We start from the raw sequence: 43,296 nt of genomic DNA, 5'->3' as shown, positions 1-43,296 counted from the left end.
GGAGATTGGTATGGTTTGCGATTTATACTAAAGCAAAAATGTATCTTAAAAAGGCAGGGACTTTTATTTTGGCAGCCTCTGTTTTGATATGGTTTGCAAGCTCTTATCCTATTCAAGAAGAGACGAAAGAGGTTTATGAAAGCAAGATGGAACAGGTATTGAATGAAGAGGAAAAAGAAAAGCTCGCCTTTGCGTTGGAGGAATCCTTGATTGAAAATAGCTATTTGGGAATGACAGGTAAGTTGATTGAGCCTGTTTTTGCTCCTCTTGATTTCGATTGGAGGATGAGTGTAGCACTTTTGAGTGGATTGGCGGCAAAAGAAGTGGTGATTTCTACTATGGGTGTGCTTTATTCTCTAGGCGGAGAAGTAGATGAAGAGAGTGAAAATCTTATGCAAGTGATTAAGAGAGCAATCCCATTGCAAACCGCTATCGCTTTTATTCTCTTTGTGATGATTTACAATCCTTGTCTTGCGGCGACGGTGGTTTTTGGCAAAGAGGCGGGTGGATTTAAATATATTGTATTTTTGTTCGTTATGACGACTATTTGTGCATATATTGTCGCTTGGATTGGTTCTATGCTTGCTAGTGCGATTCTAAATTAAAGGTAAGTTATTGTGTCTCCTTTTTGTCATCGTAAGGAGTTTTTCCTTTCTCATTGTGAGGAATGAGCTTTGTAAATGACAGAGAAATCTATTCTTTGGGCAATTTAAATATTCAATGCCAAGATTCTTTGATTTAGATTTGCGCTTTGCGGGTGAATGCTTTGCGCGCACGCCACGCATTTTTTTAAAAATGCCCGCAAGAACAAAATGTGTGCCACGATTCCTTGAACCTCGCAAGAATATTTATTTCATTTCTAAACGCAAGAGAAGCATTTCATTACCTTTTGTAATTTTTACTTGCTCACTTCCACAACTAGGACAATGTGTATAATCTAGCTCGTTTGCGAGATTACTTTGATGGCAGGAATCGCAAGTGAGTTCTACTTTGGATTCTTGAATAAGGAGTTTGGCTTGCTCGCAGAGACTACCTAGCTTAAACTCTTCAAACGCACTTTTTAGCAAAGCAACATTGACTCCGCTCCGCTCCCCAATATCTAAATGAATCGCTAGAATTTTCTCTGCTTGATTGTGTTGCGCAATTTCTTCGCAGGATTCTATGAGAGAAGAGACGACAGAAAATTCGTGCATATTGAGCCTTTTTTAGCAAAAATTATTGTATGATAAGCCTTTGATTTTGTTTAAAGTTTTATTTTGGCTTGATTGGGTAAGATAAACTTTTGATTTAAATTTATTTGAGGTTACAAAATGCGACATTTTTTGACTTTGGCGGATTTTAGCAAAGAAGAAATTTTAGAAATTTTAATTCTCGCTAAAACCCTTAAAAACGAAGTAAAAAGTGGTATATATAGTAATCCACTTGCACACAAAACTTTGGGTATGATTTTTGAGAAAAACTCCACAAGAACACGCGTGAGTTTTGAAACAGGAATTTATCAGTTGGGTGGTAATGGAATCTTTCTTTCTAGCAATGATACGCAATTAGGACGCGGAGAGCCGATTAAGGATACTGCGCGTGTGTTATCTTCTATGGTGGATTTGGTAATGATGCGGACACACGAGCATTCGCGTTTGGAGGAATTTTCCGCATATTCTAATGTGCCTGTGATAAATGGACTAAGTGATGATTTTCACCCAATGCAATTATTGGCTGATTTTATGACAATGCAAGAGTGTGGCAAGGATAAGAATCCTATCGTTGCATATATTGGTGATGGAAATAATATGGCACATTCTTGGCTTATGCTTGCGGCTAAACTTGGTTTTACTTTGCGTATTGCTTCGCCAAAAAATTATGAAGTTTCTCAAAAGATTCTGCAAAAAGCAGAAAGTTTTGCTAAAATTTCAGGCGCAAAGATTTTATTAAGTGAGAATCCCCAAGAGGCAATTTTAGGGGCAGATGTTGTAACAACCGATACTTGGGCTTCTATGGGGCAAGAAGAGCAAAAAGAAACAAGAAAAAAAGCATTTCAGGATTATTGTGTGGATAGCAAGTTGATGAAACTTGCCAAACAAGACGCAATCTTTTTACATTGTTTGCCAGCCTATCGCGGACAAGAAGTCAGTGAGGAAGTATTAGAATCAGCGCAGAGTAAAATTTTTCAAGAGGCAGAAAATCGCCTACATGCTCAAAAAGGAGTAATGGTTTGGCTACACCAAAACCGCTAGTAAAACGAAATAATTCAATCCATCAGACAAATAATCTTTATGATTCATTGCAAGAGATTATCCACAATGCAAAGACGCAATCTAAGGTTTATGATTCTGACTTGGACGGAGATTTAACCTATTGTTTCAAAGATAAAAACGCACAAGAATTTTATTTAGTATCCAAAAAAAATATGCAACAACTTTTGGAATCTGCTAAACAGCTTGAGATAGATAAATATCTTTTTAAGCTAGAGAAAGAAATTTATTATAATGTGCCAGTGGATTTTGAAGATGTGTGGTGCATTGCATTGAAAGAAATTAAAAATTACGAAAAAGAACCCAAAGCTTTGGTAAAAAATCTTAAAAAACGTTATCCCTATTTGTTCTTTGAGATTCCAAAAATCCCTGATTCATTTTAACTTTAGTTGAAGGATTCCACAAAATGCAATCCAATAAGATTGATTTTAAACAATTTGCCACTTATTCTAAGCCCGGTCCGCGTTATACAAGTTATCCCACTGCAGTGGAGTTTAGCGAAAAATATACTTTGGATTTGTATTTGCAGGATTTAAAAGCAGATACAAGCCCCCTTTCTCTTTATGTGCATTTACCTTTTTGTCGTAGCGCGTGCTATTTTTGCGGTTGCAATGTAGTCTATACAAGCAAAGAGGAAAACAAAAAAATTTATTTAGAATATCTCAAAAAAGAGTTAGAATTGTTAAAAAATGCTATGGATACAAACAAGCCCGTGTATCAACTCCATTTTGGTGGCGGCACTCCTACATTTTTTAATGCAGAAGAATTGGGGGTTTTGGTTGATTTATTGAAAGATGCTTTTCCAAATTTTGGACAAAATGCGGAAATTGCCTGTGAGATTGACCCTAGATTTTTTGAGCTTTCACAAATGGAAGTGTTAAAAAAAGGAGGTTTTAACCGCCTAAGCTTTGGAATCCAAGACTTTGATGCAAAGGTGCAGGAAGCGATTCATAGAATCCAACCTTTTACGCTTGTCCAAAAGGCAATCCAGCTTGCAAGAGATTATGGGATTACTTCTATTAATTTTGATTTAATCTATGGCTTGCCCTATCAGAGTTTGGAGACTTTTAAGAAAACTTTAGAATCCTGCTTGCTCCTCAATCCAGACCGCTTTGCTGTCTTTAACTATGCGCATGTCCCTTGGATTAAAAAAACAATGCGTAAGATTGATGAAACCACTCTCCCACACCCAGAGGAAAAGCTTAGAATCTTAGAATGGACGATGGATTATTTGCTTAAAAATGGTTATCAAATGATTGGAATGGACCATTTTGCAAAGCCTGATGATGAGTTGTTTAAATCTATACAAAAAGGGCAATTACAACGTAATTTTCAAGGATATAGCACGCAAGGAGGCACGCAAACGATTGGAATCGGGCTGACTTCTATTGGCGGTGGCAAGGATTATTATGCGCAAAATTACAAGGATTTGACGCAATACCAAGAGGCATTGGACAATCATCGCCTGCCTTTCGCGAAAGGTATTAGGCTAAGCAATGAGGATAAGATTAGAAAAGCAGTGATTATGCAATTAATGAGCAATTTTAAATTGGATTTTAGCACGATAAATCAGCAGTTTGCGTTTGATTTTAAAGAACATTTCAAAGAAGCGTTAGAGGAGCTTAAACCTTTGGAGGAAGAAGGATTGGTGGAGATAAATGCAAAAGGGATTTGGGTGAGTGAAACGGGTGCATTGTTGATTCGTAATATCGTAATGCCATTTGATGCGTATTTAAAAAAGTTTAATACCAATCAAAAAGTTTTTAGTAAAACAATTTAAAAATTAGGGTAACCCAATGGCGCATTTTGACAATTACGATTATTTAAAGACAAGCAATGCCTGCGTGAAATGTGGCAAATGCTTGCCCGATTGCACGATTTTTAGCATTAATGGAGATGAGGCGACTTCTCCACGCGGCTTTATTGACCTTTTGGGGGCATATCAGCGCAAAGAGATTCCGCTAGATAAAAATGCTAAAGATATTTTTGAAACTTGTTTTTTATGCACAACTTGCGTACGTGTTTGTCCTAATTCTTTGCCCACAGATACTTTGATTGAAAATATTCGCTATGAAATTGCTCAAAAATATGGAATTGCTTGGTTTAAACGCATCTTTTTTTATCTTTTGAAACATAGAAAAATAATGGATTTTGGATTCAAACTTGGTGCGATTTTTGCCCCTTTGTTGTATCAAGCAACAAAAGATGGCAATTCTATTCAGCCACGTTTTACCTTGCCTTTGGTTAAGAATAGAATCTTTGGAGGAATCGCAAAGAGAAGTTTTCTAAATTCTCATTCAGAGGAAATCTGCTTTGTGGATTCCAAACAATCCCAAAAGACTAGAAAGGTAGCAATTTTTATTGGTTGTTTGGGAAACTATAATTATAAAAATGTTGGTGAATCTTTGCTAGTGATTTTAGAGGCTTTACAAATCAATGCAAAGCTAGCAAAAGGGCAAAAATGCTGTGGCGCACCTGCTTATTTTACAGGAGATTTCGCTAGCGTAGATACACTCATTCGTCAGAATGTAGAATATTTTGAAAGCTTTATAGAAGAAGTAGATGCGATTTTGATTCCAGAGGCGACTTGTGGCGCAATGATATTAGAGGATTGGAAGCATTTTATGGAAAAGGATTTAGAGTTAAAATCAAGAATAGAAAAGCTTTTGCCAAAAATTTATATGGCGACCAAATATTTGGAATCCCAAACAAACTTGGTAGAGATTCTAAACAATATAGAACAAAATCGCCTCAAACAAGAATTTCAATCCCCAAAACAAACCTTTACTTACCACGACCCGTGCCACGCAAGAAAAGTGCTTGGAGTTTATCAAGAACCGCGTAAATTATTGCAGCAAAATTATCAGCTCGTTGAGATGGAGGATTCCACTGCTTGTTGTGGATTTGGTGGCGTTACAATCCAGACAGAGCGTTTTGCATTGGCTAGCAAAGTGGGGAGTAAAAAAGCAAAAATGATAGAAAAAACACAAGCGCAGTTCATCGTAGCAGAATGTAGTGCTTGTCGTATGCAGTTAAGCAATGCGCTGTATCAAGCAAATGTAGAGATTCCATTTTTGCACCCATTAGAACTTATTGCAAAGATAATTAAAGAAAATCAAAATAAATAATAAAGTTTATTTTTTAATAAAAAATGTGATATAATTTTACATAATCTTATTTAAAAATCAAAGATAAAGGATTTTTTGTGGTTGGAAGAAATTTATCGTTAAAAGCACAGCTTTTTATAGGGTTTGGCATTATCTTAGCTTTTATTTTAGTTATCTCCATTACAGGATATATCAAGATTAGTTTTGTAGAAAAAACATTGGCAGAAATGACAGAGGTTAATGCGGTAAAACAAAGATATGCAATTAATTTTCGTGGAAGCGTGCATGATAGAGCAATTGCAGTGCGTGATGTTGTGATTTTGGACAATGTGCAAGAGATTGAAAATACTTTGCGTTTAATCCAAAAACTAGAAGAATTCTATAAAGATTCTTCAATTAAAATGGACGAAATTTTTAAAGATGAGCATATGGTAGATGCAAAAGACAAGGAGATTTTGCAACGTATTAAAGGTGTAGAAGCCAAAACAATGCCTATGATTTCTGAAATTATCATCAAAAAAGCACAATCTGATAGAATTGGCGCAAACGAATTGTTGATTAATCAAGCACGAGGGGCATTTGTAGAATGGTTAAATGTAATTAATGAGTTTATAGATTATCAAGAAGATAAGAATCAAAAACTTACCAAAGCAGCAATTGATGAGATTGATAATTATTTGTCTCTAACGATGATGCTGACTATTATTTCTTTGATTGTGGCAGTTTTAACTGCAATTTATATTTCTAGATTGGTTATTTCATCTTTGGGAGGAGAGCCAAAAGAAGTTGTTAAAGTAGTGCTTAGTATTGCAAGTGGCAATTTGAATACTCCTATAAGAACGCAATATAAAGAGAGTATGCTTGCTTCTATGGAGCAAATGCAAGAAAAACTTAGAGAGATTGTTTCGGAAATTATGAAATCTACCCAAGAGCTGAATGAAAGCGCAAATGAAGTAACAAAAAGTTCTGAAGAATCCAAATCTTCATCTTATCGCCAGGTTGAAAGTTCAGAAGTTTCAACAGAACGTATTAAGCAAGTAATGAACGCTGTAAATCATATTTCAAATATCGCAAAACAAACAGAGGAAAATTCTGAATATACTACAAATCTATCAGATAAATGTATAGAAGCTATGAAAACAACAGTAGAAAGCATTGAGCGCATTACAGAAACCGTTACTCTTTCATCAGAACATATTCGTATGCTAGAAAAACACTCTCAAGAAATTGGCGGAAGCGCAGATTTGATTAAAGAAATCACGGACCAAACCAACCTACTTGCACTTAATGCTGCGATTGAAGCTGCAAGAGCAGGGGAAGCTGGGAGAGGATTTGCTGTTGTTTCCGATGAGATTAGAAAATTAGCCGAACGCACAGGGGTAGCAACTTCAGAGATTACAAGAATGATTGAAGTGATACAAGGTGAAACGCAAACTGCGGTAGAGGCGATTCAAAATGCGGTTCCACAGGTAGAAAAAGGTATGGAGCTTGCAAATGAAGCAAGTGAAATCTTGGGACAAATCAATTCTCAAGCAAGCGATTCTTTAAGTAAAGCGAAAGAAGTAACCAATGCAACTTATAAGCAAGTGCAGGATATGGAAAATCTATCTAAAGGATTAGATGAAATTTCAAGGGATTCCAAAAATACTGCAGAATTGATGGAGAATAATACGGAAGCGGCGCAAACACTTAAAAACATTGCAAATGTCTTAAAAAATCATATCAATCACTTCAAGATTTAAGTTTTTGAATCCTAAAGGGATTCTAAAACTTTCAAAATGTATAATTCCACAATTTTTAAAATCAAGGAATTTATTTGTCAAATATCGCATTGATTTTGTTGGGTGCAGGCGATAGCAGTCGCTTTTGCTTATCAGCTTTATCATCTAGTGAAACGATACACAAATCAGTTCAAAAACTTAGATTGCCTAAAAAACAATGGTTGCGCGTGGGTGAGATTCCGCTTTGGTTAAAGGTTGCATTAGATTTTCGCGATATTTATCCTTTTTCGCGTTGTATCTTGAGTGCAAAATCTACCGAAATAAAATATATGCAGAAATATTTGGACGCATTTTCGCTAGATTTTGTGCTAGTAAAGGGTGGTTCTACGCGTCAAGAATCACTAAAAAATGCACTAATAATGCTTGAGGATTTCGTAGAATATGTGCTAGTAAGTGATATTGCGCGTTGCAATTCAGCGTTTTTGAGCCAAAGAGTCCTTAAAGAAATAGGTAATTATGATTGTATTGTTCCATATCTGAAACTAAATGATACAATAGTGTATTCTAATGGTTTCAAACTAGACTATCTCAAGCGAGACAATTTAAAAATTATTCAAACGCCACAATTGAGCCGTTTGAATGTCTTAAAATCTGCTTTAGAAAATGGAGATTTCACAGATGAAAGTAGCGCGATTTTTGCACAAGGTGGGAGCATTGGGTTTGTTCAAGGAGCAGCAGAGGCAAAAAAATTAACCTTTTTAGAGGATTTAAAAACAATTCCTCTGCCAAACCCTAGCACACACACACTTGTTGGAAGTGGAAGTGATATTCACGCATTGGATAAAGGAGAAGGAATCTTGTTAGGCTGTGTCGCAATTCCGTGTGAATTTCGCCTGATTGCACATAGTGATGGCGATGTTTGTTTGCATGCATTAAGTGATGCACTTTTGGGGGCAATTGGGTTTGGGGATATTGGTGAGTGGTTTCCTGATAATGACCCAGCTTATAAAGGAGCAAATTCCGCTGATTTGTTGCGTATTATTGTAGATTTTGTACGGGATGTGGGCTACGATATTTTGCAAGCAGATATTACAATTTTTGCTCAAAAACCAAAAATTTCTCCCTATAAAAATGCAATGGAAAAGAAAATTTCAGAAATTTTGCAAATTAATGTATTTAAGGTAAATGTCAAAGCAACAACAACGGAAAAATTGGGGTTTATTGGCAAAGGAGAAGGAATTTTGGTGCAAGCAAGTGTTGTTTTGGAATATTTTGATTGGAAAAAAATTATTTCGCTTTAGGGGGAATAGAATGAAAATATTAATTGTGGAGAATGAAATTTATTTATCTCAAAGCATTGCTTCGAAATTGAGTCATTTTGGATTTGCTTGCGAAATGGTGCCGAGTATAGAGGAAGCTTTGCAGTTTGAAGTGGCAGATATTATTTTGCTTTCAGCAAATATACCAGGTCAAAATTTTTATTCATTGATTGAAAAATTTAAAGATTCTATTGTGATTTTAATGATTCCTTATGTAAATGATGAAATGGTAACACGTCCATTGAAAGCCGGAGTGAGTGATTATATTGTGAAACCTTTTATGATTGACGAGCTGATTCGCAAAATTGAGCATTATACAGCTTTTCGTCAATTACAAAAGGAAATCGCATTTTATAGGGATTATTTTTGCGATTCTTTATCAATGCCTACTTATACGATTGGTGCAAAAGTATCCTTTCCTTTGATTATTAAAAGTGTATCGCAAAGAGCAATTGATATGTGTGTTGTCAATTATGCGATTCATAAAAAATTTGCTATTAATTTTGTTTCTTTGTATAAAATTCATAACTATAAGGAAATTTTTAAAAATATTTCTAAAACACAATTAACTTATATTGTAGGGTTTGAGACCTTGCGCAAAGAGGAAAAAGAAGAGTGTATTAAAGCATTCAAAAATATTCCCGTGATTCTTGCTTGTTTGGGCGGTGATTTACATGATTTTAAAAATGTCTTTGAAATCAATGTGAAAGAGATGGCGCAAGGATTCCAAGAAGATGTGTTAAGTGTTGATGAATATATTAAAACAATGATTTTAAGATTTGAAGATAAATACCCTGATACAGAACTTAGCAAACGTTTAGGTATGTCTCGCAAGAGTTTATGGGAGAAACGAAAAAAATATGGAATCACAAAGAAAAAATAATTTATCCACCCCTGCTTTATTCATTGACAAAGAAGCAGTGTTTGCTCTCCTCTTGTGTCAAGAGGGTTTGCTTACTCCTGTGAATCATTTGATGAATGAAAAGGAAATGCACGAAGTAGATAATACAGGATTGTTTGAGGGGCAAAGTTTCCCCTTTTCTTTCATTTTAGCACCCGCAGGAAAACGCAATGAGCAAGTAATGAAAGAATCCAAAAAGGGTGATGAGATTGCCCTTATTTGTGAAAATCATTTATGCGGTAAATTACTTGTGGATTCTGCTTTTAAGATTGATAAACAAGCACGATTGTTTAAAATAATGAGCGGAGATATTTATTCTAAAAAGGCACAGCATATTTATAATCGGCTTGGAAATTACGCGCTTTGTGGGGAATATGAATTATATCTGCAATCGGAAATTTTTGCCTTTAAAGACCGCGCGACAAAACAAGCAATCACGCAATTTAAAAAGAGGAATAACACGCAAAGCGTTACAGCAATGGTTTTGGACGCTTCTCCTATTACACGTATCCACGAGCGCATTTTCCGCTCTATCCTAGAGGAAAATGATTTACTTGTTTTACTGCTATTAAGACGACAAAATGAGGGTTTATTGGATTTTTATATTCGCAAAACTTGCTTAGAATTTGTTATCACAAATTACCTGCCAAAGAATCGCATTGCCATTTTTCCATTAGATGATATTTATTTGTTTGCAGGTGCGCATGGAATTATTTTAGACGCAATTCTTGCGCAAAATCTTGGGTGTGATAGAATCGCAATCGGGGAAAATTATCCTAATTTGGCAATTTATTATGACCATCAAAAAATTTATTCTATTTTTGATATGGCAAAAGATATTAAAATTAAAGTTAAATTATTGAGTGAGTTTGTGCATTGCAATCAATGCAAAACAATTGTGAGCCTTAAAACTTGCCCGCATAGCAAAAACCATCATATTTATTATCGTTCGGGGTTTTTGCAAGGAATTTTGCAGTCTGGATTGATTCCACCTACAATTTTAGTGCGCAAGGAAGTTTCAGCTAAAATTCTAAGCTATTTATTTCCTAAACGTTTTGAAAGTATTATTCAGCAGTTTGGGGCAATGTTTGCAAGTAGTGGAATGATTGAAGAACAAAGCGATGAAGATTTTTATTTGAAATTAATAGATATTTATCAGACACATTCTTTGAATTAGGATTTTTAATGAGAACACATTTTTTTAATACTTTTAGCAATTCGCGTGATTTTTTTAAAAAATGTTTTTTAACCTTATTTTTTAGTGGGCTTAGCCCCAAAGCACCCGGCACATTTGGCACATTGGTCGCCTTACCTTTTGCGTGGGCAATTAGTCATTACATTGCTCCAAGCACTTTATTGCTGCTTGCATTGCTTATTTCTGTGATTGCAGTGAAGGTAATTAATGATTATGAAAAAGAGGGAATGGAACACGATTGTTCTGAAATTGTGATTGATGAGTTAGCAGGCGTGTGGATTAGTGTTGCAATGATTGGAAGTCATTTGTTTGGAATCGCCTTGTCTTTTGTTTTGTTTAGATTGTTTGATATTTGGAAACCCTCTGTGATTGGTAGAATTGATAGAGAAGTTAAAGGTGGTTGGGGCGTAATGGGAGATGATTTGCTCGCAGGATTTTTTGCTGGGCTTTTAGGGTTGATGATAATTGGTGGGATTCAAAGGATAGAATCACTTGCGTTTCTTTTGGAATTTTAATTTGCTTTGTGCTAAAGAATATCCAAATAAGATAAAAAGACAATGCCTAGTAAAATACGATAGATTCCAAAAGGAATGAAGTTAAAACGCGTGATAAAATTCAAAAAAAGTTTGATTGCTACAAGCGCACTTAAAAACGCTACAACAAAGCCCACTCCAAGCGCAAAGAGATTTTCAAAATCCATTGTTGTATGGCTTTTATAGAGACTATAAGAACTCGCAACAACCATAGCAGGCAAAGCTAGTAAAAAAGAAAATTCTGTGGCAACTTTACGATTGCAGCCCATTAGTAATCCCCCTATGATTGTTGCACCGCTACGAGAAGTGCCCGGAATCATCGCTAAAGCCTGAAAAAACCCAATCCAAAGTGCCTGCTTGTAGGTAATTTCTTCTATATTTTGGATAAGGGATTCTCTCTCTTTGTGAAAAACCTCTAGTGCAATAAAAGCGATTCCACCAATAATGAGCATAATTGAAACAGTGATAGGGGCGAAAAGTGCTTTAATGTAAGAATAAAATAAAAAGCCAAAAGTTCCAGCAGGTAGGAATCCTATACATAATTTCACCCAAAGATTTAAGCTATTTTTGGAGAGTTTTTCCCAAAAAACAAACAAAACAGCCAAAATAGAACCCAACTGAATCACGACTTCAAAGGTTTTATGGAAAGCATCTTGTGGAATCCCGAGTAATTCTGAAGTAAGGATTAAATGCCCCGTGGAGGAAATGGGCAAAAATTCTGTTAATCCCTCAACAATCCCTAAAATTCCAGCGTGTAATAAATCCATATAGTTGCCCTTAAAAGTATTTGAAATGTGTAAAAATGCGCGAATTTTAGCATATTTGGTAAAATTTTGGCAAATATTTCCTAAACTTCAACAATAAATCAAAAATAAAATTATAAAATGCACAGAATTATCTATTGGGAGTTTTTATGTTTAAAAGAATTTTGATTGCAAATCGTGGCGAAATTGCTGTTCGTATTATTCGCGCCTGTAATGATTTAAATATAGAATCTGTGGCAATTTATTCTCGTGCAGACCGCGAGAGTATGCATGTCAAAATGGCAACCCATACTTATCCAATCAGTGAAGACCCAATCAAGGGTTATCTAGACCCAGATTTGATTATTCAAGCTGCTAAAGAAATGGAGGCAGAGGCGATTCATCCGGGTTATGGGTTTTTGAGTGAAAACGCATTTTTTGCTAAAAAAGTCAAAGAGGCAGGGATTGTTTGGATTGGTCCAGATTCCGAAGTGATTGCTAAAATGGGTGATAAGAATGCTGCGAGAAATTTAATGATTGCAAATGGAATCCCAGTTGTGCCCGGAACAGAGCCATTAAATACCCTAAGTATGTATGAGATTCAAAAGATTGCGCGCAAGATTGGCTATCCTGTGATTTTAAAAGCAAGCAGTGGTGGTGGAGGGCGAGGAATCCGTGTTGTGCAGGAAGAGAAAGATTTGGAATCCTCTTTTGAAGCTTGCAAGAGGGAAGCATTAACATTTTTTAAAAATGAAGATGTTTTTATGGAAAAATATATCCAAAATCCACGACATATTGAATTTCAGATTCTAAGTGATAATTATGGTAATGTAATTCATCTGCTAGAACGTGATTGTTCCATTCAAAGAAGGCATCAAAAGCTAATTGAGATTGCGCCATGTCCTACAATGAGTATGGATTTGCGTCGTCGTATGGGGAGTGTTGCAGTGGCTGCAGCAAAGGCTACAAAATATACTAATGCTGGAACTGTGGAGTTTCTTGTAGATGATTATAATAATTTTTACTTTATGGAGATGAATACGCGTATTCAAGTAGAACATGGAGTAACAGAAGAAATTACGGGATATGATTTAATAGGGCGTCAGATTAGAATCGCAAATGGTGAGATTTTGGATATTACGCAAAGTGATGTTTATGCACAAGGATTTGCGATTGAGGCACGCATTAATGCAGAAGATGTGCAGAATGATTTTGTCCCAAATCCCGGTAAAATTACTTCTTATTATCCTGCGTTAGGACCTTTTGTAAGGGTGGATAGTTATGTTTATAAAGATTTTACGATTCCACCTTTTTATGATTCTATGATTGCAAAACTTATTGTGCGTGCAACAAGTTATGATTTGGCGGTTAATAAATTGCAACGTGCTTTAAATGAATTTAAAATTCGTGGGGTTAAGACCACGATTCCTTTTTTAATCAATATTTGTCATGACAAAGATTTCAGACGAGGGAATTTTGATACTTCGTATTTAGAGCAAAAAGCACAGGATTTAATGCCGCAAGAAAGCAGAGATGATAGTGATTTAGTTGCAGCTATTGCAGTAGCATTGACGAATGCCCTAGAAGAGTAGTAGAGAGAAATAAATCTAGTTTTAAGTAAAATTGCATTAAAATTCGCCTTTATTTTTTTAAAAGGTTTTAGAAATGAAAAGAACATATCAGCCACATAATACGCCACGTAAGCGCACGCATGGTTTTAGGGTTAGAATGCAAACTAAGAATGGTCGCAAAGTGATTAATGCAAGACGCGCTAAAGGCAGAAAAAGACTTGCCATTTAGGTTTTTTTGAGGGTTGTATTTTGGTAACTTTAAACACAAAAAAAGACTTTGATAGTGTTTATAAGAGCCAAAAAAAATGGCATAACTCTTACTTTATCTTGTTTTTTAAAGAAAATCAACAGAGGGCAGAGAAACGGATTGGGTTTTCAGTTTCCAAAAAGATAGGAAATGCGGTTTGTAGAAATCTTGTTAAACGTCGTTTGAGAAATATTTATAGGGATTCTATGTCAAGCTTGAAAAATGGGGATATGATTTTGCTAGCAAAAGTCGGTTTAGAAAAAGTAGAATACAAAAATTTACAAGATAGTTATAAATATGCTTTAATACGGCTGAATTTGGTAGCTCAAAAATGTTGAAACAATTTTGCGTTAAGATAATTTCTTTTTACCAGTCTTTTATTTCTCCAAGTTTGGGTATGACTTGTCGCTATTATCCAAGTTGTTCAGAGTATTCTAAACAGATTTTTATGTTTCAAAATCCTTGTATAGCCCTTTGGAAGACGCTAACAAGGGTGATTTCCTGCAACCAGTTTTTTAAGGGTGGTATTGCTTACCCACAAGTTTCTTTAAAGATAGAACCACATTTCTGTAGCCCTAATCTTGTCCAGTATTGGCTCATTCCCGATAAAATTCAAAAATATAATCCCAAAAATATTCCTAATGGACTTCCACCAAATCTACAAACTCAAAAGGTTTATATCATCAAAAATTATTCAAAGGTTTCCCGTGTTTGATAAAATAGATAATTTAAGCTCCCAAACTAGAATTTTGATTGCGGTGCTTTTAGCTCTTGCTTTTTTCGTGCCATATAGTTATTTTTATAAACCCCAAATGAATGAAAATAATGCAACACAAGCAACAACGAGAGAAATGCAAAATGTTGCTCCAATCCAACAAGTGGATTCTGGTAAGATTACGCAAGATACAGCTAGAGTATCCAATCCAAATCACGCAACCCTTGCAACCATAGAATCCAAAAATTTTACTTATAAAATTGACAGATTGGGCAGAATTGCAGAAGTTGCTTTAAAAGAAAAAAAATACCAAAAGGATTCTACTCCTTTGATGCTTTTTTCAGAGGATATAGCTAATCCTAGCAATCCGAAAATTTTAGAAATTCGTTTTTCGGATTCCTTATTGAATCAAAAAGCTTTTAATGTGCCATATAGTGCAAATCTTAACACTTTGGAAATTAAAGACAAGCCACAATCTATTACTTTGATTCAAGAATTGGGAGAGGTTAAGATTGAAAAAGTGCTAACTTTTTATCCCAATGGGTATTATGAAGCAAGAATCAAGATTCCACAAAATTACACTTATTTCGTATCCCCAGGTATGCGTCCAAGCGTGGAAAACGATTCCTATGTTTTTAAAGGAGTCATCGTAAAAGAATCCGACAATACAATTACAACGATTGAGGACGGCGATGCACAAGGGCAAAGCAATTATGCAAATGCAAGTATTCTTGCGGCAGTAGATCGTTATTATGCAACTTTAATTTTTAACAAGAGTAATAATCTTAATGTTACGATTTTGAGTAATCCGAGTGAGAATCCTATGCCATTTGTTAGCGCAGAGGGTGAATTACAATTAAAAGGTTACATTGGTCCAAAAGATTATCGTCTGCTTGAGACTATTGATCCCAATTTGACCGATGTTGTAGAATATGGAATTATAACCTTTTTTGCCAAGCCACTTTTTTTGTTGCTTGATAAGCTCTATAATTTATGTGGAAATTGGGGGTGGGCGATTATCTTATTGACACTGATTGTTAGGGTGGTGCTTTATCCTTTAACCTATAAGGGTATGGTGTCTATGCAAAAGCTAAAAGACCTTGCCCCAAAAATGAAAGAATTGCAACAAAAATATAAAGGCGAACCACAAAAGCTTCAAGCACATATGATGGAACTTTATAAAAAGCACGGAGCGAATCCTATGGGTGGTTGTTTGCCTCTACTTTTGCAAATGCCTGTGTTTTTTGCAATCTATCGTGTTTTGTTTAATGCGATTGAGCTTAAAGGTGCGGCTTGGTTATTGTGGATTAATGACCTTTCTGTAATGGACCCTTATTTTATCTTACCAATTCTAATGGGTGGCACAATGTATCTCCAACAGCATTTAACACCCACAGCCTTTAATGACCCAATGCAGGAAAAAATCTTTAAATTTTTGCCCTTAATCTTTACGATTTTCTTTGTAACATTCCCATCGGGACTCGTGTTGTATTGGTTTGTGAATAATATTTTCTCTATCATTCAGCAGTTACTTATCAATAAGGCATTGGAGCGCAAAAAAGCGCGTGAGATTGCCGAGCATAAACATAAAGATGATTAAAATGAAAAAGATAGAAGCAGAAACTTTAGAAAATGCGTTAATCATCGCATCAAATGATTTTGAATGTTCTGTTGTGGATTTAGAATATGAGATTATTCAGAATCCTTCTAAAGGTTTTTTGGGGATTGGTAAGAAACTCGCAATCATTTGTGCCCAACCGAAGTCCCTATCTATCCAAAAAGAGAAGAGTGATTCTGTCTCTAAAAAACCTTCACTTGTTTCTGATGTGGCAAATCAAGAGAATTTGTCCAAAAAAGAACAAAATCAAAAAGAAAATGAATCTCTTTGGACAAATGTGCAGGCACATAAAACTGAATCCCAACTTTTGTTAGGAGAAGAGGCGAAAATCCAAAATTCTCATTCATATTTTGTCGGCAAAATTTCAAGTCATAAAGAGATTAAAAATAGAGAAACAATAGATTTGAGAGTGATTGCAAAAGAAGTGCAAGTGGAACTAAAAGAGCTTTTGAGTTTGTTGCCGTACCGATTGAGTGAAGTTTTTGTTGAGCCTTATGATGAAAATACTCTTTATATCAAAATTGATGGTGAGGATTCCGCTTTGCTTATTGGCAAAGAGGGTTATCGCTACAAGGCAATTTCTTATTTAATTTTTAATTGGGTAAATCACGTCTATGGGTTAATGATTCGTCTTGAGATTGCAGAATTTTTGCGTAATCAAGAAGAAATGATTGCAAATTATTTATTGCCTACGATTGAAAATGTTAAAACTTATGGTAAAGCACAGACAAAGCCGCTTGATGGCGTTTTAGCCCATATCGCATTAAAACAATTGCGTGAGCAATTCCCGGATAAATATGTTTCTTTTCGTTTAAATAATGAGGGAGAACGTTATATTATTATTAATGATTTTCATCATACCTAAAAAGTATGGATATGCTTAACGATGATACAATTATCGCTCCTGCTACAACTTATGGCAAGTCCTCTTTGAATGTTTTGCGCCTAAGTGGTAAAGATTCTTTGAATATTGCGGCAAAGCTCGCCAAAACAACTCCAGAAAATCTTATGGCTTCTTTGCCTGTGCGTTACGCAAAATTAACTAAAATTTATTTTAACAACAATGATTTATTGGACGAATGTATTTTGCTTTATTTTAAAGCACCTCATAGTTATACCACGCAAGATGTAGTGGAATTTCAATGCCATGGAGGAAATTTTATCGCACAAAATATTTTACAAGAATGTTTGCGATATGGTGCGCGTTTGGCAAATCCGGGAGAATTTACAAAACGCGCATTTTTGGGTGGTCGCATTGATTTATCCCAAGCACAGGCAGTCGCGAAACTCATAGAGTCCCAAAGTGCGCAAGCACACAAAATACTAATGCGACATTTAAAAGGGGAAATGCAAAGCTTTTGCGAAAAGTTACGCACCGATTTAATCACTCTGCTTGCACACAGCGAGGTTTTCATTGACTATGCTGATGAGGATTTGCCAGAGGATTTGCTAGAGAGTTTGAAAGGGAAATTGCATTCCATTCTTAACACGCTCCATTCACTCTTAGAGCAATCCAAAGCCAAGCGCGCATTGTTTGAAGGCTATAAATTATGTATCATCGGCAAGCCAAATGTGGGCAAAAGCTCCCTTTTGAACGCACTTTTGCATAGCAATCGGGCGATTGTGAGCGAAATCGCAGGCACGACACGAGACAGCATTGAGGAGAATTTTATGCTAGGCGCGCATTTATTGCGCCTCATTGATACTGCGGGGATTCACGAGACGAAGGATTTAATAGAATCTGAAGGGATTAAGAGAAGCCTAGAAAAAGCGCAAGATAGTGATTTGCTTATTGCTTTGTTTGATGGTTCTTCGCCTTTGACGCAAGAGGATTTGCAGATTATAGATTTGTTAAAGAGCTATCAGACAAGCAAAAAAGTGTTTGTTTTGGTGAATAAAGCGGATTTAGAATGCAGGCTTGATTTGGAAGTTTTGCGGGATTTTAATCCGCTTAAGCTTTGTTTGAAAGGCAATTTATATGCCGAGGATTCCTTGCTTGCAGATTTTAAAAGGCATTTAGAAGCCTTGTTGGATTCTAAGGAGGAATCGCAATCCTTGCTTTTGACTTCAGAATATCAATTCCAAGCGGTGCAAACTTGTATTGACGCGCTTTATCAATCAATAAAACCATTAGAAAATGCCGAATTAGAGATTTTTAGCTTTCATTTGAACGAAGCACTTAAGGCGATTGCTTCTATTACGCAACCTTATGAATATTCTCAAATGTTAGATGTGATGTTTGGAGACTTTTGTCTTGGCAAATGATAATATTTACGCAGATTTCAAATGATTGGAAAGAAATATGGGGCTAAAAAAACCACAATTAGGATTTGAACTTTTACATAAAATTTTTGTAGCAGCGAATATTCGTCGCTGGAATGACCAAGCAACACCAGTAGAGTTTTTGGAGCTTGATAAGCAAGCACACAAAATTGTTATTGCCTATTTGCTTGCGCATTTTGAACAATTGGAAAATCAACGCACGATTGATTTTGAGCGGTTGATTTTGCAATTTTGTTATGAATTTTTTGAACGCATTATTTTAACAGACATCAAGCCACCCGTTTTTCATAAGTTAGTCAAACATCATAACAAAGCACTTGTAGATTTTGTCTGTACGCAGTTGGAGGATAATTTAAGGGGTTTTGGATTTTTGGAATCTATGCAAGAATATCTTTATGGAGGGGTTGATAATATTGAAAAAGAGATTCTAAAAGCTTCTCATTACTATGCTTCTAAATGGGAATTTGATATTATTTATCATTTCAATCCAAAAATGTATGATGTGCAAAATATTAAAAATGCTTTAGATAAGCAGGTTCATGAGTATTATCCTCTTGCGGGTGTGCGACAAATGATGTATGAGGAATTGCGTGAAATTGTGGATATGTTTGGGCAACTGCGATTCCAAAAGCGTTGGAGTCAAACTCCACGCATTCCCTGCACTTCCGTGCTTGGACATACTCTCATAGTTGCGCTTTGTGCTTATCTTTTGGGCTATGATTTGGGATTTTCTAGGGAAATGCAGATTCAGCATTTTCTTTGCGGATTATTCCACGATTTGCCAGAAATCTTAACGCGTGATATTATTTCTCCTATTAAGAAAAATGTAGAGGGCTTGGACGAATTTATTAAACGAATTGAGGAAGAGGCTGTGCGGGAAAAGATTTTGAATATTGTTCCAGATTCTATTGCGCAAGAGATTGTGTATTATACGCAAAATGAATTTAGCAATCGTTATAAAAAGAATCATCAAGTCATTTTTAGCGCGCAAAAAGGGGAGGATTTTTTGCAAGAAATCAAGCAAGAATCCATCTATCAACCCATTTTTGGTGAATTTTTAAAGTATTGCGACCATTTGAGTGCTTTTTTGGAAGCAAAGATTTCTATTGAGCACGGAATCAAGAGCAAGGAATTGATAGATGGTGCAAAAAATTTAGAATACTTTTATAATAGTAAATCCCTTAATGGCATAGATTTAGGGTATTTGTTTCGAGAGTTTAAAGATTCCTAGACTTGAGTTTTGCCACGATACAATTGCTCATTTGCTTGAGGGCTTGCGCTGAACATTCTTTTTGTAAATCTTGACTAATCTGCGTAATTTTATCTTCCTTTAAAAGTGCTAAACTATCCCATAAAACTTCACAAAATAAATCTTGCTCTAAGCATAAGAATCCAAGTCCTTTTTCCTCTAGGAATTTCGCATTATAATATTGATGATTGCCCGCTGCATAAGGATAGGGGACAAAGAGTGCGGGCAAACCATTCGCGCATAATTCCCACAAGGAGCTAGCACCCGCACGACAAATTGCAAAATCGCATTTTTTGAAAATCTCTGGCATTTGCATACTGAATCCAAAAAGCACAACATCTACATTGTCTAAATCCTCTAATATACCAATTTGTATCTTTTGGGATTCTATATCTTCTAAGGATTCTATATTTTCTTTTAAAATTCCAATCTTTAGATTGAGATTGAGATATTCTTGAAGCACGCGCGTAAATTCTGCTTTACCGCACTGGTGATAAATGCGTAATCCTTTTTGTTTTATATCTTCTGCGAGGGCTAGAGCAAAATTGTTGATGGCTCTAGCTCCTTGAGAACCTCCCATAAAAAGCAGATTCTTTATGTTTTTGCGCACTCTTGCTTGAGTAAAAAATACTTGACTGATTGGATAATATCTTGAAGGCGAGGAGTGCAAATAAGAGGAAAAAAATATTTTTGCATAGGGTTTTAGGATTCTGTTAAGTTTTCCGATTTGTGCATTTTGTTCGTGGATAAAGAGTGGAATCCCAAGCAAAACTGCTCCAAATGCTGTGGGTGCAGCAGAATATCCTCCCACAGACAAGACAAAGTCAATCTGTTTTTCCTTTCTTAAGATTCCAATCGCATTTTGGAGTGCTTTGGCTTGTTGCCATAAGGATTGAAGTTTTTTAAATCCTTTTTGATTAACGACGCCAGAAGTTTGCAAGAAAAATTTTTTGCTTAAGCGAGAATCGGATTCAAAATATGCCTTGTCTTGACCATTAATAGAACCAACAAAAAGACATTCAAAACCTTGTTTGTAGAATTCTTCTAAAAATGCTCTTGCAACACTTAAGTGTCCTCCTGTTCCTCCGCCTGTAATAACCACTTTCATCTTGAATCCTTTAAAATCAAAAAATATCCAAATTGTAACATAGCTTCACACTTTTAATGTATTGCTTGATAAAATGTGCATAAAATGATAAAAATTGGATAAAAAGTTAAATTATTTTGATACTTTTTATTTAAAATTTGCAAAAAAATGTTAAGATAAGCACAATTTAAATTTTTAGGAGAGTTTATAATGGATAATATGGAAAATGTCTTTGACATCAAGTCTCTTACAATGTCTGTCTTGATGACTCCAGCGGTTGCAAATTTCAAGGGTAGGGTGCATGGAGGAGATTTGCTCAAGCTCCTTGACCAAGTAGCCTATGCTTGTGCTTCGCGTTATTGTGGAAAATATGTCGTAACCTTGTCGGTTGATAGTGTAACCTTTAAATATCCGATTGAAGTGGGAAGTCTGGTAACCTTTTTGGCTTCCGTGAATTATACAGGCACAAGCTCACTTGAAGTGGGTATTAAAGTGATTGCTGAAGACATTCACAAGCGCACCGTTATGCATACAAATAGTGCTTATTTTACAATGGTATGTGTAGATGAAAATGGCAAACCCGTTAAAGCTCCACCACTAGAACCAAAAACCGAAGCAGAGAAAAAACGTTTTGAGAAAGCTTTGAATCGTAAAAAAGCACGCATAGAGCTTGCTAAAAAAGGTTCTTAATATGTTATAATTTCTCTTTTTTGGAGAGAAAATGCAAGGTTTTGTTGCGAAAAAACAAGAAGATTTGGCAAATGAAAAAGAATGCAATAAATCAGAGAAGCAAAAATCTGAAGCAATTTGCACGATTCGCATAGGGATTATTAAATACCACTTGAGTAAATTTTGCAAAACTAATGCGTCCGCACTTGCATTGATTTTTAAGGCTTTGATGAGGGGAGAGACAATTTATTCTAAAGCGCAGTTTTTGCAAGATTGTAGCAATGGCAGTTTGCTATGTCAAAAATCAAAAGATTCTGATGCATTAGAAAACAAAGAAAACACTCATCAAGAAACTGCGCAAAAAGAATCCCAAAGTGTTAGAATGTATCACAAGCAAGAATCCCCTTTGGTTCAAACGCTCAATATTGAATCCCCCTCCTTGAAAAAGCCTATCAAAACAGCAAGTCATTCAGAAAGTATCTCCCCTAAAACAGCTCAAAAAGACTCTAAGGATTCTACGCAATCTCAAGCGCAAAATTCTCCCCAAACTTTTCCATTGAATATTGAGGGATAAATATGCGTTTTCATATTGTTTTGCACGAGCCACGTATTCCGCAAAATACGGGAAATATTGGACGCCTTTGTTTTGCTAGTGATTCCGTATTGCACTTGATTTATCCACTTGGCTTTACTCTCTCTCAAAGGGAATTAAAACGTGCTGGAATGGATTATTGGAAAGATTTGGAAGTTTATGAATGGGCAAGCACAGAAGCATTTTGGGATTCTGCATTATTGCCGATTCCGCATTTTTATTTGACAACCAAGGCAAAATGTCCTTATTATCAAGCACCCTTGAGTGGTGGTGCGTATTTGCATTTTGGACGCGAAGATGCTGGATTAAGGGAGGAAATTTTAAAGGCAAATCAAGAATTTTGCTACACGATTCCAATGCAGAATAATGCACGTAGCTTAAACCTCGCAACAAGTGTTGGAATCGTGTTGTATGAGGGGGTAAGACAGAGGGATACAAGGAGATATTTTTAAATTTTTTTAGAGGAGTTGTGCTTGGTAAAATTAAATGTAAATTTCTGTCTTAAAGCAAACAATTGCTTGTCCTGTGATTTGCACTAAAATGGGCTTCCCATTTTGAATCTCTACATTCACACGCATTCCACCTGTTCTTTTAATGGCTTCTCCTTGTAAAATCGCAAAGGAGAGATTGTTTTGGGTTTCTAAGTGTTTTACGATTCCATAATGGACTAGATAAGCACCCAATGCTCCATTGGCATTTCCTGTAACAGGATCTTCTGCAATTCCAATTGCGGGGGCAAACATTCTCCCACGAACGAGTGGATTGGTATCAAAATGGAGCGTGAAAAGGTAGAATCCATTGCAATGGATTTTTGCACTAAGGACGCTTAGGTTTTCTAGGTTTGGTTTCATAGCGTTTAATAGCTTGTTCTCTTTAATGCCAATCATAATCTTTGAATGTCCTGTGGAGGCAATCGCAATCGGACAATCTTCTCTAATGTCTTGAGGCTGGATTCCTAATGCTTCAATGATTTTGACTTGTAATGGACTCATCAAGCGGTTTTTCTACCTGTGGTTTTCCTTGCGTCATCGTAATATTAAAATCATTGTTTTCTTGTGTGATATCCACAGGCAGAATCCCTGCTTTTGTCTTTTGTAGAACTTTCCCTATTTTTCCTTGTTCTAAGGCTCTAATGTAGTGCGCGGCAATCGTTGCGTGTCCGCAGATAGGAACTTCTTTTGTAGGAGTAAAGAATCGCACTTCTATATCGTAATGACTAGCGGTAGGTGAGAGGATAAAGGCTGTTTCTGAATTATTTAATTCTCGCGCAATTTGCTGCATTTGTATTTCACTTAAGCCATCAGCATTCAAAACAACGCCCGCAGGATTTCCAAAAATCTGTTTTTTGTAAAGGAATCTACCTGATAAACACGATAAGCTTTCATTTTTTGCCTCATTGACTAAAATTTACTCTTTAAAATCACACCAGATTCTAAATGATGTGTATGAGGAAATTGGTCAAAAAAGGCGGTATGTAGAATCGTATGTGTTTGTGTAAGAATCTCTAAATCTTTTTTGAGGCTTACAGGATTGCATGAAATATAAATAATTGTTTGGAATCTCTGCAAAAAATGACAAATTTCTGCTCCTAAACCAGCACGTGGTGGGTCAATCAATACTGCACTAAAACGAAAAGAATCCAGAGGAATTTCTCTCAAGCGATGAAATTTTCGCACATTATTTAGAGCTTCCATACATTCCTCTCCGCTTAAGCGCACGAAATGGATATTTGAAATCTGATTGATTTGTGTTGCAAATTGTGCTGCTTGGATAGAGGTTTTGGAGATTTCAGTAGCAAGCACTTTACGAAATTTTTGTGCAAGTGGAATCGTAAAGTTGCCACAACCACAATACATTTCTAGCAAATCTTGCGTCTTGGAATCCTCCAAATGTCGCAAAATCCAAGTAATCATTTGTGCATTGATGAGAGGATTAGGTTGCGTGAAAGCTCCCTCAAAATAACGATAAAGATAGGTTTTATCAAGGATTCTTAGGGATTCTGTTAAATAATCCTTACCTACAACCCATTTTACGCCTTTGGAACGTCCGATGAGATGAATTTCAAGATTTAGGGCAAGTTGTAACTTTTGACATAAATTTTCTGCTTCTTTTTTCCAAGATTCTGTTAAATTTCTATGATAAATTAAGGTTAAAAGAATTGCATTGGTTTGAGAGGAGAGAATCTCTAAACTAAAAAGACGGATTGTAAAATTATAAAATTCAGTTGTATTGAGCAAATCCTTTAAAATAAATAAGATTTGTTGAATATTTGGAAGCAAATTGGGACAATTTTCTATAAGAACAAAGCGGGATTCTTTCTTGCTTGTAGGATTCAAGCGGCGCATTGCAAAGTGAATTTTGTTTTCAAGATGATAGATTCCAATCTCTGCACGTGCTCTAAAACCTGAATTTTGACTGCTGAAAACTTCAAAATTACTTAGGTTTAATAAAAGGCTTGCTTGAGCTGTTTTGGATTCTAAACTTATCTCTGTGCAACCACCACAAACTCCAAGATATTTACAAGTCATTGCTACCGAAAACTTTGCACTAGATTCATCGTCAGCAGGTTAAAGCCATCTACTAGAATGAAAACAAGAATCTTGAAAGGCAATGAAATCATTGTTGGAGGTAACATCATCATTCCCATTGCCATAAGAATGGAGCTGATGACCATATCAATAACTAAAAAGGGCAAATAAAGTAAGAATCCAATTTGAAAGGCGGTTTTCATTTCGCTAATAATAAAAGCGGGCAAGGCAATGCTTAGTGGCACATCTTGCGCACTTTGAGGGTTTTCAATATTACGAATACGATAAAATAATGCTAAATCTTTGGGGCGCGTGTTGCGAATCATAAAATCTTTAAAAGGTTGAGAAGCGCGCAAAAAGGCTTCATCATAAGGAATCTCTTTGGCAATATAGGGGGCTATGCCTTGATTGTAACCCTCTTTGGCGACAGGTTCCATAATAAAAAATGTCAAAATTAAGGCAAAAGAGACTAATAGTTGCGTAGGAGGGGATTGTTGTGTTCCCATTGCAGTCCGCAAAAAAGCAAGCACAACAAGGATTCTAGCAAAGCTTGTTGCCATTAGGATTAAAGAAGGTGCTAAAACAAGTAGAGTTAAAACGACAACAATATTGAGTGTTGTAACCAAATCACCTGGTTCTGTCGGTGCGGTGAGTGTTAAATCTACGGTTGGAATCGTAGGGCTTTGAGGCAACTGCGGCGGTGCTGCAAAAAGCGAGAGCACACTAAAAAACAAAATAAATAAGAGTCGTCCCACTTAAGATTTCCTTGTTAAAAATACCAAAGCATAAGGATTTGTGTTAAAACGTTGAGATTGAATTGTGCGATTTTGTAGAATTTCATTTTCTTGCGTGTTGGATTCTTGGTTTGGCGCGATTTCTTGGGTCTTTTTTTCTTGTTGGTTAATATTTTGTTGAATCGTTCTATCCAAGATATTTTGTGTTTTATGCAAAAGTTTATCATCAGGATAAAATCTAAATTCTACGCGTCGGTTGCTTGAACGATTCTCTTCGCTTGTGTTTGGGACAATAAAATTGCTTGCTCCATTTCCAAGAGAAGTAAGTTTTTTGGGATTGACTTTATTTTCTATCAAGATTTTAGAAACACTCAATGCTCTAAGTGCGCTTAAGCCCATATCGTCTTTATATTTCGTTGTAGGAGTGATTGGAGAATTATCGGTGTAGCCAATTACATCCGCGTGTAAATTAGCAGGCATTTTTTGTAAAATCAATGCAAGTCTTTTGAGGAATAGAATTTCCTCTTCGTTATAGAGTGTTGTTTCGCCTTTTTCAAATAGCAATTTACCGCTAAAACGCAAAATAAAGCCCTCACTCCCATCATCTACGATATTAGATGGTCCCAAAGAGACGCGGACATTTTCTTTGAAATCCAAAATCTCACTTTCAATTTTTTTGACTTCTTCCGCACTTTCTGGCTCTGTTGTCATATCGGCTTGTTGTTGGATTCTTGTATTGTCTGGCTCGGTTTTGATTCCTCCGCTTAGCAAAGACATTGCGCCTTTCATACTTCCTTCTGCTTCTGTGAGTTTTTTGGCATCAAAAGTTACCATAGAAAGAATCAAAATAAAAAATGTCAGAATGAGTGTAACCATATCCCCATAAGTTCCTAACCAAAGAGGCAAAACTTGAGGGCAATCACAAGGTGGGCAGCGAGTTTTTCCCATTTATCAAGACTCTATTCAAATTGACTAACGCGTTGATTGGGTGGCAAGAATGTCAGCAACTTCGCTTCAAGCGCACGTGGGTTGTCTCCCGCTTGAATAGACATAATCCCTTCAATGATTAATAGTTTCACCAATGCTTCATCGGCGGCACGCACTTTGAGGATATTTGCAATCGGTGAGCCTACAACATTTCCAACAAATGAGCCATAAAATGTAGTGAGCAAGGCAACAGCCATCGCAGGTCCAATAGAAGCTGGGTCAGACATATTCAAAAGCATCGCAACAAGCCCGATGAGCGTTCCGAGCATTCCATAAGAACCCGCAAATGCTGCCCAAGTATCAAAAATACCTGCATTGTCTTTGTGTCTTTCAAGCGTCCTGTCCATATCGGTTTCTAGCAAATCCCGAATGCTATCAGGCTCTGCGCCGTCAATCGCCATATTTAATCCACGTTTTAAAAATTCATTTTCTTCCTGATTGGATTGCTGCTCTAGCGAAAGGATTCCATCACGTCTTGCTTGTGTGGAATAATCTACAAGTTTTTTGATGAGTCCCGGAACATCAAAAGTTTGAGGTTTAAAAGCAATCATAAAGTAAGTGAAAAACTTTTTCATACTTTCCATTTTGTAGGCAATCAATAAGCTTGTGATAGAGCCTCCAACAGTAATGAGAATAGAGGGAACATCAAGGTAGGGTGCAATCCCTACACCAAGCGCCATTGCTGTGCCTAAAAGTATAAGTGATAACGAAATCCCTGCAACTGACCCTAAATCCATATTTGTGCTTCCTTACAAAATAGAAAATTAAACCTTAAAGAAAATAACTTTTTTGATTTTAAAATAAAAATTTTAAACTTTATTGTGTTAAAATTTGTTTAAATTATCTTTAAAAGTGGAATCTTTAGCTTATGAATAAAAACTCCTTATCCATTGTAATTTTAGCGGCTGGTAAAGGCACGCGTATGAAGTCTAATACTCCTAAAGTCTTACATAGAATTTGTGGGCGTGAAATGCTATATTATAGCATTAAGGAATCTCTGAAGTTAAGCAATGATGTTTGTGTGATTTTGGGTTTTGAAGCAGAACGGATTAAAGAAAAAATGCAAGAATATTTTGGAGATAAAATCCGCTTTTTATACCAAGATTTGGTAGATTTTCCCGGAACAGGTGGAGCGCTTAAAGGTTATTTACCAAAATATAAGAAAGTTTTGGTTTTAAATGGTGATATGCCTTTGGTGCAAGCAGAGGAATTGTCAAAATTTATGCACTTGGATTCTGAAGTTGTGATGAGTGTGCTTGATTTGCCTAATACAAATGGTTATGGACGTGTTGTTATTCGCGAGAATCAAGTGCAAGAAATTATAGAAGAAAAAGATGCGAATGCGGAAATTCTGGCACTTCACACATTAAATGCTGGGGTTTATTGTTTTAACCGCGAAATTTTAGAATCTTATCTGCCGCGTTTGGATAATAATAATGCACAAAAAGAATATTATTTGACAGATATTATTGCACTTGCAAGAAGGGATTCTGTAACTATTATGCCTTTATTTGTGGAGATTACAAATTTTAAAGGCGTAAATGATAAATTAGACCTTGCGAGAGCGGAAGAAATTTTGGGCGATCGCATCAAGGAATCTTGGATAAAAAAAGGTGTTTTAATGTGTTTGCCTAATACAATTTATATTGAAGAGGGCGTGGAATTTGTCGGTGAATGTGTAGTGGAAAATGGTGTCCGTATTTGTGGGGATTCTAAAATCATTCATTCCCATATTAAGGCACAAAGCATTATAGAATCTAGTATTATAGAATCTAGTGATGTGGGACCTTTAGCGCATTTGCGTCCTCAAAGCGTGATAAAAAATACGCATATTGGAAACTTTGTAGAAGTAAAAAAATCCCAATTAGAGAGCGTCAAGGCAGGACATTTAAGTTATATTGGAGATAGTGAAATAGGAAGCGGTACGAATATTGGTGCGGGCTTTATTACTTGTAATTACAATGGCAAGAGTAAGCATAAAACAATAATTGGTAAAAATGTATTTATCGGGAGTGATTCGCAAGCAGTAGCACCTGTGGTGATTGAAGATGATTGTCTCATTGGTGCTGGAAGCACGATAAGACGGAATCTCAAAAAAGGCGAACTCTTTGTTACGCGTGGAGAAGAAGTGAGTAAAGCGGGATTTTTTTATAAATTTTTCAATAAAAAATCATAGAATTACACATTAAATTATTTTTGAAAGAAGTGGAAAATGCAAATTAAACTTAATGGAAATATTATTCATACAGAATCCAAAAATGTTTTGGAGTTGTTGCAGGAATATAAAATAGAAACAAAAAGTGTAGCTGTTGCGATTAATCTTGAAATTGTCAAACAAGAGAAGTGGGATTCCTTTCTTTTAAAAGAAAACGATATTATAGAATGTCTTACCTTTATGGGTGGTGGATAAAGAATCTAACATTGAAAGCCTTAAAAGCAGAAAGATAATTCTAAAGTAAATAAAAATCAGTTCAATTAAAAGGGAGAATAATGAAAATTAAAACTTCTATTGTTGGAGTCAGTGGCTATACAGGATTGGAGCTTGTAAAGCTCTTGATTCACCACCCTGTATTTGAACTGAATGCAGTATATGCTAGCGAGAATCATCAAGAATTATCCGCTTTACATTGTTGTTTAAAAGATGTAATAAAATTACCTGTATCGGAAGCAAATTTGACACAAATTGCACAAGAAAGTGAATTGGTTTTTCTTGCCTTACCACACCAAAAAGCAATGGAATATGTTAAAGGGCTTTATGATAAGGGTGTTAAAATTGTAGATTTGTCGGCGGATTATCGTTTGAGTTTAGAAAAATATGAGGAGAATTATTGCACTCATTTGGATAAAGAGAATCTAAAAAATGCAGTTTATGGGTTACCTGAATATAATCGCTCACAAATTGCCAAAACAAGCTTGGTTGCTAATCCGGGCTGTTACCCCACAGCTTCTTTATTGGCGATTCTGCCTTTTATTCCTTATTTGGATTTGAATCATACACTTTATATTGATGCAAAAAGTGGAGTAAGTGGAGCAGGAAAAAAGTTAGCGCAAACTTCTCATTTTGTAACGATTAATGAGAATCTTTTTGCATATTCTCCTATCAATCATCGTCATTCTTCTGAAATTAATGAGCAATTAAAAAAGCTTGGTAAGGAGAATCTAAAGGCACTTTTTGTGCCACATTTGATTCCGCTTACACGCGGTATGTTAGTGTCTGTTTATGCGCGTTTAAAAGAGCCGATAGAGACATTAGAGATTTTGCAAACCAAATACAATAATGAACCATTTGTTCGTGTTAGGAGGACTTGCTCCCAAATTAAAAATGTTGCAGGCACACATTTTTGTGATATTTTTGCTAAAACCGATGGCTTGGATTTATTTATTACTTCAAGTATTGACAATCTCTTGCGCGGTGCAAGCTCCCAAGCACTTGCGAATGCTAATTTAATGTTTGGGTTAGAAGAATCCTTAGGATTACCACAAATTGCATATGCTCCTTAGCATTTAAAAACAAAATGATACAAGAGAAATTCATCATTCAAGAAGGGGCGATTTTTATTGCCGATTCACATCATCATAGTCTTTACCAAAATACATTGGATTCTGCGTTTCAAGAGCTTTTGCAATTTTCTAGTCGGCAGATTTTTCTTATGGGAGATATTTTTGATTTTTTAGTTGGCAGTGTCCAGCAATCTTTGAGAGATAATCAAAAAACACTTGAGCTGTTAGAGCAGTTATCTTTCAAGCACAAAATTTATTATTTTGAAGGGAATCACGATTTTTTATTATCACAAATTCCTCATTTTAAAAATATTTGTTATTTTCCATTGAATGTCCAACCTGTTTGTTTTGACTTTGGAGGAAAGAAAGCTTATTTAGCACACGGAGATATATTTTTGAATTGGCAGTACTCATTTTATACTAAAATGATCCGCCAACATTTTTTTATTAAATTTTTAGATTTTTTTTCTTTTTTTCTGTATCCTCAAATTTTGCATTATTTACAAAACAAAAAGAAGCAAAAAAAAATGACAAAAAATACAAATAAATCACTTATTGATGGCGATAAATTAGCATTTTTACGCATTAATAAATATAAAAAAAACTTAAATATTTCAAACGATTCCTATATTGTAGAGGGGCATTTTCATTGGGGTAAAAATGTAAAATTTCATCAAATGAATTACATTGGGTTACCTTTTTTTGCTTGTAAAAAAAAGTATTTTGTTGTAGAATATACAAATTATTGTTTATCCTTAATTGAAAAGGAGTTATGAGGTGTCAAACTTTGAACGTGATGATACTCTAAAAGTTGGAACCAACGAAATGGAGTTGGTGGATTTTAGAATTCATAAACTTGAAAAAGGTAAATTGTATGAGGGGATTTACGGAATTAATGTTGCAAAAGTTAATGAAATAATCCGCTTGCCAGAACTTACAGAGTTGCCGGGAGTGCCTGACTATATAGAGGGAATCTTTGATTTGCGAGGGGTTGTTATACCAGTGATTAACCTTGCAAAATGGATGAATGTTGAAGTTCCTAAGAATAAAAAAATTAAACCACGTGTGATTATTGCGGAATTTAATAATATTATGATAGGTTTTATTGTGCATGAGGCAAAACGGATTCGTAGAATTAGTTGGAAAGACATTGAGCCAGCGCACTTTAGTTCTTCTATAGAAGCTAATATGGATAAAAGTAAAATCACAGGTGTTACAAGGATTGAGGGAGACCAAGTCTTGTTGGTTTTGGATTTAGAAAGCATTGTGCAAGATTTAGGATTCTATCATCCTGAAATGAGTGCAGAACGTTCGTATAATAAATTTAGTGGATTAGCTCTTGTGCTTGATGATAGCGCGATTGCTAGAAAAATCTTAAAAGAGTTTTTAGAGAAAATGGGCTTTGATGTAGCAGAAGCAAACAATGGAGAAGCGGGACTTCAAAAGCTTAATAAACTTTATGAAAATTATGGAGATAATCTAATTTCGCAACTTAAGATTATCATTTCAGATATTGAAATGCCTCAAATGGACGGATTCCACTTTGCAGCTAAAGTGAAAGAAGACCCAAGATTTGCCAAGATTCCAATTGTTTTTAGCTCTTCTATTAGTGATAGGTTTAGTGAGAGTAGAGGTAAAGAGGCGGGGGCAGAATCTTATCTTGTGAAATTTGATGGAAATAAATTTCACGATGAAATTACAAGAATTGTCAATAAATACAGCAGTAATTAGTGTAAATTTTATTTTTAAGGAAAGGTATAATTATGGATGAAATGCAAGAGATACTAGAGGATTTTCTAATTGAAGCGTTTGAAATGGTTGAGCAACTTGACCAAGATTTGGTGGAATTAGAAAATAACCCTGATGATTTAGATCTATTAAATAGAATCTTTAGGGTAGCTCATACCATTAAGGGTTCCGGTTCATTTTTGAATTTCTCAGTGCTAACACATTTAACACATCATATGGAAGATGTATTAAACAAAGCAAGACATGGTGAATTAGCAATTACTCCAGATATTATGGATGTGGTTTTGGAATCTATTGACTTTATGAAAAAATTATTAAATGCAATTAGAGACACAGGAACAGATGCCAATACAGGTTTAGATGGTGATATTGCAGGTGTAGTTGAGAGATTAGATGCAATTTCAAAAGGTGAAACTCCACAAGCTGCAGCAGCTCCAGCAGAAGCACCTGCGGCAGTCCCACAAGCTCCAGCACCAGAGCCAGCCGCAGATGAGCCAGAGCCAGACTATGCCAATATGTCTCCTGAAGAAGTGGAAAAAGAGATTGAAAGATTGCTTAATAAACGACAAGAAGAGGATAAGAAAAAACGCGAAGAAAAACGTGCAAAAGGTGAATTAGGTGATGTGCAAGCACCGGGAGAAGTTGGAGAAGCAGCTGCTCCTGCCGCTCCTAAACCAGCACCTGCAGCTACACCCAAACCTGCAGCTGCTGCTGCGCCAAAGCCAGCTCCTGCTAAACCAGCTGCAAAACCTCGTTCAGGAGGTGAGGAAAGCAAGGCACCAGCTACTGCTATGGAACAAACGATTCGCGTAGATGTTAAACGTCTTGATAGTTTGATGAATCTAATTGGTGAGCTTGTTCTTGGTAAAAACCGACTGATTAAAATCTATAATGATGTGGAAGAGCGCTATGAGGGAGAAAAATTTTTAGAAGAGCTCAATCAGGTTGTTGCAAGTGTATCTATGGTAACTACGGATATTCAACTTGCAGTTATGAAAACAAGAATGTTGCCAATCGGTAGGGTGTTTAATAAGTTCCCTCGTATGGTGCGCGACCTTTCAAGAGACCTTGGTAAAGAAATAGACTTGGTTATCAGTGGAGAGGAGACAGAGCTTGATAAGTCTATTGTAGAGGAAATTGGCGACCCATTAGTGCATTTGATTAGAAATGCGTGCGACCACGGTGTAGAATCCAAAGAGGATAGAGCTGCAGCAGGTAAGCCAGAGAAAGGAACGGTTGAGCTTAAAGCTTATAATGAAGGGAATCATATTGTTGTAGAAATTAAAGACGATGGCAAGGGAATGGATCCAGATGTATTGCGTTCTAAAGCCGTAGAAAAGGGTCTTATTAGTGAGCGTGAAGCGGATTCTATGGCAGACAAAGAAGCTTATGGATTAATTTTTAGAGCGGGATTTTCAACTGCTAAAGTCGTTACCAATGTAAGTGGGCGCGGGGTAGGAATGGATGTTGTTAAAACCAATATTGAAAAACTTAATGGTATTATTGATGTAGAGAGTGTTCATGGCGAAGGCACTACTTTGAAGCTCAAAATTCCTCTTACTTTGGCAATTATTCAATCTTTGCTTGTTGGTGTGCAAGAAGAATTTTACGCAATTCCTCTTGCTTCAGTTATTGAGACAGTTAGAATTTCGCAAGATGAAATCTATACAGTGGAAAACAAAAGTGTTTTACGCTTAAGAAATGAAGTATTGCCACTTGTGCGTTTAGCAGATATTTTTGGTGTGGATTCTGTTTTTGATGATTCAGAACAAGCCTATGTTGTTGTGATTGGTTTGGCAGAAAACAAAATTGGTATTATTGTGGATTTCCTTATCGGACAAGAAGAAGTTGTTATTAAATCTTTAGGTTCTTATTTGAAAGGAACTGAAGGAATTGCAGGTGCAACAATTCGCGGCGATGGTAGAGTAACATTGATTGTGGATATTGCAGCAATGATGCAAATGGCAAAACAAGTCAAAGTGAGTATTAATAAACTCAAAGAAGAAAGTGATACAAAACGTGAGAAAACTTCTCCAAGTGATTATCAAGTCTTAATTGTGGATGATTCTATGACGGATAGAGCAATAATGAAAAAATCTTTAAAGCCGTTAGGCATCACTTTAACGGAAGCGACAAATGGTGTTGAGGCATTGGACATTATTAAAAATGGTGATAAACATTTTGATGCTGTTTTGATTGACATTGAAATGCCTAAAATGGACGGCTATACACTAGCAGCAGAGATTCGTAAATATGCTAAGTTTAAAAATTTACCACTTATGGCAGTTACAAGCCGAACTAGTAAAACCGATAGAATGCGTGGTGTAGAATCAGGAATGACAGAATATATTACGAAACCTTATTCGCCAGAATATTTGATGAATGTTGTCAAACGAAATATTAACCTAACTGTGGAGGTAACAGAATAATGAGTAATCAATTACAAGACGTTTTACAAAAACAACAAGAACAAAAAAAGCCACCTGTTGAGACAGAAAATGTCATTCAGCTCGTTGCCTTTGTGGTTGGTTCAGAAGAATATGCAGTGCCAATTCTAAGTATTCAAGAGATTATTAAACCCTTAGAATATACAAGAGTACCTGGAGTGCCTAATTATGTGCTTGGTGTGTTTAATATGCGTGGATGGGTTGTTCCATTAATTAACTTGCGCCTAAAATTTGGCTTGCCTTACGAAAAACCAACAGAAGACACGCGTTATATTGTGATTCGTAATCAAGAAGAACGTGCCGGATTTGTTATTGATAGATTAACAGAGGCAGTGCGAATTAGAGAATCTGATATTGACCCAACACCAGAGACAATCAGTCAAGATGAAAGCTTGATTTATGGTGTCGGTAAAAGAGACGATAGAATCATTACTATTTTGCGTCCAGAAGAGTTGTTGAAACGCACTTTCTAATATTTTGCCCTTTTTTGGGCTTTGATAGATTTACACTCAATTTTATTTGAGTGCGTTTAACTCTTTTATAATCTGCTAAATTTTTTCAAATTTTTTAATTTTTATTAAATTTATATTTTTTCTTGTATTTTGATTTTTGTTAGCTTTTCATTAAATCACTCAAGCTTTGTTTTGGACTCTTTCCATCTATGATTAATGCGACTTCTTGGGCGATAGGTGTGTAGATTCCATATTTTTGGCTCATTAAGTAAATTTCTTTAGAAGTTTTTACTCCTTCTGCTACTTCCCCAATCTCTTCTAAGACAGCCATTAGAGATTTGCCCGATGCTAATCCGATTCCAACACGAAAATTGCGTGAGAGCATTGAGTTGGCAGTCAAAAATAAATCGCCTGCACCAGATAAACCTAAAAATGTGGAATCTTTAGCCCCAAAGTATTTTCCAAAACGTGTCATTTCTACAAGTCCTCGTGCCACAAGTGAAGAGCGTGCGTTGTTTCCAAGTTTCATTCCTTCACAGATTCCACTTGCAATTGCAATGACATTTTTGTATGCTCCCCCGATTTCACCTCCTATGACATCATTGCACGCATAGGGTTTGATAAAATTCGGAAACAATTGTAACCATTCTTTGGCATAATGAATTTCTTTGGAATGGATATTTAATGCACAAGGAAGAGAATCTTGCACTTCTTTGGCAAAGCTTGGTCCAGCCAAGAAGCAAAGTTTGCTTTGAGGATAGAAAGATTCAAAAATCTCACTCACGAATTGTCCTTGTGCAATTCCTTTGGAGGCAACTAGAATTTTAGAATTTGCTGGTAGGGGTGAGGTTGCAAGCCAAGAATGTAAAGCGGAACTCGCAATCGCAACAATAAAAAATTCACTCTCTTGTGCGGCTTGTGATGAAATTTGCGATTCTATTCCTAAATTTTTACGCGAAACAATGGAGCAATGATTTGTTTTGCTAAAGGCGAGATGTAGGGCTCTTCCCCAAGCTCCACCGCCAAATACACTGATTTTTGGCATTTTTATCCTTTTAAGGTAAAACTAAATAAAAGAAAACTAATTTTAATTCTTTGAAGTTATAATTTTAGTAAAAATATATTAAAATTTCACTTCGTTGAAATCAAAACAAAAGAGCCTTAATAATGTCCCTACAAAATCTAAAAGAGCGTTTAAATGGTTTAAATTTATCCCCCGCATTTGGTTTAATTATTAAAGTAGAACAAGGATTTTTATCAGCAGATGGGCTGATTCCGCATATTGGTGATATTGTGCGAATTGTAGGCGAAGACAATAGCGCAATGGGTATGGTTACAGCATTAGAAAAAGATAATTTTAAAATCACCCCCTTTTCATTTATTGAAGGAATGAAAGTGGGAGATAAGGTTTATCTAAACACTCGCGGATTGCAGATTCCTATTGGTCCTGAATTGCTTGGAAGAGTAATTAATCCGTTAGGAGAACCCATAGATGGCAAGGGGACTTTAAAGGCAGAAGGTGCAATGCCCATTATTCGTCCTCCTATTGCAGCAATGCGACGTGGTATGATTGATGAAGTATTTAGTGTAGGTGTGAAAAGTATTGATGGATTATTGACTTGTGGCAAAGGGCAGAAATTAGGAATCTTTGCTGGCAGTGGAGTGGGGAAATCTACTCTTATGGGAATGATTGTACGTGGCGCAACTGCAAAAATTAAAGTGATTGCACTTATTGGAGAGCGTGGTAGAGAAGTGCCAGAGTTTGTGGAGAAAAATTTAGGTGGGGATTTGACAAATACAGTGTTGGTTGTTGCTACGAGTGATGATTCGCCCTTGATGAGAAAATATGGTGCGTTTGCCGCAATGAGTGTTGCAGAATATTTCAAAGCAAAAGGCGAAGATGTTTTATTTATTATGGATTCTGTAACGCGTTTTGCAATGGCGCAAAGAGAAATTGGGCTTGCGCTTGGTGAGCCACCAACAAGCAAGGGCTATCCACCCTCTGTTTTAACGCTTTTGCCTCAATTAATGGAAAGAGCAGGTAAAGAGGAAGGACATGGCTCTATTACGGCATATTTTACGGTATTGGTGGAAGGTGATGATATGAGTGATCCAATTGCAGATCAAAGTAGAAGTATTTTAGATGGACATATTGTATTGGACCGCTCTTTGACAGATTTTGGAATTTACCCCCCGATTAATATTTTAAATTCTGCTTCAAGGTTAATGGGTGATGTAGCGACTGAAGAGCATATAGAGGCAGCAAGGAAGTTTCGTCGCTTATATTCTGCTATCAAAGAAAATGAAGTGTTAATTAGAATTGGAGCTTATCAGGCGGGAAGTGATAAGGATTTAGATGAAGCCATAGCTAAAAAAGAGAAAATGGAAGAATATTTAAAGCAAAGTTATAATGAGGCAATTAGCTATGAAGAGAGCGTGCAACAATTAATAGAAATTATGCAATAAAATTCTCTAGAACAATGAAGGTAAGTAAAAAAATATTTAACTAAAAAGAATCATAAAAGTTTTTATTTTTTAAGTTATTTATCGTATAATTAAACCCATAAAATTTAATATTTTAAGGAGAAAATTATGGCTGGTTATATTGAATTAACAGAGCAAAACTTTGAGGAAATTATCAAAGAAGGCGTTGTAATGGTAGATTTTTGGGCTCCTTGGTGTGGTCCTTGTAGAATGATAGCTCCTGTGATTGACAATCTTGCATCACAATATGCGGGGAAAGCTAAAATTTGTAAAGTCAATACAGACGAACAACAAGAGCTTGCAACAAAATTTGGAATCCGTTCTATCCCAACAATTTTCTTTTATAAGAATGGAGAAAAAGTTGATGAAATGATTGGAGCAGCTTCCGAGCAGGATTTTAAAGACAAACTTGATGGCTTGCTATAAATAAGTGTTTTTAGGATTTTTGGTTGAGAGGGGGTTTTGGGTATGAAAAAATGCTGTCCAGGACTCCCTATTGCTTTTGTTGTTATCTTTGCGATTGGTGCATTTTTGTATTATCAATATGCTTTTACATCTGTTTCAAAAATTAATTTTAATGAGGATTCTTTCTACCAATATCAAGAAAACACAATGAGTCTTTTTGAGCCAAAATCTTCGCAATATAAATTGTGTTTTTATACTTCCTCTACCCCTCAATCTACAGAGTTTTTAAGAAAAAATACGCAAGAAAACATTATTCTTTTAGCACTTGATTTATATCAGCAAGGAAGAAATGCGAAAAAAGATGTTTATAATCTTGTAGAGTTAAGAATCTCAAGTGTTTTAATGTTGAAATTGATTCATGAATTTGATGTGAGAAGATTGCCGCAATGTTTTTTGCTTAATCAAGAAAGTAAAAATTCCAAACTCTATATTTCTTTAAAAGAGAATGGAATTTATAAGTTGGTTAATTTTAAAGAAAATAAAAATAAGGAGTAAAATATGTTAGAGCTAGCTATTATTGGCGGAGGACCTGCTGGGCTTAGTGCAGGTTTGTATGCGACAAGAGGAGGCTTAAAGGAAGTTGTAATGTTTGAAAAAGGTATGCCTGGAGGACAGATTACTTCAAGTAGTGAAATGGAAAATTACCCCGGAGTAGCGGAAGTAAAAAGTGGATTTGATTTTATGATGCCTTGGCAGGAACAATGTTTTAGATTTGGTTTGAAACACGAAATGGCAGAGGTTGTGCGCGTTAAAAGAAAAGAAAATCATTTTGTGGTTGTTTTAAGTAATCAAAAAGAAGTGGAAGCTAAATCTGTGATTGTCGCAACGGGTGGAAGCCCCAAACGTTCAGGAGTTAAAGGTGAAGATGTGTATTGGGGGAAAGGCGTGAGTTCTTGCGCTACTTGCGATGGATTTTTTTATAAAAATAAAGAAGTGGCAGTGCTTGGCGGAGGCGATACAGCAGTGGAGGAATCCATTTATCTTGCCAAAATTTGCTCCAAAGTTACATTAATTCATCGTAGAAATGCGTTCCGCGCTTCTCCTGTTACATTAGAACGCGCGAAAAATGAAGCAAAGATTGAGTTTTTGACTCCTTATGGAATTGAGGAAATTTGCGGTAATGATTCTGGTGTAATAGGGCTAAAATTAAAAAATTTGGAAGAGGAAACTATAAAAGAAATCAAAGTAGATGGAATCTTTGTATTGATTGGATTTAATGTAAATAATTCGGTTTTAATGCAAGAAGATGGCAGTGCAATTTGTGCAACAAATGAATATGGGCAAGCTATCGTGAATCTTAAAATGGAAACAAACATACCGGGCTTGTTTGTTGCAGGTGATTTACGAATAGATGCTCCAAAACAAGTGGTTTGTGCAGCAGCAGATGGTGCGACAGCAGCACTTGGGGCGATTGAATATATTGAACATCATAAGTAAAAAGGAATTTTTATGTTAGGAATTGGAGTCTTTGGTGCTGGCGGACGTGTGGGTAAATTAGTTGTGGATTTGGCAAAAAAAAGCCAAGAGGTAAAGCTAGAGTGTGTTTATGTGCGTAAAGATTTAGATTTCTCTATTGACCCCGGCGTGTTAATTACTGGTGATTTGAAAGTTTTATTAGAAAGTTCTGCTGTGGTTATTGATTTTACGACAGCAGAAGGCACGCGTGCGTTATTGGAAGTGGCTCTTAATAATCCTAAACCCATTGTAATTGGAACAACAGGATTGGAATCCCACCATGAAAATTTAATCAAAGAAGCTTCCAAGAAAATGCCTATTTTATATGCAAGTAATTTATCATTGGGAGTTGCGGTTTTAAATAAAGCGGTTAAATTGGTAGCAAGTGCTTTGAAAGATTTTGATATTGAAATCGTAGAAACCCATCATCACCATAAAAAAGATTCTCCTAGTGGCACTGCTTTGCGTCTTGCTCAAACTTGTGCAAAAGCTAGAAATTTGGAGTTAGATAAGGTGCGCACAAGTGGTAGAAATGGCAATATTGGCGAGCGTCATAAAGATGAAATTGGTGTTATGGCATTGCGCGGAGGAGATGTGGCTGGGATTCATAATGTCGGATTCTATGGCGAAGGAGAGTATTTGGAGCTAATTCATACTGCTACTTCTCGCGCGACTTTCGCACAAGGTGCTATTAAGGCTGCTCTTTGGTTACAAAAACAGCCAAATGGATTATATAGCATTGAAGATTCTTTGGGATTATAAAAAGTGGAAAATCAGATTGGAAATCAAAACTTAACAAGTCAGTCTTTGAAAACTGAATGGAATGAAGAATGTGCGGTAGTGGGTGTTTATAATGCTCAAAATGCTGCAAGCATTGCGTATTATTCTCTTTTTGCTATGCAACATCGTGGGCAGGAAGCGTCTGGAATCGCAACAAGCAATGGTGAGAAAATTATCACTATTAAAAAGAATGGTTTAGTAACGGAAGTTTTCTGTGATGAGACACTGAATAAACTGAAAGGCTTTAGTGCGGTAGGGCACAATCGTTATTCTACTGCAGGGAATGACTCTATTGCTGATGCACAGCCTTTATTTGCGCGTTATGATTTGGGTGAAATTGCGATTGTGCATAATGGTAATCTCACAAATGCGCGTCAAATCCGCGACGAGCTTATCAAAGAGGGAGCGATTTTCCAAAGCTATATGGATACAGAGAATCTTATTCATCTCATTGCAAGAGCGAAACAAGAAAACTTAATAGATAGAATCAAAGAGGCTGTTTTGCGACTTAAAGGTGCATTTTGCTTTGTCATTTTAAGTCGCAAAAAAATGTTTGTGATTCGTGATAGATATGGATTCCGCCCTTTGAGTCTTGGGGAGATTGTTAATTCTGATGGAAGCAAGGGCTATGTTGTTGCGAGTGAAACTTGCGCGTTTGATTTGGTGGGTGCAAAGTATTTGCGTGATGTGGAGCCGGGTGAAATGTTAATCTTTTCAAAAAATGGTATGGAATCGCAAAGTATTATGCTGCCAAATCCTCATCCTTGTGTCTTTGAATATATTTATTTTGCGCGTCCTGATAGCCGAGTATTTGGACGACTTGTTTATGATATTCGCAAGAATATGGGCGAGGAATTAGCAAGAGAGAATCCCGTAGAAGCCGACCTTGTGATTCCTGTGCCTGATAGTGGTGTTGCAGCGGCACTTGGGTATTCTAGGCAAAGCGGGATTCCTTTTGAGCTTGGAATTATTCGCAATCATTATGTGGGAAGGACTTTTATTGAGCCTACACAACAGATTCGTGAGTTGAAGGTGAAGTTAAAATTAAATCCGATTCGTGAGTTAATTGAAAATAAACGCGTGGTTGTGATTGATGATTCTGTGGTGCGTGGGACGACCAGTCGTCAGATTGTGAAGATTTTGCGAGATTGTGGTGCGAAAGAAATCCATATGAAAATTTCTTCTCCGCCAACGATTTCTCCTTGTTATTATGGTGTAGATACTCCAAGCAGAGAGGATTTAATCAGTGCAAAAATGAGCCACCAAGAGGTTTGTCAGTTTATTGGTGCGGATTCTTTGTCCTTTTTGTCCGTTGAGGGATTGAAGCGGAGTATTGGTGTAGAGAATTATCAATATTGTCAAGCCTGTTTTGATGGCAAATATATTGTTTAAGGGTATAAGAGTGAAACAAATGCTAACCTTTGGGCGATATTGCAAACGTAGATTTGGCAAGCGAGTGCGTAAAGTGCCGATTGCTTTGGCGGGCTTTACTTGTCCAAATATTGATGGTAGTGTGGCACGTGGAGGTTGTATTTTTTGTAAAAACGAAAGTTTCTCTCCAACATTGGACAAAGAGCCAAAAGTTGCCCTTAAAATGAATCCCAAAATGAGAGAGAATCCATTGCTGGAAATGCAACTTCAGCAGCTTCAAAATCAATACGATTGGCAGAGTGCTTTTCATCGCAACAAGTTTGGTGTAGAAAAATATATGATTTATTTTCAGTCTTTCACTAATACTTATGCGCCTTTTGAAACTTTAGAAAAGATCTATACTACTGCATTAAGTTTGCCCAATGTCGTAGGAATGTCCATTGGAACACGCACGGATTCTGTGGATTTGAAATTGTTGGATTTTTTGGGTGAATTAGCACACGCAAGAGGGCAAGAGATTTGGGTGGAATATGGAATCCAATCAGTTTATGATGAAACATTGCACTTTATCAATCGTGGGCACGGCACAGAAAATATGGAATATTGGATTAAAGAAAGTAAGAATCGCGGTTTAAAAGCTTGTTCGCATATTATTTATGGATTACCAAAAGAAACAAGAGAGATGATGTTGCATACTTTAGAATCTGTGATTGCTTGGGGAAGTGATGGAATCAAGATTCACCCGCTTTATATCATTGAAAAAACGATTTTAGCAAATCTCTATGAAAAGGGTGAGTATAAGCCTATTTCTTTAAATGATTATATTGATTTGATTGTAGAATCTCTCAAAAGGATTCCGCAAAATGTCGTGATTCATCGTGTGAGTGCTGGAGTGCGTAACGATACACTTCTTGCTCCCAAATGGTGTTTTGATAAAAATATTCAAATGCGTGCGATTCGCAATGCGCTAAGAGAAGCGGGGATTGAATATTGATTTTCACATTAAACCTCAAAGGTTGTGGTGCTAAAGAACTCTAAAATTGCTTCGCGCATTAAGGCTGGATTCGTGATAGTATTTACAAGCGTGCGGAATTCGCTTGCGCCTCTTAAGCCCTTGGAATAAGCGTGCAGATTTTTGCGAAACATAATTACTCCATAGTCTCCACGAAAAGCAATTGTGCGATTAAAGTGTTCTAAACTTACGCGTCGGCGTAAATGAACACTTTCCTCTTGTAGCCCCTCTTTGATTTGCGCAAAAATCCAAGGCTTTTCAACTGCCGCGCGTCCAATCATTATGCCATCAGCTCCTGTGTGCCGCAAGACTTCTTGGCTTTTTTGGACGCTATTGATTTCACCATTTGCAATGAGTGGAACTTGCAAGATTCGTTTCATCAAAGCAATGGAATCATAATCAATCCTTTCTTTTTTGTATCCATCTGCTTTGGTGCGACCATGCACGACAACATAATCAATGGGAGTGTCATTGAGGGCATTTGCGATTTCTAGTGGAATCTTTGTGTTAAATCCTAGCCTTACCTTTACGCTCAAATAAGGAATCTCACTTACTTTTCTAATAAGCCTTAGAATCTCTCTTAGCTTGTTTAAGTCTTTTAATAAAGAGCTTCCACTTCCGTGATTGGAGACTTTTGGTGCAGGGCAACCACAATTTAAATCCAAGATTTGAATATCTTCCTTAAAGGTGTTAAGGGATTCTACTGCACGTGCGATAATGCTCATCTCATTACCTGCAATTTGCAAAGCGAAAGGATTTTCAATAGAGGATTTTTCTACCATTTTTAGTGTTTTTTTGTTTTTAAATGCAAGTGCATGCACGCTAATCATTTCGCTTACGGTAATATCCGCACCAAACTTTTTCACAACTTCGCGGAAAGGCAAATCAGTATAACCTGCTAGAGGAGCTAACATAAGAGTGTTTTGGTTAATAATAGATTCCAAAATAGACCTTTAAAAAATTTGTAGAATCTTAACAAAAAACTAACAATAATTGATTAAAATTTTACCCAATGAATCTCAAAGGAGTTTATAATGAAGTTTAAAAAGTTGTTAGCAGTGTTATTTGGTGTAGCAATTAGTATCCCGGCTTTTGCAGATATGGACATACAAGGACAAATTGTTAGTGTCAATAATGCCAACAAAACAATAACAATTTCCGGAATGAATGGTAGCAATATGGTTGTACAAGTTTTTCCTTATACAAAATTAAAAGGCGATGATTGCGGAGTATTTGGCAATGATACTTATCATAATTTTACAGCTTTAAAACCCGGAATGTTTGTTGAGATTGATGGTTATCCTCAAGGGCAAGTATTTGGAGCACAAGAGATAGAGTGGAAGTGCGGTAGAAGAGCATACTAAGGAATCTCTTATGCGAAAGATTTTAATTGGTTTTATCTCGCTATGCTTGGGTATGTCGGTGTTTGGAGATAGTTTTAAACTAGAGGGAATTATTGCAAGCATAGATAATGAAAAAAAAACCATCATTATAGATTCTGTTTATGGGGATTCTGTGGTGGTGCAAGTTTT

47 protein-coding genes are annotated in these 43,296 nt (G+C 36.1%); 36 read left to right on the top strand and 11 right to left on the bottom strand.

The features are described from left to right. On the top strand, positions 1–605 hold a 605-nt coding region (locus tag Q1553_RS03385; protein ID WP_300842752.1), incomplete at its 5' end, for a nucleoside recognition domain-containing protein. Between the two features lie 243 nt (positions 606–848). Here the strand turns inward: Q1553_RS03385 and hypA are convergent. Continuing rightward, entirely contained in the window at positions 849–1,193 is a 345-nt protein-coding gene (gene hypA / locus Q1553_RS03380; RefSeq protein ID WP_297570392.1) for a hydrogenase/urease nickel incorporation protein HypA, read from the bottom strand. 117 nt (positions 1,194–1,310) lie between these two features. Between hypA and argF the strand changes: the two genes are divergently transcribed. From argF to Q1553_RS03335, 9 genes are all read left to right on the top strand, one after another. Continuing rightward, positions 1,311–2,231, top strand: coding sequence for an ornithine carbamoyltransferase (gene argF / locus Q1553_RS03375; RefSeq protein ID WP_115552204.1), 921 nt, complete (start codon positions 1,311–1,313; stop codon positions 2,229–2,231). Continuing rightward, positions 2,210–2,632, top strand: a complete 423-nt coding sequence (locus tag Q1553_RS03370) for a DUF2603 domain-containing protein (protein ID WP_115552203.1) — start codon at positions 2,210–2,212, stop codon at positions 2,630–2,632. Before argF ends, Q1553_RS03370 begins: the two co-directional genes overlap by 22 nt. Positions 2,633–2,655: 23 nt before the next feature. Further along, positions 2,656–4,029, top strand: a complete 1,374-nt coding sequence (gene hemN / locus Q1553_RS03365; RefSeq protein ID WP_297570389.1) for an oxygen-independent coproporphyrinogen III oxidase — start codon at positions 2,656–2,658, stop codon at positions 4,027–4,029. Positions 4,030–4,045: 16 nt separating this feature from the next. Further along, on the top strand, positions 4,046–5,377 hold the full coding sequence (locus Q1553_RS03360) for a (Fe-S)-binding protein (RefSeq protein ID WP_115552201.1): 1,332 nt from the start codon (positions 4,046–4,048) through the stop codon (positions 5,375–5,377). 77 nt (positions 5,378–5,454) lie between these two features. Next, on the top strand, positions 5,455–7,098 hold the full coding sequence (locus tag Q1553_RS03355; protein ID WP_115552200.1) for a methyl-accepting chemotaxis protein: 1,644 nt from the start codon (positions 5,455–5,457) through the stop codon (positions 7,096–7,098). A gap of 74 nt (positions 7,099–7,172) precedes the next feature. Beyond that, entirely contained in the window at positions 7,173–8,378 is a 1,206-nt protein-coding gene (locus tag Q1553_RS03350) for a bifunctional 2-C-methyl-D-erythritol 4-phosphate cytidylyltransferase/2-C-methyl-D-erythritol 2,4-cyclodiphosphate synthase (RefSeq protein ID WP_300842751.1), read from the top strand. A gap of 10 nt (positions 8,379–8,388) precedes the next feature. Continuing rightward, a complete protein-coding gene (locus tag Q1553_RS03345; protein ID WP_115552235.1) occupies positions 8,389–9,279 on the top strand; it encodes a response regulator in 891 nt (296 codons plus the stop codon). After that, complete coding sequence (locus Q1553_RS03340) at positions 9,257–10,474, top strand: sulfate adenylyltransferase (protein ID WP_297570383.1); 1,218 nt, start codon at positions 9,257–9,259, stop codon at positions 10,472–10,474. Before Q1553_RS03345 ends, Q1553_RS03340 begins: the two co-directional genes overlap by 23 nt. A gap of 8 nt (positions 10,475–10,482) precedes the next feature. Next, positions 10,483–11,007: a phosphatidylglycerophosphatase A gene (locus Q1553_RS03335; protein WP_115552197.1), complete on the top strand. Its 525-nt coding sequence runs from the start codon at positions 10,483–10,485 to the stop codon at positions 11,005–11,007. An 11-nt stretch (positions 11,008–11,018) separates the two neighbouring features. Here Q1553_RS03335 and Q1553_RS03330 read toward each other — a convergent pair whose 3' ends face one another. Next, positions 11,019–11,792: an undecaprenyl-diphosphate phosphatase gene (locus Q1553_RS03330; RefSeq protein ID WP_115552196.1), complete on the bottom strand. Its 774-nt coding sequence runs from the start codon at positions 11,790–11,792 to the stop codon at positions 11,019–11,021. A 146-nt stretch (positions 11,793–11,938) separates the two neighbouring features. Here Q1553_RS03330 and Q1553_RS03325 point away from each other — a divergent pair, with 146 nt between their 5' ends. The 8 genes from Q1553_RS03325 (at position 11,939) to Q1553_RS03290 (ending at position 19,433) form a co-directional block, all read left to right on the top strand. Next, positions 11,939–13,360, top strand: a complete 1,422-nt coding sequence (locus tag Q1553_RS03325; protein WP_115552195.1) for an acetyl-CoA carboxylase subunit A — start codon at positions 11,939–11,941, stop codon at positions 13,358–13,360. Positions 13,361–13,433: 73 nt separating this feature from the next. After that, positions 13,434–13,568 carry a 50S ribosomal protein L34 gene (rpmH, locus tag Q1553_RS03320; protein ID WP_026943676.1) on the top strand — a complete coding sequence of 45 codons (135 nt, stop codon included), beginning with the start codon at positions 13,434–13,436 and terminating at the stop codon, positions 13,566–13,568. Positions 13,569–13,588: 20 nt separating this feature from the next. Further along, positions 13,589–13,924, top strand: coding sequence for a ribonuclease P protein component (gene rnpA, locus Q1553_RS03315; RefSeq protein ID WP_115552194.1), 336 nt, complete (start codon positions 13,589–13,591; stop codon positions 13,922–13,924). Then, positions 13,918–14,301 (top strand): membrane protein insertion efficiency factor YidD, encoded by a 384-nt coding sequence (gene yidD / locus Q1553_RS03310; RefSeq protein WP_115552193.1) that lies wholly within the window; start codon positions 13,918–13,920, stop codon positions 14,299–14,301. The genes rnpA and yidD overlap by 7 nt, the downstream gene beginning before the upstream one ends. Then, positions 14,294–15,901: a membrane protein insertase YidC gene (gene yidC / locus Q1553_RS03305; protein ID WP_300842750.1), complete on the top strand. Its 1,608-nt coding sequence runs from the start codon at positions 14,294–14,296 to the stop codon at positions 15,899–15,901. Before yidD ends, yidC begins: the two co-directional genes overlap by 8 nt. A gap of 1 nt (position 15,902) precedes the next feature. Beyond that, entirely contained in the window at positions 15,903–16,784 is an 882-nt protein-coding gene (locus tag Q1553_RS03300; protein ID WP_297578919.1) for a Jag N-terminal domain-containing protein, read from the top strand. A gap of 11 nt (positions 16,785–16,795) precedes the next feature. Continuing rightward, positions 16,796–18,184, top strand: a complete 1,389-nt coding sequence (gene mnmE / locus Q1553_RS03295; RefSeq protein WP_363316926.1) for a tRNA uridine-5-carboxymethylaminomethyl(34) synthesis GTPase MnmE — start codon at positions 16,796–16,798, stop codon at positions 18,182–18,184. Between the two features lie 37 nt (positions 18,185–18,221). Further along, positions 18,222–19,433: an HD domain-containing protein gene (locus tag Q1553_RS03290; RefSeq protein ID WP_300691635.1), complete on the top strand. Its 1,212-nt coding sequence runs from the start codon at positions 18,222–18,224 to the stop codon at positions 19,431–19,433. Here Q1553_RS03290 and Q1553_RS03285 read toward each other — a convergent pair. Next, positions 19,420–20,559 (bottom strand): UDP-N-acetylglucosamine--N-acetylmuramyl-(pentapeptide) pyrophosphoryl-undecaprenol N-acetylglucosamine transferase, encoded by a 1,140-nt coding sequence (locus Q1553_RS03285; RefSeq protein ID WP_297578922.1) that lies wholly within the window; start codon positions 20,557–20,559, stop codon positions 19,420–19,422. The two genes, Q1553_RS03290 and Q1553_RS03285, sit on opposite strands and share 14 nt — an antisense overlap. Before the next feature lie 189 nt (positions 20,560–20,748). Between Q1553_RS03285 and Q1553_RS03280 the strand changes: the two genes are divergently transcribed. From Q1553_RS03280 to Q1553_RS03270, 3 genes are read left to right on the top strand one after another with little or no spacing between them, the layout of a single operon-like run. Further along, positions 20,749–21,228, top strand: a complete 480-nt coding sequence (locus Q1553_RS03280) for an acyl-CoA thioesterase (protein WP_115552187.1) — start codon at positions 20,749–20,751, stop codon at positions 21,226–21,228. A gap of 31 nt (positions 21,229–21,259) precedes the next feature. Beyond that, positions 21,260–21,781, top strand: coding sequence for a hypothetical protein (locus tag Q1553_RS03275; protein ID WP_300842749.1), 522 nt, complete (start codon positions 21,260–21,262; stop codon positions 21,779–21,781). 2 nt (positions 21,782–21,783) lie between these two features. Beyond that, positions 21,784–22,251, top strand: a complete 468-nt coding sequence (locus Q1553_RS03270; protein ID WP_115552185.1) for a tRNA (cytidine(34)-2'-O)-methyltransferase — start codon at positions 21,784–21,786, stop codon at positions 22,249–22,251. 30 nt (positions 22,252–22,281) lie between these two features. Here the strand turns inward: Q1553_RS03270 and Q1553_RS03265 are convergent, their stop codons facing one another. The 6 genes from Q1553_RS03265 to Q1553_RS03240 form a co-directional block, all read right to left on the bottom strand. Next, the gene (locus tag Q1553_RS03265; protein ID WP_300706306.1) at positions 22,282–22,791 is read right to left on the bottom strand and encodes a PhzF family phenazine biosynthesis isomerase; all 510 of its coding nucleotides are present in this window, start codon (positions 22,789–22,791) and stop codon (positions 22,282–22,284) included. Beyond that, the gene (locus tag Q1553_RS03260; protein ID WP_300842748.1) at positions 22,763–23,110 is read right to left on the bottom strand and encodes a PhzF family phenazine biosynthesis isomerase; all 348 of its coding nucleotides are present in this window, start codon (positions 23,108–23,110) and stop codon (positions 22,763–22,765) included. The genes Q1553_RS03265 and Q1553_RS03260 overlap by 29 nt, the downstream gene beginning before the upstream one ends. Before the next feature lie 89 nt (positions 23,111–23,199). Beyond that, the gene (gene trmA, locus Q1553_RS03255) at positions 23,200–24,327 is read right to left on the bottom strand and encodes a tRNA (uridine(54)-C5)-methyltransferase TrmA (protein WP_297570363.1); all 1,128 of its coding nucleotides are present in this window, start codon (positions 24,325–24,327) and stop codon (positions 23,200–23,202) included. A 2-nt stretch (positions 24,328–24,329) separates the two neighbouring features. Then, on the bottom strand, positions 24,330–25,082 hold the full coding sequence (gene fliP / locus Q1553_RS03250) for a flagellar type III secretion system pore protein FliP (RefSeq protein WP_115552182.1): 753 nt from the start codon (positions 25,080–25,082) through the stop codon (positions 24,330–24,332). Next, positions 25,083–26,009, bottom strand: coding sequence for an OmpA family protein (locus Q1553_RS03245; RefSeq protein WP_115552181.1), 927 nt, complete (start codon positions 26,007–26,009; stop codon positions 25,083–25,085). Between the two features lie 11 nt (positions 26,010–26,020). Further along, positions 26,021–26,785, bottom strand: coding sequence for a MotA/TolQ/ExbB proton channel family protein (locus Q1553_RS03240; protein WP_115552180.1), 765 nt, complete (start codon positions 26,783–26,785; stop codon positions 26,021–26,023). Between the two features lie 131 nt (positions 26,786–26,916). Here Q1553_RS03240 and glmU point away from each other — a divergent pair, with 131 nt between their 5' ends. The 7 genes from glmU (at position 26,917) to Q1553_RS03205 (ending at position 34,218) form a co-directional block, all read left to right on the top strand. Beyond that, positions 26,917–28,224 (top strand): bifunctional UDP-N-acetylglucosamine diphosphorylase/glucosamine-1-phosphate N-acetyltransferase GlmU, encoded by a 1,308-nt coding sequence (glmU, locus tag Q1553_RS03235; protein ID WP_115550608.1) that lies wholly within the window; start codon positions 26,917–26,919, stop codon positions 28,222–28,224. 36 nt (positions 28,225–28,260) lie between these two features. After that, a complete protein-coding gene (thiS, locus tag Q1553_RS03230; protein ID WP_115550609.1) occupies positions 28,261–28,458 on the top strand; it encodes a sulfur carrier protein ThiS in 198 nt (65 codons plus the stop codon). A gap of 80 nt (positions 28,459–28,538) precedes the next feature. Then, positions 28,539–29,549, top strand: coding sequence for an N-acetyl-gamma-glutamyl-phosphate reductase (gene argC / locus Q1553_RS03225; protein ID WP_300697124.1), 1,011 nt, complete (start codon positions 28,539–28,541; stop codon positions 29,547–29,549). 14 nt (positions 29,550–29,563) lie between these two features. Further along, positions 29,564–30,325, top strand: coding sequence for a metallophosphoesterase (locus tag Q1553_RS03220; RefSeq protein ID WP_115550611.1), 762 nt, complete (start codon positions 29,564–29,566; stop codon positions 30,323–30,325). A 49-nt stretch (positions 30,326–30,374) separates the two neighbouring features. Then, complete coding sequence (locus Q1553_RS03215) at positions 30,375–31,280, top strand: chemotaxis protein CheV (protein WP_220271593.1); 906 nt, start codon at positions 30,375–30,377, stop codon at positions 31,278–31,280. 32 nt (positions 31,281–31,312) lie between these two features. Then, on the top strand, positions 31,313–33,727 hold the full coding sequence (locus Q1553_RS03210; protein WP_298496925.1) for a chemotaxis protein CheW: 2,415 nt from the start codon (positions 31,313–31,315) through the stop codon (positions 33,725–33,727). Further along, positions 33,727–34,218: a chemotaxis protein CheW gene (locus Q1553_RS03205; RefSeq protein ID WP_115550614.1), complete on the top strand. Its 492-nt coding sequence runs from the start codon at positions 33,727–33,729 to the stop codon at positions 34,216–34,218. Before Q1553_RS03210 ends, Q1553_RS03205 begins: the two co-directional genes overlap by 1 nt. Positions 34,219–34,357: 139 nt before the next feature. Here the strand turns inward: Q1553_RS03205 and Q1553_RS03200 are convergent, their stop codons facing one another. Then, positions 34,358–35,242 (bottom strand): NAD(P)H-dependent glycerol-3-phosphate dehydrogenase, encoded by an 885-nt coding sequence (locus tag Q1553_RS03200; RefSeq protein WP_300842747.1) that lies wholly within the window; start codon positions 35,240–35,242, stop codon positions 34,358–34,360. Positions 35,243–35,364: 122 nt separating this feature from the next. Between Q1553_RS03200 and fliI the strand changes: the two genes are divergently transcribed. The 7 genes from fliI (at position 35,365) to Q1553_RS03165 (ending at position 41,746) form a co-directional block, all read left to right on the top strand. Then, a complete protein-coding gene (fliI, locus tag Q1553_RS03195) occupies positions 35,365–36,663 on the top strand; it encodes a flagellar protein export ATPase FliI (RefSeq protein ID WP_115550616.1) in 1,299 nt (432 codons plus the stop codon). A gap of 126 nt (positions 36,664–36,789) precedes the next feature. Beyond that, positions 36,790–37,107 carry a thioredoxin gene (gene trxA, locus Q1553_RS03190; RefSeq protein ID WP_115550617.1) on the top strand — a complete coding sequence of 106 codons (318 nt, stop codon included), beginning with the start codon at positions 36,790–36,792 and terminating at the stop codon, positions 37,105–37,107. Positions 37,108–37,149: 42 nt separating this feature from the next. After that, on the top strand, positions 37,150–37,641 hold the full coding sequence (locus tag Q1553_RS03185; protein WP_115550618.1) for a hypothetical protein: 492 nt from the start codon (positions 37,150–37,152) through the stop codon (positions 37,639–37,641). 3 nt (positions 37,642–37,644) lie between these two features. Beyond that, positions 37,645–38,583 carry a thioredoxin-disulfide reductase gene (gene trxB / locus Q1553_RS03180; protein WP_300691645.1) on the top strand — a complete coding sequence of 313 codons (939 nt, stop codon included), beginning with the start codon at positions 37,645–37,647 and terminating at the stop codon, positions 38,581–38,583. Between the two features lie 12 nt (positions 38,584–38,595). Continuing rightward, a complete protein-coding gene (gene dapB / locus Q1553_RS03175; RefSeq protein WP_115550620.1) occupies positions 38,596–39,363 on the top strand; it encodes a 4-hydroxy-tetrahydrodipicolinate reductase in 768 nt (255 codons plus the stop codon). A 45-nt stretch (positions 39,364–39,408) separates the two neighbouring features. Next, complete coding sequence (gene purF / locus Q1553_RS03170) at positions 39,409–40,773, top strand: amidophosphoribosyltransferase (RefSeq protein WP_115550913.1); 1,365 nt, start codon at positions 39,409–39,411, stop codon at positions 40,771–40,773. A 19-nt stretch (positions 40,774–40,792) separates the two neighbouring features. Then, entirely contained in the window at positions 40,793–41,746 is a 954-nt protein-coding gene (locus Q1553_RS03165; protein ID WP_297600315.1) for a TIGR01212 family radical SAM protein, read from the top strand. A gap of 8 nt (positions 41,747–41,754) precedes the next feature. Here the strand turns inward: Q1553_RS03165 and Q1553_RS03160 are convergent, their stop codons facing one another. Beyond that, on the bottom strand, positions 41,755–42,678 hold the full coding sequence (locus tag Q1553_RS03160; protein ID WP_115550914.1) for a tRNA-dihydrouridine synthase: 924 nt from the start codon (positions 42,676–42,678) through the stop codon (positions 41,755–41,757). A gap of 120 nt (positions 42,679–42,798) precedes the next feature. Between Q1553_RS03160 and Q1553_RS03155 the strand changes: the two genes are divergently transcribed. Continuing rightward, the gene (locus Q1553_RS03155) at positions 42,799–43,128 is read left to right on the top strand and encodes a DUF5666 domain-containing protein (protein WP_115550622.1); all 330 of its coding nucleotides are present in this window, start codon (positions 42,799–42,801) and stop codon (positions 43,126–43,128) included. Positions 43,129–43,296: the final 168 nt, after the last annotated feature.

This window comes from Helicobacter sp. UBA3407 (assembly GCF_949747025.1).
GTDB lineage: Bacteria > Campylobacterota > Campylobacteria > Campylobacterales > Helicobacteraceae > Helicobacter_D > Helicobacter_D ganmani.
The sequence above is the reverse complement of the archived record's forward strand: the minus strand, read 5'-3'. Positions and strand labels throughout refer to the sequence as shown.

Bases quoted from the DNA above. Each gene is read 5' to 3' on its own strand.
- hypA (WP_297570392.1), bottom strand. From the start codon at position 1,193: ATGCACGAATTTTCTGTCGTCTCTTCTCTCATAGAATCCTGCGAAGAA.
- argF (WP_115552204.1), top strand. From the start codon at position 1,311: ATGCGACATTTTTTGACTTTGGCGGATTTTAGCAAAGAAGAAATTTTA.
- hemN (WP_297570389.1), top strand. From the start codon at position 2,656: ATGCAATCCAATAAGATTGATTTTAAACAATTTGCCACTTATTCTAAG.
- Q1553_RS03360 (WP_115552201.1), top strand. From the start codon at position 4,046: ATGGCGCATTTTGACAATTACGATTATTTAAAGACAAGCAATGCCTGC.
- Q1553_RS03345 (WP_115552235.1), top strand. From the start codon at position 8,389: ATGAAAATATTAATTGTGGAGAATGAAATTTATTTATCTCAAAGCATT.
- Q1553_RS03340 (WP_297570383.1), top strand. From the start codon at position 9,257: ATGGAATCACAAAGAAAAAATAATTTATCCACCCCTGCTTTATTCATT.
- Q1553_RS03335 (WP_115552197.1), top strand. From the start codon at position 10,483: ATGAGAACACATTTTTTTAATACTTTTAGCAATTCGCGTGATTTTTTT.
- Q1553_RS03330 (WP_115552196.1), bottom strand. From the start codon at position 11,792: ATGGATTTATTACACGCTGGAATTTTAGGGATTGTTGAGGGATTAACA.
- Q1553_RS03325 (WP_115552195.1), top strand. From the start codon at position 11,939: ATGTTTAAAAGAATTTTGATTGCAAATCGTGGCGAAATTGCTGTTCGT.
- rpmH (WP_026943676.1), top strand. From the start codon at position 13,434: ATGAAAAGAACATATCAGCCACATAATACGCCACGTAAGCGCACGCAT.
- yidD (WP_115552193.1), top strand. From the start codon at position 13,918: ATGTTGAAACAATTTTGCGTTAAGATAATTTCTTTTTACCAGTCTTTT.
- Q1553_RS03300 (WP_297578919.1), top strand. From the start codon at position 15,903: ATGAAAAAGATAGAAGCAGAAACTTTAGAAAATGCGTTAATCATCGCA.
- mnmE (WP_363316926.1), top strand. From the start codon at position 16,796: ATGCTTAACGATGATACAATTATCGCTCCTGCTACAACTTATGGCAAG.
- Q1553_RS03290 (WP_300691635.1), top strand. From the start codon at position 18,222: ATGGGGCTAAAAAAACCACAATTAGGATTTGAACTTTTACATAAAATT.
- Q1553_RS03285 (WP_297578922.1), bottom strand. From the start codon at position 20,559: ATGAAAGTGGTTATTACAGGCGGAGGAACAGGAGGACACTTAAGTGTT.
- Q1553_RS03280 (WP_115552187.1), top strand. From the start codon at position 20,749: ATGGATAATATGGAAAATGTCTTTGACATCAAGTCTCTTACAATGTCT.
- Q1553_RS03275 (WP_300842749.1), top strand. From the start codon at position 21,260: ATGCAAGGTTTTGTTGCGAAAAAACAAGAAGATTTGGCAAATGAAAAA.
- Q1553_RS03270 (WP_115552185.1), top strand. From the start codon at position 21,784: ATGCGTTTTCATATTGTTTTGCACGAGCCACGTATTCCGCAAAATACG.
- Q1553_RS03265 (WP_300706306.1), bottom strand. From the start codon at position 22,791: ATGAGTCCATTACAAGTCAAAATCATTGAAGCATTAGGAATCCAGCCT.
- trmA (WP_297570363.1), bottom strand. From the start codon at position 24,327: ATGACTTGTAAATATCTTGGAGTTTGTGGTGGTTGCACAGAGATAAGT.
- Q1553_RS03245 (WP_115552181.1), bottom strand. From the start codon at position 26,009: ATGGGAAAAACTCGCTGCCCACCTTGTGATTGCCCTCAAGTTTTGCCT.
- Q1553_RS03240 (WP_115552180.1), bottom strand. From the start codon at position 26,785: ATGGATTTAGGGTCAGTTGCAGGGATTTCGTTATCACTTATACTTTTA.
- glmU (WP_115550608.1), top strand. From the start codon at position 26,917: ATGAATAAAAACTCCTTATCCATTGTAATTTTAGCGGCTGGTAAAGGC.
- thiS (WP_115550609.1), top strand. From the start codon at position 28,261: ATGCAAATTAAACTTAATGGAAATATTATTCATACAGAATCCAAAAAT.
- argC (WP_300697124.1), top strand. From the start codon at position 28,539: ATGAAAATTAAAACTTCTATTGTTGGAGTCAGTGGCTATACAGGATTG.
- Q1553_RS03220 (WP_115550611.1), top strand. From the start codon at position 29,564: ATGATACAAGAGAAATTCATCATTCAAGAAGGGGCGATTTTTATTGCC.
- Q1553_RS03215 (WP_220271593.1), top strand. From the start codon at position 30,375: ATGGAGTTGGTGGATTTTAGAATTCATAAACTTGAAAAAGGTAAATTG.
- Q1553_RS03210 (WP_298496925.1), top strand. From the start codon at position 31,313: ATGGATGAAATGCAAGAGATACTAGAGGATTTTCTAATTGAAGCGTTT.
- Q1553_RS03205 (WP_115550614.1), top strand. From the start codon at position 33,727: ATGAGTAATCAATTACAAGACGTTTTACAAAAACAACAAGAACAAAAA.
- Q1553_RS03200 (WP_300842747.1), bottom strand. From the start codon at position 35,242: ATGCCAAAAATCAGTGTATTTGGCGGTGGAGCTTGGGGAAGAGCCCTA.
- fliI (WP_115550616.1), top strand. From the start codon at position 35,365: ATGTCCCTACAAAATCTAAAAGAGCGTTTAAATGGTTTAAATTTATCC.
- trxA (WP_115550617.1), top strand. From the start codon at position 36,790: ATGGCTGGTTATATTGAATTAACAGAGCAAAACTTTGAGGAAATTATC.
- Q1553_RS03185 (WP_115550618.1), top strand. From the start codon at position 37,150: ATGAAAAAATGCTGTCCAGGACTCCCTATTGCTTTTGTTGTTATCTTT.
- trxB (WP_300691645.1), top strand. From the start codon at position 37,645: ATGTTAGAGCTAGCTATTATTGGCGGAGGACCTGCTGGGCTTAGTGCA.
- dapB (WP_115550620.1), top strand. From the start codon at position 38,596: ATGTTAGGAATTGGAGTCTTTGGTGCTGGCGGACGTGTGGGTAAATTA.
- Q1553_RS03165 (WP_297600315.1), top strand. From the start codon at position 40,793: ATGCTAACCTTTGGGCGATATTGCAAACGTAGATTTGGCAAGCGAGTG.
- Q1553_RS03160 (WP_115550914.1), bottom strand. From the start codon at position 42,678: ATGTTAGCTCCTCTAGCAGGTTATACTGATTTGCCTTTCCGCGAAGTT.
- Q1553_RS03155 (WP_115550622.1), top strand. From the start codon at position 42,799: ATGAAGTTTAAAAAGTTGTTAGCAGTGTTATTTGGTGTAGCAATTAGT.